This window comes from Micromonospora sp. NPDC047557, assembly GCF_043205095.1.
Lineage (GTDB): Bacteria > Actinomycetota > Actinomycetes > Mycobacteriales > Micromonosporaceae > Micromonospora.
In genome coordinates this window covers 1-54,955 of sequence record NZ_JBIDDK010000019.1, presented here as the reverse complement: position 1 = coordinate 54,955, position 54,955 = coordinate 1, and the positions used below count along the sequence as shown (strand labels likewise).

Here is a 54,955-nt window from a genome sequence, read left to right as displayed (position 1 = left end):
CGGTCGACGACCGGGGGCGCGGCGGCGCTGGACGTGGGGGTTGCCGTCATGGCTGTCTCCTTCGTGGAGTGGGGGTCGGTCACAGGTACAGACGACCGAGTCGGCGATCGTCATCGGTGACCGATGACGGATGGGGTCCGCGGTCGTCAGTACGGTTGTGAGGACCACTCAGCCCCGGGGAGATCACATGTCCGACTCGCCTGACGAGCAGGCGGTCTGGCTGCAGCGCGCCTTCGACGAGCACCGGCGCGAGCTACACGTGCACTGCTACCGCCTCGCAGGGAACGTCACCGACGCGGACGACCTGGTGCAGGAGGCCTTCCTGCGTGCCTGGCGGGCTCGCGACCGCTTCGAGGGTCGGGCGTCGGCGCGCACCTGGTTCTACCGGATCGCCACGAACGTCTTCCTCGACAGCCGCAAGGCGGCCGGTCACCGGACGGTTCCGTATGGTGACCCGCTGGAGTGGTCCACCGAGCTCGGTCCCTATCCAGACGCCCTGTGGGCCGACGATCCGCAGACCGGTCTCGCCGCCCGGGAGACCGTCGAGCTGGCCCTGATCGCAGCGCTCATGTACCTGCCGCCGCGGCAGCGGGCGGCCTTCGTGCTGCGCGACGTCTACGGCTGGACGCCGCAGGAGATCGCCGGCGCGCTCGACACCGCCGTAGCGGCCGTCAACAGCCTCCTCCAGCGGGCCCGCCACACCCTCCGGCGGCGCGCTCCGTCGGACCCACAGGACTGGCGCCGTCCGCAGCTCACCAGTGAGGACGAAGAGATCCTGCGCCGCTACGCCAACGCGAAGGACCCGGAGACGGTCCGGGCACTGCTCGCCGAGGACGTACGGATCACGATGCCGCCCGAGCCGCCGGTCGTCGGGATCGACGCGGCCGCGGAGTTCCTCGGCCGACCGCTCGACTGGCGTACCTTCCCCACCTCGGCCAACGGGCGCCCGGCACTGATCAACTATCTCCGCCGGCCCGGCAGCCCGCACTATGAGGCGCTGGTCGTCGACGTACTCCGGATCGAGAACGGGAAGATCGTAGAGAGCAACGCCTTCATCGGTGCCCGTCATGTCGCCGCCTTCAGCATGCCCGCCACGCTCGAGCCCTAGACGAGTAAGTCTCAAGCTAAGTGGCCGAGTCTGCGCTGGTAGTGGGATCGCCGGGCTTGGGCTTGGGATGTTCGTCGCCAGGTGGACCAGTGCAGGGTGTGCGCTGGGGGTAGTGGCAGGGCGAGGACGAAGGCGTTGAGGAGTCGGCGGATCTCGGCGACGGTCAAGGCGATGATCTCTGGGTCGGCGTCAGCCTGCTGGGCGGCGAGGATGGTCAGGACGGCCAGGGCGAGCATGGCCAGGATGATGAATCGGTGCCAGCCGGTCCAGCCGCGGACCTGGTAGTGGTCAAGGCCGACCTGGCCTTTGCCGGTTTGGAACAACTCCTCGACGCTCCAGCGGGATCCGGCGACGGTCACGAGGGTGTGCAGCGGCACCAGGCGAGGTGACCAGCACAGGTAGAAGGCCAGCTCGCCGGTGGTCCGGTTGCGGCGGATGAGCAGCCACCGGTGCTCACCAGGATGGGTGGCGGTGGTGATCCAGGCCCACAGAGAGTCGCGGGGACCTTTCGCTCCCGGTCCGCAGCTGTGCTGCTGCCACTCGGCGGTGGGTATCCGGTCGGCGAGGTCGTCGACGCGGGTCAAAGTGCGGCCGTCGTTGACATGCACGCGTCAGTCGCAGCCGACGGCCAGGACGTAGCCGGCCCAGACCGCAGGGATCCGAATGCCGAGGATGCATCCCCACATGCTGCGCCACACCTTCGTGACGACCATGCTCGACGCCGGCGTCAGCCTGCGCGACGTGCAGATCGCCGCTCGCCACGCCGACCGGCGCATCACCATGCGCTACGACCGGGCCCGCAAGAACCTCGACCGGCACCCCAACTACATCCTCGCCGCATACATGGCCTCCGGGACATAGCAAGCGCTCGCGGCTCTGCCGATGTTCGGATGCCGTTATGTAAGTCCGTGCTTGCATCAGTCGTTCTCTTGCAGCCAGTAGATGGAGACAGCAAGGAGCGGATCCGGTCCGTCGTTTCGAATCTGGTGCGGAACCTTGCTCTCGAACGCCGTGACGTCTCCGGCGTGCAGCACGGTCGTTTGGTCTGCCCACGTCAAGGTACCGGTTCCGGACACGATGACCCACACCTCACGCGACCGGTGCACATCAAGGTCGTTGGATGTCTTCGGGGCGACCGACCAGCGAGCAACCTCGAACGGGGCGGGCGTCGTCGGCGGGAACGGCAGCAACGCGCGGTGGACCCGACCGCCCTCGGTGAAGTCGTACCAGTGTTCAAATTTTACGGGGAGCCCCCCGGTCGTGGCTGAATTCGTGCTCGACATGTCGTCCAGCTTGCTTCGTCAAACATGTGACGTCTGGCGCGAATCGGACGCGGCGTTGCCGCACGCAAAGTGCGCTGTCGAAGCCGCAGATCACCACACCTGACGGATGCACTCTCATGACGCCGTCCGTGCGCGCTACCCTCAGCCGGCGCAGGGCGCGCTTGCTGACGGTGTACGGATCGTGCAACGGAACCGCCCGGACCCCTCGACGGACGAGACGCCGATGAAGCCGCCGCCGCAGCGCCGGCAGGACCGCGTGGGCCCCGTACACCTGCCCGAGGAAGTTGCCGCGCAGGACACGGTCGAACTCCTCGTCGGTGATGTCCTCCACCCGTCCCCACACGCTGACCGTCGCGGCGTTCACCCAGGTGTCGATCCGCCCGTAGATGTCCTCGCCCGTCGCGGCGAGCCGCACCGCACCGGACATGCGCGGGGCTGCTACTTCGGCTGGCCGGTGGCGGGCACCGGGACGGCCTGGCCGGGCACGCCGCGGGGGAGCAGGGGAGCCGGGCCCAGCAGGTGCTCCGGCGGCACGTGGATGCGCAGGCTGTTGGACAGGTCGACCAGCTCCTTCTGCGTCACATTCATTCCGAGCACCTCGAAGTTGTAGCCCAGTCCCGTGAGCTGCTCCTGCATGTTCCCCACCGGCACATCCCTGGGAAGTACACCGAAGACCTTTGTGTCCTTCGGGGAGACCCGCACCGGCAGGAACTCCTCACCGACCTGGACCACTGTCGCGGTACCGTCCTCATTGGCCGCCAGCCGCTCGATGTCGCGGCGGACCTGCCCGCCCTCCTCGCTCAGCACGACCTCACGCTCGATCCTGTCCAGGGCCGCGTCGACCTCGTCGGCTCTGGTGGGGAACTTTTCGCCGCGCAGCCGGGCCCGGTTGTTGCGGGCGCGCAGCACGTCACGGGCGTACGCGCGCAGCTCGGCGCGCTCAGCCTGGGACAGGGAACTGATGCCGCCGGACGCGATCTTCAACTCCCGGGCGGCGTGCCTGCCTGCCTTGGCCTCGAAGATGGCGACGATGATCAGCTCACCGTTCTGCCGGTGGGCCAGGATGCCGTCGGTGAGCTGGCGTCCCGACGCGTCGCGGATCATGTGGCCCGGGATGAACTCCAGCGTCTGGGGCGCGGGGATGTGGATGCCCAGGGCACGCGCCCCGGCGGGATCACGCAGCCACGCCGCGATCCGCGCCTCCAGGAACTCCTCCAGCAGCTGCCCCTTCATCAGGTTAATGTTCGGGCCCTTCTCAACGACCCGCATCAGCGCCAGATGGTCCAGCTCGCTGAGCACTGCCGTTCCGCTGACGAGCTTCTTCAGCGAGTCGGCGACGTACGTGGCGATGGACATGCCCCGCGGGCTGCCCCGCTTGACGCCCATCCTCTCCAGCGCGGTGACGGCCCTCGCCGCCAGCGCCAAATCGACCTTCTTTCCCGCCGCGATCAGGGTCCGGGCCTCGGAGATGGCGAGGCGCTCAGTGACGTCCTCGCTGACCTTCTCACCCGCAGCCAGGGCGAGGCTCCACCGTGCGGCGCCGCGCCCGTACAGCCGCTCCATCCGCGCCGCGGTGTAGAGCGCCCGACCGCCCTTGACGAACCGGGAGGCGAACGGCAGCAGCACGCCCGCGGCGATGATGCACCGGTCGACCTCGGTCAGCTCGTAGCCGAAGATGTCGTACCCGAAGGTCGCCTCGAAGATCGCAACCGCGGTGCCGACGACCGGGATGAGGGCGATGCCGAACTCGACGACCTCCAGCACCGCCGGACGGTGTTCGACGGGCAGCGGGAAGGAGTTGGTGTCGGTGGGCTGCTGCTGGGCTATCCGCAGCGTGACCAGCAGGTCCTGGCGCTGTGCCAGCATCCGGCTCATACCCTCGGCCGCGGGCAGGGTGAGAAAGTCGTCGTCGCCCTGGTGCGCCATCACCCACGCGGCCAGGGTCGCCGCAATGGCGTCGAGGGCGTCGGGAACAGAAGGAGTGGGAGGCACCGGAGATCCTGGCACCGCCGACGCCCGGTCGTGTTCCTGTACCAGCAGTACGCGCTTGCGGGTGCGATCGACGACCAGGTGCGTGGGCATGGTGGCGCGTTCGCGCAGCATCCGCATCAGCGCCAGGTATTCGTTGTTCTTGGCGGTGAAGGCCTCCGGGGTCAGCTCACGGCGGCGCAGCGGGGCTGCCGCCTGCCGCCGCGCGGTGACCTTCCACAGCTCCGGGCCGGAGAGACCGCCCTCCTTGCGATGCTCGTATGCGGCAAGGGAGTCAGGCCGCCGAGCGAGATCCTCGGCCATGATGGCGACCCCGCCGCGCAGCACGGCCAGCTCGAAGGCGCTCGCCCTGCCGCCGGTCATGCCGGCCTCGAACTCGACACGAGCCGAGGTCAGCATTCGCCGGTAGGGGCCCAGGTCGATGGCCATCGAGTCAGGCTGGGTAGACGGGGAGTTCGGGGCCTTCCTGCAACCACACCAGCGTGGTCGGCACGGTGAATTCCCACGGGCTGCCCTCGGGCAACGCGCCGGCCAGGTCGTCGGTCTGCGCCCGCACCTCGTCGGCGATCGACTTGTACAGCGGGTCGTCGATGGTGGGCGGCTCGCCGCCGAGCCAGACCCGGTCGGCCAGCCGAGGGCTCCTGCGAGCCAGGAAGTACGCGACCGCCAGGTTGTATGCGGGCGACACCGGGACCACCACCCTGGCCGCGCCTGCCTGCTTGAACTGGGCGAACAACGGGTCGATGTCGGAGCGGTTGCTGGCCTCCGTCCATTTAGTCTTGCGGCCCCAGAAGTACGGATAGAACAGGTAGGTCATCTGCGGCCAGTCGAAGGCCTGTTCGAAGAACTGGATGACCGGGCCCTCTGCCATCGCCTCGTACACGTCGACCTCGGGCAGCTTCGCCGGGGCGTCCGCCGGGTCCGTCATCGCGTTGTAGTCGCCGAGGTGACTGCCGGTCATCATGGTGACGCACAGCTTCTTTAGCTCGGTGCGCTCGATCTCCCGATTGGTGGCCGGGTTGCGGCCCTGGATCACCACGGCCCCCTCCGGCGCGCCGGCCTGGGCCACCTTCTGGTCGTACGCCGTCTTCATGGCCAGGTAGGCTGTGCTGATCTTCTCGAAGGTTTTGTTCTGCCAGTCCTGCAGGTGCGCGTCGTTGCGGTAGCAGTTGATGCCGACGTTGACCGAGTACGCGTTGATGTCGTACCCGATGCAGCTGACCGCCATGGGCCCTGTCGGGTTGTCGAAGGTCTCCGAGGACTGCGCCCACCCCAGGGTGTGCACTCCGCCCTGCTTGACGGCGGTGCTGGCGATGAGTTCGGCGGCGTCGTCACCGATTTGGATCGAGAACCGTGGCCCGCCGACCACGTAGATCAGCGACACGTTGGCGATGTAGTAGATCATGGTGTAGCCGTCCGGCACGACCAGGTCCTTGAGCATCTTCGATACGGTCTTGCCGTTGTCGACGCCACTCTGCTCGAACGACGTCGCCGCGTACGTCCATTCCAGCGGCGGCGTGGTGATTCCCTGGGCGTTGTAGCGGCTGGCGAACGTCTGGTAGTTCGACTCGTCGAGGTCGGCGGCGGTCAGCGGCTGGTTCTTAGCGTTGACGAGCGGGATCGGCGGCTCAGCGCCCACCACGGTCTTCGGCCGCAGCTGCGAGGCGAGCCAATAGGCCGCCGGCTGCGGCACGATGAACTCCAGCATCAGCCGCCGGCCGTAGTTGTAGACCTGTGCACGGTAGCGCTTGTCCACCCAGCGGTAGACGCCGGTGATGTGCGCGGCGCCCTGGGCGTTGTCGACGCCGTGGGTATTGGTCTCCTCGACCTCGTGGAAGGTCTTGGTGGTGCGCTCGGTCTTCACCTTCTTCTGAATCTTTGTGACGGAGCGGTCGACCACATCGCGGGCGAAGTTCGAGCTGCTTCTGGTCGACTCCTGCTTGGATGTCGCGTAGGCGAAGTCGCCGTGCGCGGTGGTGACGACCGGCCCGAAGGCGGCGGTCACCGTCACTCCGGCCTGCACGCTCATGTCCTCCTTGACGGTCCGGTCCGCCTCCTTCTTCAGCTCGAACCGGTCGGTGGACTGCTGGTCACGCTCGGTCTCGTTCACCTCCTCCGACGACTCGAAGTAAGTGGTCTCGACCCGGTCCAGCATGCGGTGCACCCGCTCGCGGTGCTCGCCCTTGAGCACGTTCTCTATGTGTGCAACTTCTCCCGGGGCGTACCCGAGCAGGGTCTGCTTGACCACCTTCAGGTCGCCGACGCCCAGCGGCCGGATCCGGCCGCTGACATCCACGTCGGGGCTGGTGCCCGGGTCGGGGTCGGCATCGAAGATTGGAGGGATGCCCAGGCCCGGCGCGATGGTGCCCACGTCGTGCAGATCGAGCGTGCCCGACAGCGCCCGGAACTCGCGCCGCAGCGCCGGGTCGTCACGCAGAGCGTCCACCCTCCGCAGCAGCGTGGTCAGGTGCGTTTGAGCGGTCGCGGTCGCCGTCGGCACCGCGGTGGCCTCCCCGATCCGTAGACGGGCCGCGACGCTCCGCGCTTCCTCGGGCAGGTTGCCATCGAATATCCGGGCCATGCTCGCCACGCGTCCCAGCGTGATCCGATTGCGGAACACGTCGCCGTGCTGGGTTGGCTCCTCCGACAGCACCCGCTCGCGGATCGGCGCGGCGTTCGCCCGTACGGCGTCCAGCAGTGTGCGGGTCGCCGCGACCTCCCGTAGAAGCGCGCGGACCCGCTCGTCGGACACCTCGGCGTGCCCTGCCACCGAGGCGGAGCCGCGCCAGCGTGTGGTCTCGGGCGCCTCGACGACCGCGAGCTCCGCGGGCACAACCGGGGTGGCGCCCAGCGCGGTCACCGCGTCGGCGGCGGTGGTTGCCGCGTCGGCGCGCCACAGTGCGGCGAAGTGCAGTGCCCGCAGCGCGGCCGTCGGCGTCTCCAGGTCGGGTCCGGCCGCCGGGCCCTGACGATACGCCCGGTACAGCGCGTCCCAAGCCGTCCCGGCCAGCTCGGCGGCATCGCCTTCGGCCAAGGCGAGCACGTCACGCAGCTCCGGGTCCGCGTCGCCCAGCGGGTCGCCGCCGGGCTGCGCGCCGAAATGGTCGGCCAGCGCGCGGGCCGCTTCGGCCAGCGCGGCCAGCCGCGGGTCCGGGTGCCGCGTGGACTCGCCGTCATCGTTGCCGGCGAGCGACCCGCCGCCGGGGGCTCTGCGCTGGTCGGTGATCAGGCCGAGGGCCGCCTCACGTTGCCCGACCAGTTGCGGCGGACGTACAGCGACGAACTTGAAGGCATCGACGGTCTGACTGTCTGGCATGAGTCTGTTCTAGGACGTCGCGACGCGTGCGCACAGTGTCTGTCGGATAGCGGCCTCGCCGAGCCGACAACGGGCGAGGTCACCAGCGACGTCGACGGCACTGCCTGTCGTGCTCGACGGCCTTTCGCGATGATACTGACCGACCTGCTCGGAACGGCTCAGGTGCCAGCAATGACGCGGCGCCGCTGGTTGGCGAGGCTCAGGTCGGACCACTGCGGGACGGGTACTCCATCGGCGGTGGACCGATCGGACACCTCGAGGACCTTGTCGCTGTGCCGGCCGTGCAGGGCGAAGGCGCCGAAGCCGGCCCAGGCGAGCCGCCACTGCTGGTTCGCTGCGCCGAGCCAGTCCCACTGCTCCGACCCGCCGACCGCGAACGAGCACACCGACCAGCGCTGGAACTGCTGGTCCCAGAAGGACAGGCTGCCCTGTCAGTGGTCGTTGTAGAACACGCTCAAGTCGGATGCTTCTTCGCTACCGTCGTAGACCACCGTGTAGGACAACTTCTCCGGCAGGTTGTACTTGCCGCCTTCGCTGGCGCGGTGAGTCGTGCAGGTACCCGCGCCGTTGCTCGCCTTGGCGGAATAGAACAGAGTGCCCGCCCCGCTCTCGACGAACACCGTGGCGGCGTAACCGTTGGCCAACGAGTCACACACGGAGACGATGTCGCCGTACTCCTCGACGTAGACCGTCACACCTTTCGCCGAGAACACGTGGTCCCAGCCGTCACCGGGGGGTTCGGGACTAGCGGCGGCGCTACCGGGAAAGACCACGACGGCGGCGACGGTGAGCGCCGCGACACCTGTAAGAGCACGACCAACGCCAAGCTTCATAACAGCCTCTTTCAGTACTGGCAAGTGCCAACGATCGCGACTAATCTGCTGTGCCGCGACGATGGATCGTTTCTGTGTCTCGTCTCCGCGGGCCTATCCGGCAGGAGAGTCCGCGGCCGCCGGCTTCTGCCGTCGATCTCTGATCTAAACAGCCGGGCGCCCGATTCCCGCCCGAACGGCGCCCGACAGGAACGGCTGCCAGGAAGGCAGGAGGCTTGGATGGCCTTGCAACACCGTCGAGCTGCTCGCGACCGGTGCAGGTGTTCTCAGCCTCTCGCCGGGACTTGATCCACCCATTCAGCGGCCTGCGCCCGGCGCAGCGGGCCTTGCTGACATTCGGTGCACGGGGCAGTGCAGATCGCTGATCTTGCGTAGCCTCTCCTGGTCAGAAAGATCAGCGGGGGAGGCCTAGATGGAGATGGTCAGTAGGCGCGGCGCACTGCGTGCCGGTTTGGTCTCGACCGTGGCGGTCGGCGGCCTGGCGGCCACCGAGGCGGCGGCCCAGGCAGCACCGGCCGGCGTGACGACGGACACCGGCGTCGGCTGGATCTCGGTCCTCGACCACGGCGCAGTTGGCGACGGGACGACCGACGACACCGCGGCGATCCAGGCGACACTGAACGCCGCCGCCACCAGCAAGCAGAGTGTCTACTTCCCCGCCGGGCGGGTCTTCCGGGTGCGGGACCAACTGACGGCGCAAGGGCTCACCGACGTCGTCATCGCCGGCGACGGCGCGACCCTGGCCCTCACCGGGGCAGCGCTCTCGGTCGTCGGGGCTCCGAAGGCCGTGCTGCTGTTCCGCGACTGCCGGCGGGTCAAGCTGGTCGGGCTCACCCTGCTCGACACCGACCGCTCCCAGCAGTACAACGGTGTCCGCATATCCTCCTCCAACGAAATGGTCGTGGACGGCGTCCGGGTCCACAGCGTTCGGGTCAACGGCATCGTGGTGTTCGACGACACGCCTCGGACGACCGATGACGTTCTGATCACCAACTGCACGACCGAGGACACCCGGTTCGGCATCTCGTCCAACGGCAAGGACGTCCGGATCACCGACAACCACGTGGCGATGGACTGGCCGTCGACCGACGAGGCCCGCCGTTATGGCGGCGTGCACCCGGGCTACGGCAGCGACTCCGACTACTTCGACGGCATCTGCGTCTGGGCCGGCGCCGACCGCACGGTGATCGCCAACAACACCATCACGGAATGCGGCCAGAGCGGTGTCTACGTCCAGGCGGTCTCCAACATCGTCGTCGCGGACAACACGGTGACCGGATGCCAGTTGCGGGGCATCGAGATCGATGGACTCGGCGACCCGGGCAAGAGTGTGCACGGGCGGGCCATGGGCGTCTCGATCACCGGCAACGTGGTGGTCAACTGCCTGGGTCAGATCAACCTGATCGCGACGACCGATGCGACGGTGGTGGGCAATCGCGTCGCCAACGGCAGCGCCACGAGGCCGTCGTCCGGTATCGCGGTCAACCTCAAGTGCAGCAAGATCGTCGTGTCCAGCAACCACGTCCGGCAGGCGAACCCCACGATGCCAGCGCTCTTCGTCAAGGACAACGACCCGAACGACACCACGCTGATCTCGACGGACGTCACCCTGGCGTGGAACACCGTCGAGGGCGCCATCCCGTACACCGCACCGGCGGAGACGGTCGTCATGCACCGCTCCGGTCCCGCGATGATCACCGCGCAGGGCTCGCTGAAGACGAGCGGCAAGGTGATCGCTGGCGGCGGGCTCGGCGTGGGCAACAGTGTCACGGCGACGACGGTCGGCTCGGTGGTCCGCAAGATGGAGGTCTTCTCCTCCACGGGGCAGAGCCTTGGCTGGATCGCGATCCACAACAGCTGACATGCGGGTACTTCTCGCACTTATCCTCGCGGTCGCACTGCCGGCCGCGACGCCGCCGACGACGGACGACCCGTCGCCCCCCGCGTTCAGAGCCCAGGTCGGCATCTGGGCACCGGCCGTGGAAGCCTCCGGTGAATCGTTCAGCAACCAGACGATCCGGCACGTCGTCTATGCGTCGAGCGGTGGCACGCTACCCCGGGTCCGGGTCTCCAACCTGCGGGGCACCACAGCCCTGGCCGTCGGTCACGTCGACCTCGCCGAGCAGAGCGTCGGCGGGGTCGCCAAGACCGGCAGCCACCAGCGGCTCACGTTCGGCGGCTCCGGCACGGTCACGATCCCGGCCGGCCAGGAACTGATCAGCGACCCCGCCGACATGACGGTGGTCTCCGGGCAGAATCTTTTGATCAGCATCTACCTGCCCGGCACCACCGGTCCGTCGACGGTGCACCCGGCCGCGCTGATGAACACCTACGTCTCCGTCGCCGGCAACCATGCTGCGGACGACAGCAGCGCCGACTTCTCCACGCCACGACGGTGGTCCTGGTTCTTCCTCAGCGGACTCGACGTCGTCAGCTCGACCGCCAGCGGCACCGTCGTGGCCTTCGGTGACTCGATCACCGACGGATACTCGTCGAGCCAGCTCAGCAACCGGCGATACCCGGACTACCTGGCACGTCGCCTGGCAGCCCAGCCGGGCGGACCGAAGCTCGGCGTGGTCAACGCGGGCCTGGCGGGCAACATGGTGCTTCGCGACCGCAGCCCGACCTCCGGAGGCCGCAGCGCCCTCAACCGGTTCGACCATGACGCGCTCGACCAGCCCAACGTGCGGTCCGTCATCCTGCTCGAAGGGGTCAACGACCTCACGGCCGACACCACGGCGGCGCAACTGCAGGAGGGGTACCAGCAACTGGTCGACAAGGCCCACGCGCGCGGGGTGTCGGTCTACGGCGGCACGATCCTGCCGTTTGGCGGCTCCACCTTCCACAACGCCGCCCGGGAAGCGGTACGGCAGGAGGTGAACGCGTGGATCCGCAACGGCGGGGCGTTCGACGGGGTCATCGACTTCGACGCGGCGCTCCGCGATCCAGCGGACGGGTCCAGGCTGCTCCCAGCGTATGCCCACACCGACAACCTGCATCTCACCGACGCTGGGATGAGTGCCCTGGCCGAGTCCGTCGACCTCAGCATGATCGTGCCTGACCGCGTTCCCCATGGCCTTACCAGGCCAGCGGCGGTGTGACGGTCGTTGTATGAGTGGCGGCCGGAGGTCTGGCAGCCGTAAGCGGCGAGCCCCAACGTGAGCGCTCAAGATTGGTCGGTGGATCAAGGCTCTGAGCTGGTACCTGCGGCAGGCAATGTCAGGAAGGGAGGGTCGAGGGTCCCGGTTTGGCTCAGTTCGATGAGCATTCGTCCGAGGCCTGCTGCGACTGCGGTGCTGAGGCAAACGGCGACGAGGAGTGGGACGGTGATGTTCCATGTCGCGACGGCGAGAAACACGCGCCGGCCTGCGCCGTGTCCCGCTGCTGATCGCCGGCGGTCGGACTTGTCAGCCACCTCTGGCGCTGGTCGGCGCCATCGTCGACGCGCTGGCCTCCGATTGAGGCGCCTGCGGGATGATTACGTCTGACGCCATGGTCAGCGCATGTCATCGGTCGGGCGACGGAGCCTGCCGGCAGAGCCGGCGGAACTCGGCGGTCACCACGGCGAGCAGGAAGAGGTCCACCCCGAGCGCGGAGAGCGCCCCGAACTGGTTGACGGTGAAACTGAAGATCTGCCCGAACAGCAGGTCCACCAGGAGCGCGAGCTTGAACAGCCGGAAGGCCCGCACCCGGTCGCGAGACAGCAGCGACGCCCCACGGATGCTGAGCACCACGGTGATCAGCGCCGAGGCCGAGATCCCGAGCACCGCGCGCCATTCCCGCTGGTCGTCGAGTTGGCCGGTGACCGCGTCCAGAAAGACGTTCCCCACGACCACGAACGGCTCGCCAACCAGATAGAGCACCACCAGCGCCACCACCCACCGGCGGGTGGTCACCCAGACCACGGCCCGGCGGGCCCACCTGAGCCACGGCTGCCAGAACCGCGAGCCGGCTGGCTCGCGTCGAGGCACCGCGTCGAGCAGCCGGGCCACCCCCTCCTCGACGTCCGGACCGCACCCACGGACCAGCCGGGCGACCGCCGCGCGACGATCATCGGTGAGGCCGGTGCGGAGCCCACCAACCACCCCGTACAGGGCGTTCGCCGTACGCTCGGGGCCGGAGAGCCGGGCCCGCCCCCGGAGGGCCTGGGTGATCACCACCAGCAGGGCGAAGGTGCCGTAGATGATGCCGGCGGCCGGGGCGTAGAAGTAGTCGGTCCCGGCGGTGACGAATTTGCCCACCTCGTCGATGAACAGCCCGAACCCGATCCCGCCCAGAACCGCGCCGAGGCTCCGCGCCGCGCTACCGAGGAAGACCAGCGCGACGCCCAGGCCGGCGGTCATCAGGACACCACCCCAGAGCACGTGCGCGATGTGCAGCCCACCGCCGCCGAGTTGCGGATAGCCGGCCGCCTGGAGATAGGCGCGGGTGACCAGCACCGTGACCACGCCGGAGAGGACGAACGCCTGCAGGTACGAGGGCGCCTCCAGCACCCGGAGCGGCCTCGACCAGCGCGACGGACGGGCGGGCATAGGCCCGACGCTAGCGGTGCTGTCCGTCACCCCGGGCCGGTTCTGCCGGAGTCGGGAAGGTCGCCGGCCTCGGCACCACCGCCTCTGCCTGCCCCCCGGCGAACTTGCCGGAAGGTGACCGAGTACCGCAGCTCCGGCACCGGCGGGATACTGTGCTGCCAGCTGGAGCGGGCGGCCCCGGACAGCACGTACGCCGACCGTGGCGCCAGCGCCACCTCGTACACCCGGCGTTTCTCGGCCGTGCCGCGTTGAAAGCGCATCAAACAGGCGGAGCCCAGCGACAGGCCGACCACGGTCGGCCCGAAAACCGGCGCGTCCCGGTGCCAACCGATGACCGAGCCGGGTGGATAGCGGGTGACCAGGGCCTCGGCCAGGCTCGTCTCCGCCACCCCGGCAAGGTCGGCGCACCGCCGCCGCACCTCCTGCAGTGCGACCGGCATCGGTTCGGCCTCGGTGAGCTCGAGCGATCCGAAGTCGTAGTCGACGCCGAAGGACCGCACGGTGCGGCGGGCGGTCTGGCCGTGCATCCGGATCTCGCGGAAGTCGAGCGCCGCCACGGTGGCCAGCAACGATTGTTCCTCGTCGCTGCTGACGACGTCCGGCTGGTAGGTCAGACCAGCGGGTCGCTCGTGGATACCCCGCATCCGTCCCATCGGCTGCGCCCCCGGTGATGTGCATGATGGCGACTGCTCTGTTGGCCGTTGTCATCGTCGCAATCCGCACGACCGGACAGGCGGGATTCGACCTATCGGGAGCCAGGGCCGGCGCTCGTCGTGGCGGCGGCGTCAACGGCCTCGGTGTCGATGAGGCCGGCCGCCGCTCATCTCGTCACCAGCCTTTCCCGAACTCCGCTCACGACGAAGCGGCGGAGTACCGGCCAGAGCACTACCACCAGAATCGTGGCGTAGATGGTCCAGGAGACCCAGCCGCCGATCAGGCCATGCAGCTCGCCACCGGAGAGCTGCAATGCCCGCCGGCCCTGCAACTCGGCACGTGGACCGAGGATCACCCCGACGATCAGCGGCAGGATCGGCAGCCCGAAACGGCGCATCCCGAACCCGAGCAGGCCGAGGGTGAGCAGCAGGAACAGGTCGAACGGCTGGGCGTTGACCGCGTACGCGCCCATCGAGGCGAAAAAGAGAATGCCGGCGTAGAGGTACGGTCGCGGGATCCGCAGCAGCCGCGCCCACGCGGGCGCGAGCGGCAGGTTCAACACCAGCAGCAGCAGGTTGCCCACGAAGAGGCTGGCGATCAGCGTCCAGACGAGGGCGGACTCCCGCTCGAACAGCAGCGGGCCGGGTTGGATGCCGTACTGCTGGAAGGCGGCCAGCATCACCGCGGCGGTCGCGTTCGTCGGCAGGCCGATCGCCAGCATCGGCACCAGCGTGCCGGCGGCCGAGGCGTTGTTCGCCGCCTCCGGGCCGGCCACGCCCTCGATCGCGCCCCTGCCGAACTCCTCCGGGTGCTTCGTCAGCTTCTTCTCAGTGGCGTACGACAGGAAGGTCGGGATCTCCGCGCCACCTGCCGGAAGCGCCCCGAACGGGAATCCGTACGCCGTTCCGCGTAGCCACGGCTTCCAGGACCGTCTCCAGTCCTGCCGCCCCATCCACGGCCGCCCGACCGGGATCACCTCGGTGGCGCGTCGGCGCAGGTGCGCGGCGATCCAGAGCGCCTCGCCGACGGCGAAGATGCCGACCGCCACCACGACCACGTCGATGCCGTCGGCAAGCTGCGGGATGCCCAGGGTGAGTCGCTGCTGGCCGCTCACCGCATCGATGCCGATAGTGCCGATGACGAGGCCGAGCAGCAGCGAGGCGAAGCCGCGTACCCGGGAGGCACCGAGCACCGCGGTGACCGCCACGAACGACAGCAGCATCAGCGCGAGATAGTCCGGCGCGCCGAGGCTGATCGCGAACGTCACCATCGGCGGGGTCACCAGCACCAGCAGCAGGGTGGCGATGGTGCCGGCGACGAACGAGCCGATCGCGGCGGTGGCCAGCGCCTGCGCGGCGCGACCAGCCTTCGCCATCTTGTTGCCCTCGATCGCGGTGACCACCGAGGAGGACTCGCCCGGAGTGTTCAGCAGGATCGAGGTGGTGGAGCCGCCGTACATGCCGCCGTAGAAGATGCCGGCGAACATGATGAACGCCTGCGTGGGTTCCATCCCGTAGGTGACTGGTAGCAACAGCGCCACCGTCATCGCCGGGCCGATCCCGGGCAACACGCCCACGGCGGTGCCGATGGTCACCCCGAGCAGCGCAATCAGGAGGTTCATGGGGGTCAGCACGTTGGCGAACCCGTCGAGCAGGTTTCCGAGGTTGTCCATCACAGGATTCCTTGCAGCACGCCGGCGGGGAGGCTCACACCCAGCCCGATGGCGAATGTGTAGAAGGTGATCAGCGACAGGGCGACGGCGATCAGCAGGTTGCGCACGTGGTGCCGGCTGCCCAACGCGAACGCTGAGCCCCAGAAGAGCAGCGTCCCGCTGATCACCCAGCCGAGCGGGTCGATGAGCACCGCGTTGACCAGGAACGCGCCGATGAGCAGCAGCACGGTCCGCCAGTCGATCGGGGTCGTGAGGTCGACGTCCTCGCCGGCCTCCGGCGCGCCGCTGCCGCCACGCGCGACGTCCACCGCGTAGATCGCGGCGACGATCAGCAGCAGCACGCCGAGCAGGATCGGCAGCGGCTTCGGGCCGATGGGGTCGGCGGCGCTGATCGCGTGCCCGGTCCGGAACCCGTCGACGATGACCAGCCCGCCGACCAGGACGAGGAACGCGCACACCGCGTACTGGGCGCGGTCCGGCCGGGGAGCCGGTTCCGCGACGATGTCCGAGTCGGGCTCAGCCGGCGAATTGATGGTCGGGGGCGTCGCCGCCGGGCCCGTCGGCTGCGCCGGCACCGGTGGTACGGCCAGCGGGGTGTTGGCGGCCGAGCGGGGCGGCCGGTGGCCGCCCCGCTCCGATCCGGTCGTCATGCCGCTCACGCCAGCCCAAGCTGCTTGAGCAGGTCCGCCACCGACTTGTCCTGTTCCGTGAGGAAGGCGGCGAAAGCCTCGCCGGTGATGAAGGCGTCGGTCCAGCCGCGCTTGGCCAGCTCGGCCTTCCATTCGGCGGACTCGTGCATCTTTGTCAGAGCGTCGATCCAGACCTGCTTGTCGGCGTCGCTGATGCCCGGCGGCGCGACGATGCCCCGCCAGTTCGTGAAGACCAGGTCGATCCCTGCCGACTTCAGCGTCGGCACGTCCTTGAGCGCGTCGATCGGTGCCTCGCTGGTGACCGCGAGGACCCGGAGCTGGCCGGCCTGGACCTGGTCGAGGAACTCGCCGAAGCCGCTCGCGCCGAAGGCCACCTTGCCGCCGAGCACGGCCGGCAGCAGCTCGCCGCCGCCATCGTACGAGATGAAATTGACCTGGCGGGGGTCGATGCCGACGGCCTTGGCCAGCTGCATCGGCAGCAGATGGTCCGGGCCGCCGGGCGATGAACCGCCGCCGACCGCGATGGCCTTGGGGTTGGCCTTCCAGGCCGTGACCAGGTCACCAATGCTCTGGTACGGCGAAGCTTTCGGCACCACGATGGCGCCGCCCTCTTCGATCATCTTTGCCAGCGGGGTGGTCTGGGTGAGCGTCGCCGATGACTTCGACGTGTACGAGGCACCCACCACGCCCAGCCCCATCTGCATGGCGAGCTTGCCGTTGCCCTTCTCGTTCACCATGCGCTGAAGACCGACGGTGCCGCCCGCGCCGGGCAGGTTGAAGACCTGCACCCCGGTAGCGATCTTGGCGTCCTCCATGGCCTTGGCCGCGGTGCGGGCAGTGGTGTCGTACCCTCCGCCGGGGGTGTTCGGCACCATGATCCGTAGTCCGGTGGCCGGCTTACCGTCGCCGCCGGACCCGCTGCCGCCCTTTTCCGCAGTGGCGCCGCACGCGCTCAACGCCAAAGCCGTGGTGGCGGCCACGCCCATCACCAGCAGGTTTCTCCGAGTTGCCATCATGTTTCTCTTCCGTTTCGAAGGAGTCCGGCGGCAAGATGATGGCCCCCGGGCAGACGCCACGTCTGCCTTGCGTCACCAGCGGAAGTTGAGGTCTTTGTGGTCGCGGTCACGCCCCGCCGAACGTTGGCCGGGCAACTGCTCGTGCTCCAGCTCGCGATCATCGTGGTCGTGCTGGTGGCGGTGGCCGCTGTCTCGCTGGCCCAATCCGCAGCGACCTTCAACCGAGTGGAGGGGCGGCGGGTGGCGGCCCTCGGCGAGCAGCTCGCCGGCAGCCCGCTGCTACGCGAGCAGCTCAACTCGCCGGCGCCGGCGGAACTCGTCGCGCCGCTGGTGCAGAACGTGCTGACCCAGGCCCGGGTGACCTCGGTGACCGTGGCCGACGCCCGCGGCCGGGTGGTCAGCTCCACCGACCCGACCCTGGTCGGCAGCCCGCTGGTGCTGGGCGACGGTGCGGTGGCACAGGGCCGGAGCTGGTCCGGCGAGTTGGCAGTCGGCGACTCCCGGGAGCTGGTCGCCCAGGTCCCGGTGCTCGGCGACCGGGAGTGGAACCTGGGCCGGCAGCTCGGCGTCGTGATGATCGGAGAAGCCTCGCCGACCTGGTCGGAGCGGCTGGTCGGCGCCTCGTCCTACCTCTTCACCTATCTCGGCATCGCCAGCGTGCTCGGCCTGGTGGGATCATGGCTGCTGGCTCGCCGTATCAAACGCCAGACCCTCGGCCTGGAGCCACGGGAGATCGCCGGCCTGGCCGAACACCGGGAGGCGCTGCTGCACGGCATCGCCGAGGGGGTGATCGCGCTAGACCCACAGCTGCGGATCACCCTGGTCAACGCGGTGGGGCGGAGACTGCTCGACCTGCCCGAGCACTGCCTCGGCCGCAGCCTCGCCGAGCTGGGGATCTCCGGCCGGCTGCGGGACGTGCTGGCGGGCGCCGACAACGACCCCGATGCTCGGGACGAGGTGGTGGTACGCGCCGGGCGGGTATTGGTGATGAACCGGATGACGGTCCGCAAGGACGCCCGCCGGCTGGGTTCGGTGACCACTCTGCGCGACCGCACCGAGCTGGCCCGGCTGGAGCAGGAGATCGGCTCGTTCAGGAGCACCACCGAGCTGCTGCGCGCCCAGACCCACGAGTTCGCCAACCAGCTGCACACCATCTCCGGGCTGATCCAACTTGGCGAGCACGACGAGGTCGTCGGGTACATCGACGCGCTGAGCCGGCACCGGGCCTCCCTAGACCTCACCGTCACCAGCCGGATCCAGGACACGGCGCTGGCGGCCCTCCTGATGGCGAAGTCGGCGCTGGCCGCCGAGCGCCGGGTGGAGCTGCGGATATCCGAACGGACCGGTCTGGACCGCCTGGAACCGGCGGTCGCTGCGGACGTCGCGACGGTGCTCGGGAATCTGGTTGACAACGCCCTTGAAGCGGTGGCCGGCGGCCGCGAGGGCCGGACCCTGCCGCCCGGCGGTTCGGTCGGTGCCGGGCAGGACGGCGACGACCTCACGGACCGACCGGCCTGGGTGGAGGTCGAGTTGCGCCGCGACGCCGCCTCGGTAGAGATCGTGGTCCGCGACTCGGGGCCTGGGGTGGCCCCGCAACTGGCGCACGAGGTCTTCACCCACGGATTCACGACCAAGGCGGCACGAGGTGGCGAACGGGGCATCGGACTGGCGCTCACCCGGCTGGTCTGTCACCGTCGCGGCGGTGAGGTCGCGGTGGCGAACACCGAGGAGGGTGCGATGTTCACGGCCCGGATGTCCGTGACCGGTGCGCTGGAGGCGACCCGGTGATCGACGTACTGGTGGTCGACGACGACTTCATGGTGGCCCGAATCCACCGTGGCTTCGTCGAGCGGATCGACGGCTTCCAGGTGGTCGGCACGGCCAGCACCGGTGAGGAGGCGGTCACCGCCGTTCACGAACTCCGCCCGGACCTGGTGCTGCTCGACCTCTACCTGCCGGACATGTTCGGCCTCGACGTGGTGACCCGGCTGCGGGCCGCCCGGCACGACTGCGACGTGCTGGTGATCAGCGCGGCTCGCGAGGCCGACGCGGTGCGGCGGGCGGTCCGTTACGGCGCGGTCAACTACCTGCTCAAGCCATTCGGCTTCGACGAGCTGCGGACCCGCCTGGAGCAGTACGCCGCGCGGCGTAACTCGCCGCGCGTCTCCCTGGTGACCGATCAGTCCGACGTGGACCGACTGCTGTCCCGCAGCGGCTCGCACATCGCCAGCTCGGCGCTGCCCCGTGGCCTCAGCGCGGAGACTGCCGAACTGGTGAAGCGGGCCCTGCAGGAGCACGCCGACACCTTCTCCGCGGCCGAGTGCGCCAGCGCCGTCGGGATCTCCCGGGTCAGTGCCCGGCGATACCTGGAACACTTCGCTGACATTGGGCGGGCGCACGTCGGTCTCCGCTACGGCTCCGCCGGACGGCCGGAGCGGCGCTACCGATGGCTCTCCTGAGTGCCGCGGCGGGTCGGGACGACGGCTACAGCCGTCGGAGCAGTCAGCGCTGACTCGGACGATCCGCCGTTGGCCCACGCGGCGACGTTGTCAGCCGGTAGCGCTCTCGTCGACCACGGCACCGCGCCGACCCTCCCTTCCAGTGGACCCACCCACCTGCTTTATCCGCCTCGCGGCCTCGCCGTAGCCTCGCAGGGCGAGCGGGAAGTCCCCGGCAAACAGTGCGGTCAGCCAGTCGAACCGGGACAGCACGGCCAGCGACGCGCAGTCCTCCCTGTTCTTGATCAACTCTCGCTGCATCCTGGTCAGTCCGCACCACCATCCATGATCGACGGCGGCTGCCGTCGGTCCCGCATCGCATCCCACCGCAGCTCAGGCACGGTCAACAACCCCGGCTGGAGTACTCACCGCAGCACGTCCCGGTGTGTCTTGACAGCGTCGACCAGGTCGTGACACTGGTCGACGGTCGGCTCTGCGGGCTCGGCAAACAGTTCGTGGGCGACCCGGGCGGTCATCAGCCGCCGATCGGGCGATCCCCAGCGTACGACGGCGCCGCGCATCACCGGATAGGTGACGGGATCGGGAGTCGGGCCCACGCTTTGGACCTCGGTGTGCGCCCGCAGGATCCGCTCACCCAGTCCGCAATCACTGTGGACGATGAGGAGGAGGCCGTCGGCGGCGAACCGGAGCCCGCAGTGCGAGGCAGGCGAGTTTCGGCCGTACGGCCGCCGCGAGCCGCACCTGTCCGCCGGACAACGAGGGGTGCCTGGTCGATACACTGGCGCCCGCCGATCGGGCCAGACCGGAGGATCCATGGGGAAGCTACCACGAGGGGAAACGTCCGTCCCACCAGTGCCGGCACCTGGAGGGCGACAGGGGCACCGGGCAGTGGTGTTGCCGGCCGTCATCGGTGGTGTTTTCACAATCGTGGCCGCCCTCATCGCCGGTGTGTTCGCCCTCGTCGCCTCTCCGGACAATGCCTCGGCACCCAAGGTGGACACCGCTAGCCCGTCGGCAGGCTTGCCGGCCGGTCCCGGAGCGGGAACCGTCAGCGGAAGCTCCGCTCCCTCCGATCCGGGTGGGGCACCTTCCTCCTCGGCGGACAAGGTTCGCTGGGCGCATCCGGTTCGGTTGACCTTTGTCGACCTCGACTCGGTCCCGGCCCAGGTGCTGAGCAGCAACGACAAGGCGAGCGTCTGGGTCAACTACGGCACCTCGGAAAACGTGCTCTACGGCCCCAACGGCGGCTTCTTCACCACGAAGCCCAGCATCGCCGCCTGGCAGGAAGCGGCGCAGCCCACCCGCCAGCAGTGCGCCGACCTCATCTCCACGCAGGGAACCGAAACTCTCCCCATCGCCGACGACAGCCGCTTCTGCGCCAGGACGGCGGCGGAACGAGTCGCCTACCTCGCCGTCAAGAAGTTCGACCGGGCGAGCGGCACGTATCTGGCCGACGTGACGGTCTGGGAGACCCCCGAGAGGTAGCCGTGGCGCCGGGATGCGAGCCAGAGGGTAATGCGTCTCGTCGGCCACGAGCGTGCGCTGAAGGGCCTACCAGGTCTGCTCGCCCACTCCCGCAGGAACGTCGGGCCGCCGGGTACCCGGTAGGTGCGCTCAGGGAAGCAGAATCGGATCGCCGAGGCCGATGCCGGGCAGACCGCCGCCGTTATTGCCGCCAGCGACGTCGACGCCCGCCTGTAGCGGGCTTTTCAGTTTTCCCGGGGCGTACAACTGGATCCGCATTCGCGAGATGCCGGCCACGCTGATGTTGATCGATGCCGGGTTTCCGGGCGTGATGGTATACGTCTTGGGCGGGTGCCGGTCCAGCGTGATGTCGATTCGATACTTGCCGGTGCTGGTGTCCAGGACGGCCGCCGTGGTGCTGAATCGGCTGAATTTCTTACCCAGAGTCACCTCGCGTACTTGCGGAGAAGATCCGTCGCAGTAGAGCGAGCATTGATAGACCAGTGCGTGGCCGTACGTCGTGCCGTTGATTTCCACCGTGCCGGGCTCATCGAGGTCGATGCTGCTGTTGGTGTCTTCGTCGACGGCGGGCAAGTCGAGCAGGGAGGTAGCCATCACCGGAGGTGGTTCCGTGGTCGCCGGCGTAGACGGCGTTGCCTGCGTCGATGTCGCGCTGGCCGGTGGGGTGGTCGATCCCCGCGGGGTCGCCGGACCCGCGTCCTGCAGGGGAGTACCGGCATCTGGTTCGGACCTGAGTTGCGCTACCGCCTGGATACCGCCGAAGACAACGAGAGCCACGATCAACGCGGCCACGTAGCGTCTCATGCGATGGGCTTTGTCCACCACGGCGTCGGCGATGACGCCGGCTATCGCGCCGCCAGCGAACGCCGCAATGGCCGCCACGAATGTCAACATAACCCCAGTGTGCATTGCCACCAGCCGGGTGCAGCGGTTGACCCGGACGATGGCCGGGGTCTGTGGTCGACCCTGTTCGACGCCTACAGTCGTGTCATGCCACGGAGGGTGACACTCGCAGGGTCGGCCGCGTCCGCGTCCACGCTGCCGCAGTGGGCACTACCGTGTTCGCCGGATCACCGCGGTGGGCCCGGACGCCGCAAACGGTCGGAGTAGGACCCAGGGCCCGACCGGTTTGCGCTCGACCTCTGCGGCGTTGCACGTGCGATGTCTGCGCTACTCGTCGATCATGGCGTCGTCCGTAGCTTCCCATAGCTGTGGATTGGGCTGGCTTGGGAGTCACAGGCCGGCGAGGAACAGTGCGCCGGCGGCGAGTAGTCCGATTTCTACCAGTAGGACGAACAGTCGATCGCTGATGCGGCCGACGACCTTCTTGCCGACCCAGGCACCGGCGAGGGTGGCGGGGGTGAGGGCGGCGCCGAGGAGTAGCACGGTGCGGGTGAGCAGGTCGCTGGCGCCATAGGCGGCCATTTTGGAGAGGTGCATGGTGAGTGCGCTGGCGGCTTCGGTGCCGATGTAGGTGGCGCGGGTGAGGCCGTAGGCGAGAAAGAACGGGGCGGTCAGCGGGCCGACTGAGCCGAGGAGGGCGGATCCCAGGCCGGAGGCGGCGCCGACGGCGGCGAATGTCCGGTCGCGGGGTTTGCGGGGGTGTGGGGTGAGGCGCCGCCAGATGACCACGCCGATGAGGAACACGCCGAGCAGGCGCTTGAGGGGGCCGAGGGGGGCGTGAGCCAGCAGCAGCCCGCCGGCGATGGCCAGGGGGACGGTGCCGGCGGCGAACCAGCCGATCAGGGGCCAGCGCAGGTGGTGGCGGTTGAGCCAGACCCGGGAGGCGTTGCTGGACAGTTGGGTGAGGGTCAGCATCGGCACGGCCACGCGCAGCCCGAACAGGGCGGTGAACACCGGTAGCAGCAGCACCCCGCCGCCGAAACCGGCCACCGCGGACAGCACGGCCAGGATGAACGCGGCGGCGGACGCGGCGGCCAGGACCAACAGCTCGTGCACTAGCTCAGCCTGCCATCCTCATCGTCGTCGGCTATGGCTCCTGCATTTGATAATTTGCACCACTGACCCACCCGCGCTTCGTTGGCGAAGGCCCCAGGATTTCCCCTGAGGACCCTCTCGTACGTGGGTCAGATGAGCCTGGTCGGCTTCGCTGTTAGCGCCTCTTGGAGCGGGTCGCCGCGCATGACGTGGATGGTGCCAGGGTCGACGATCGGTGACGGTGCACCGTGTGCAGCGCCGAGGGGGCGCCCTCGGCGGCGAGCTGGGCTACCAGCTCGTCCGCGGCCGCGCTGGTCCGCTCGACCTGGTCCGGGTGGCAGAAGATGTGCGTCAGGAAGTAGTCGATGTGGGGGTGCGGGTGGAACGCGGTCAGCGCCGGACCCGGATGCCGAGGAGGCGCCCACCCATGCCCCTTTTAGCCTCTCCTCGCGCGATGCCCGGCGTGACCGCTGGTGATGTGAGAGTCGAGAGGCGTGTCAGCTTCTTTGTACCGTGGTCCCGGCTCGAATCGCCCGCGGTATCTCGGCGACATCGTCGACACGATCCAGCAGCGTGGCAAGTTCGTCGCCGGACGCGGGCGAGCTCAACTCGACCTGGTAGGTGATGCCACTCGATATCCACGTCTGCGTGTCGAAACCTCCCTCGGCCGATACACGTACCCCGTCGATCTGGATGCCGAGTTCGCCTGCCTCCCGATATATGTCGTTCAGGACGCAGCCAGCCGCGGCGAGGTGCAACAGGTGTGCCCCGGTGAAGTCCGCCTCGACCGTGACGCCCTCAGGTGTCCAGCGGTGAGGAAACCCGATCGCACCACCGTCATCTGATCTGAACGAGCCGGCGCCGACCACGACCGCGAATCGCTCCACCGGTTGCCCCTGTCCGCTTTGCCTCACCCGACCGGCTCATTGTTGCCCGTCACCAGCATCACCACCAGATACCGAGACATCCGCTTGTGCCGCTGACAAGGCACGGCGGTCGTGAGCATGCACCCCGATCGACCGATGCGGCTGCGGTGTGTCGAGGGCGACTGCGTTCGCTGGCGCCGCTTACTCAGCCACCGGCTTGACGGCTGACTTGCTCGCCGCGGTGCGCGACGAGGATCGGTGGTCCTGGCTGGCGCCGGGCGGCGCGACCGACCGTGGTCACAACGGCGAGCGCGGTGGCGTCTTACGACTACTGGGGCTGCCGGCACAGGTCCGCGCCGAGGCTGCGCGCTGGTCGGTAGACACCCGACCTCACCGACGCGGAGTGCGTGAAAAGGGTGGCGCGTGCAGGGCGGTGATTGGGTAGCGTCCCGGGCGTGATCGAGCTTGTCGAGCGGCATACGGTTCTCGCCGTTGTGGTCGGATCGAGGGCGTACGGGCTGCATGACCTGGCCTCCGACTACGACCGGCGTGGTGTGTACGTGGCGCCCACACGGGCGTTCTGGCGTCTCGACAAGCCGCCCACTCACCTCGACGGTCCGGCGGTGGAGCAGTTTTCCTGGGAGTTCGAACGCTTCTGCGTCCTGGCCCTGCAGGGCAACCCGACGGTCCTGGAGGTGCTCTGGTCCCCGCTGGTCGAAACGATCACCGTCGACGGGGAATGGTTGCTGGCAGCACGGCAGGCGTTCCTGTCGAGGCGGGTGGCTGAGACCTACGGCAACTACGCGCGGGATCAGCTCAATCGGGTGGCGGCCCGCCGCGAGCGGACCGGCGAGACGAATCACAAGCAGGCCATGCATATGATCCGGCTGCTGATCGCCGGGGCGCATGTGCTGCGTACCGGGGAGGTGCTGGTCGACGTTCGTCACCTGCGCGACCGGCTGCTCGCGGTGCGGCGCGGCGAGTTGTCCTGGGATGAGGCCGCCGCCTGGGCGGCGGACCTATTGGAGGAGCTTGCCGACGCGACCGCCAGCACCGCGTTGCCTGATCAGCCCGACCGAGTTGACGTGGATCGGCTGCTCGCGGCTGTACGGGAAAGGAACCTGTAGTGACCACCGAGGTGCCGCCGTGGGCCGCCGAGGCAGCCTGCGCCCTGCCCCGTCCGCTGCTGTTCGCCACCGTCAGCGGAGCGCATCTGTACGGATTCGCGTCCATCGACTCCGATCTGGATCTGCGGGCCGTGCACCTGCTCCCGGCCGAGGAGGTTGTCGGGTTGCGCACCGGTGGGCAGACGTTGCAGCACATGGGCATGCGCGAGGGCGTCGAGTTGGACGTGGTCAGCCATGATCTGCTGAAGTTCGTCAAACTGTTGAACAGCCGCAACGGGTACGTTCTGGAGCAGTTGCTGTCGCCGCTGGTGGTCGTGACCACTGCGGTGCACGCCGAACTCATCTCCTTAGCCCCGCGGCTGGTCACCCGTCACCATGCGCACCACTACCTCGGATTCGCGGCCACTCAGGAGAAGGTGTACGCCAAAACTGGGCAGCTCAAGCCTGCGCTGTACACGCTGCGGGTCCTGCTCACCGGGATCCACCTGATGCGAACCGGCCGCGTAGAGACGAACCTTGGCGTGCTCGGAACGAGGTTGTCCTACGTACCGGATCTCATTGCTGCCAAACGGGAGGCCGAGCATGCCCCGCTCCCCGCGGGTGTTGCAGGGTGGCTCGCTACCGACGTGTCGCGGCTGCGCGCCGAGTTGGAGACGGCCCGGGATATCTCGGCGTTGCCCGAGCGCGTAGATCCGGCAGCCGTGGACGCCCTGCACGACCTGGTGGTGCGCACCCGACTGCACGGGCTCCCCAACCAGCATCGTGAGTCAGCGGGCTGACGTCCGCCGCAGATCCAGCCCGTCATGCCAACTGTTGGTCGCCGCCCCGACGGCGACGGATGGTTTCTACCGCCTCGCAACCGCGGAGCGCTGAGCGACAAGGGCGCGGCCCGCCGCCCGCTCGGCGCGTTGTTCATCTGGGCGGTTGACCGGGCTAGCGGAGGGGCTTCACGTCCAACGGAGCCGTGATCGCGAAGCTATCGTCGATCGCTTCAACCAGGGCGGTCCCGCGCTGCTGCAGACCTGCTCGCGTGGCCCATCCGGTGAGGGCATTGAGGAAGCCGACCAAATCCCGCTGCACCCCGTTCAGTAGCCTGGGTAGCGCACGGTGTGGCAGATCGACGTGGACGTCGGCCCACCGGCCGCGATACCGGTTCGGACCGCCGTCCTGCCACACCCGCAGATCCTCGCTGATGAACTCGACCTCCGGACCCGGGTCATGTCCCAGCCACGGCGAGTCGCCGATCAACACCTGCGCCCAGTCGCGCCAGTCCTCCAGACCGGCACAGCAGCCCGGCGTCACCACCGTCCCGTTGGTGCGGTCGCGAACCTGCAGGCCGCCGGCGGCAATGAGAAAGTCCTCAGCCAGTAGCGCGTCCAGGACGTCATCGCGGCCGCCGGGAGGCTGGACCTCGATCCGACTGGCGAGCGCGGCCACGACCAGCCCGACCTGGTCATCGGCACAGCTCGCGTTGAGCACCAACCACGAACCGGGCGCCATCGCTGCCACCGGCCACGGCCGCGACGACCCCTCCGTGACCGCAGGAATCTCCATGACCGCTTCCATCGTGATCACCACGGTAGTTAACCCGATGCTGCGGGCACGAGTCACTCGGTAATGGAATGCACCATGCTCATCGCCATCCGTGGCGCTGGACGGCCTCGGCGCGGTCGCCGAGATCCGCCGCGAGCGACCCGAGCAGGTGATCCTTGACCCGGCACGCCCGCCCCGGCGTGCTGCGCAAGGCCCTGAGACTCGGCGTCCAGGGTTTCGTCAGCAAGTCCGCCGAGCCGGCCCACATCACCTCGGTCATCGCCACTCTGCACGCGGGCAAGCGCTGGATCGACCCGGACGGCTCGGCGCTCGCGTCACCGAAGACCGCCCCCACGATGGACGAATTGGCCGACGGCCTGCGTGAACTCCCGCCGGGCAGACCGCCCGGCGTACGGGTTGCGGTGCAGAGCCAGGTACGCCAGATGTGCAGAGGCCTGGGCGAGTGGCGCTGGGGGACCTTGCGGCGCCGGTCGCCCCGGCGATGCACGTTCTTGTTCACGATGAGTAACCGGTGGACGTGGGTCGTCGCCCGAACAGCGGCAGATAAGTTATACGTTCAAGGCTGCTCGGGCAGGAACGGCGCGAAGTGCTCGGCCACAAGGTCGGCCACGGCTTCGGCGTCCCGTGATCCGTCGACCTCGATGACGCGGACCCCCAATCGGTGCGCGTTGCGGACCGCGTCTGCGGCGATCAACCGATCACGCTCGACGCGGTTGCGTTGAGCGAGTTGCGAGTCGCTGACCTGATGACCGATGGCGCTGGCACGGGGTAGCCGAGCGATCTGGCGTTGCCGGAAGTCCTCGGCCGCGACCATGACCACCATCCGGCCGATAGAGCCGGCGACCGGCGCGACCAGTTCTGGGCGTAGCCCCCAGCCCTCAGCAAGGATGGGCCGAGGGGAGACGAGGGCACGCAGGTCGTCTTGCACCCACTGGAAACGGTCCGGGAAGTCGGCGATGACCTGATCGGCCATCTCCTCTGGCGTTGCTTGGATCCAGACTGCCTCCCAGTCCGGTCCGGTTGGGGACTCGCCGCAACGGACCCGCTGTGCTATCCGCCGATCATCATGGCCACGAGCGTCGTGGTAGTCGTAGTGGTAATGGGTGAGGCCGTACCGTTCAGCGAGAATGCCAGCGACAGTGGATTTGCCGGCCCACTGGCCGCCGCCGATCCACAGGGCGCGTTGGAGCGTGGTGACGGGGTCCCATCTCATGTGTCACAGCGTGGAACCACCGCGCTACAAGATCAAGTCTTGTTCTTCGTCCGAGGACCTGATTATCTGAAGATAGGCCGGGCGGCACTTGATGCCAGGTGACGAGGGAGTCGACACCGCGACCTGCCATACCAGCGACATCTGTGAGCGCTGAACCCTGGATGACCTCTCATCGGCAGATCCGCGCACACTCAGCGGCATGAGCGCGCACCTGATCAAGCGATCCTGGCGACCGCGATACGCCTGATTGCGGTAGATGGCTGTCCCGACTATGCGGCCGTGCGTTACGGGTCAAGTGGTTCGATGACCTGCTTTCGGGCGTGTTGATAGATGACGGAGCTGCGGAACCCGACGATCTCGCGGCGTCCGCTGAACTTGTCCATGAGGAAGGAGTGCAGGCTGTCGACGCTGGGTACGGCGACGTGGACGAGGAAGTCGTCGCCGCCGGCCACGACGTACACCGACAGCACCTCGGGCAGCTCCATCGCATATTTCTTGAAGCCGTCGATGACGGTGCGGCTCAGGGGCCGGACCTGCACGTGCAGCAATGCTTGGACGCCGCGGTTGAGGGCGGCCAGGTTGATCTCGGCGTGGTATCCGGTGATCACGCCGCGTTCCCGCAGTGCGCGCACGCGTTCCAGGCAGGTGGACGGCGCGATGCCGACCGCGCGGGCCAGCTCGCGGTTGGTCTGCCGCGCATGTGTCTGCAGGTGTTGGATGATCGCCGTATCAAGTTCGTCCACGACCGGAATCTTGCCATTCTCTCCGAACGATGTTCGCTTTGAGCCGGTCAGCGCCAACCACCTGTCTACTGTCGATCCCGTTCCGGCGAGCGCACGACAGGAGCCATCATGGTCGCGACCCACCTCGACACCGAGTCCATGCACGAACACGTCGTCGTCAGGCGGGGCGTACGGTCCGGCCTGCCGATCGTCGTCGCGGTGCACTCCACCGCGCTCGGTCGGGCCATCGGCGGCTGCCGGCTCGCGCACTACCCGCACTGGCGCGACGGGCTCACCGACGCGCTGCGGCTGTCGGCTGCGATGTCGGACAAATGCGCGCTGGCCGGGCTGCCCAACGGCGGTGGCAAGACCGTCGTCGCCCTGCCCCAGGGCAGGACAGTCGACGCGCCCGCCCGCCGGGCGGTGCTGCACGACGTGGGCGACGCGATCGCCGGGCTGGACGGCGCCTATGCCACCGGACCGGACGTGGGAACCGGACCGGACGACATGGTCACGATCGCCGAGCGTACCCCGCATGCGTTCTGCCGACCGGTGCACGCCGGTGGCAGCGGCGACTCCTCCGGACACACCGCCGTCGGCGTCCTCGCAGCGCTGCGAGCCCTGTGTGCCGAGCGATTCGGGTCAGCCGACCTGTCCGCGCGCAGCTTCGCCGTGCTCGGCCTCGGCCGCGTCGGCGGCCACGTGCTGCGCATGCTCGCCGACGCCGGCGCGACCCTGGTCGCCGCCGACATCGACGAGGGTAGACGAATGCTCGCCGACACCGCCGGTGCCGCCTGGGCCAGCCCGCAGGACTGCCTGACCGCCGACGTGGACGTGCTGGTCCCCGCCGCCCTCGGCGGTCTGCTCACCCCGTACACGGTGCCGACACTGCACTGCGCCGCGATCGCCGGGCCGGCCAACAACCAACTCGACGCCCCGGCCACCGCCGACCTGCTGCACCAGCACGGCATCCTCTGGGCACCGGACATCATCGTCAGCGCCGGCGGCATCATTCACGCCACCGCCGTTGAACTACACCAGGAAACCTCCACCCAGGCCACCGCCCGGGTCCAGGGCATCGCCGACACCCTCACCGACATCCTGCGCACCGCCCGTGCCACCGGCTCGACCCCGGCCGCCGCCGCCCGCTCCCGCGCCCGCCACCAGATCGAACACGGCCGCCGCTGACCCTGCCGCCACCCGACCGCACGACAACGGCGAACCGCCACCGTTCACGACGCAGCCGCACCACCGATACCCGGCCGACCCTGGAGTGCAGCCACATGACCCCGCCCACCACACTCGTGATCGTCATCCGTGCCGACCTACCGGCCGCACGGGCGGTCAACGCCGCAGCCGTACTCGCGTTCAGCCTGGGCGGGCGACTGCCCCATCCACCGGCGGCGGACGCCGAAGACGCATCGGGCGAGCCGCACGCCGGGCTGAACCCCCACCCGGTGCCCATCCTGAGCGCCACCGCCGACCAACTCCGCGACCTGCACCGCAGCACCCGCGCCGACGCCGATCTGATCACCGTGGCCTTCAACGAGATCGCCCGGCAGGCCCGGGCCTACGACGACTATGTGACCGCGCTCGCCGCAACGCCAGCGAACGAGATCGACCACGTCGCTGTCGCGGCGTTCGGCCCGCGTAACCGGATCACCGCCCTGACCAAACGCTTCCCCCTCTACGCCCCCACCGACGCATCGGTCACCGCACGGCCGGACGACACGCGCAGGAGGGCCGGACTGTTCCCCACCACCGACGATCGCCGGTTCACGACACCCGCCACCGGCAACGAACGGCAGATGCTGTACGACATGCTGCGAGCCCAACGCACCACGCTGACGTTGAAATGCGCAGACGTCGAGGACGCCCTGGCCCGCCGATCGGTGCCGCCATCGACGCTGTCGCTATTGGGCCTGATCCGACACCTCGCCGACGTGGAACGCCGCTGGTTCCGCCAGGTACTGGCAGGTCAACACGCGCCACCACGGTTCTCGTCCCAGACCAACCCCGATGGCGACTTCGACGACGCCGTGCCCGACCCAGCCTCCGTCACCGCAGCCCGCCAGGCGTGGCACGACGAGGTCACGTTCGCCGACGCGTACATCGCCGCCGCCCACAACCTCGACATCGAGGGCCACGACACGTGGCGCGGCACCGTCTCGCTGCGTTGGGTCCTCATCCACATGATCGAGGAGTACGCCCGGCACAACGGCCACGCAGACCTGCTCCGCGAGCGGATCGACGGAACCATCGGCATGTAAGCCCCTTCCTGTCGTGATCAGGTGCATTGTTCTTGGCCGATCCGGGCGCCAGCGGGGCACCGTCCCCGCTCACATTTCATGACGCGCGGATCGGCGGCATGTGCGGATGCCGCAGACAGCCGCCACCGGTTTGATCATCTTCGGAGCCCAGACCCGGCTACGAAGGTTTGGTGTAGGTGATCAGCTCCAGCAGGGAACCGTCCGGATCCCGGAAGTAGACACTCACGCCACGCCCACCTCCACCGCTGCGGATAACCGGCCCTGCCTCAATTGCGATGCGATGGTGTTGAAGATGAGCGATCGCATCCTCGGTGGTGCCGGGCCAAACGAAGCACAGGTCGCTGCCGCCTGGCGTGACGGGCAGCCGTGCCACCAGCTTTCCGACATCCAGGCCCGGTCTGTGGACGTTGAGCTGTTGGTCGCCGAACCGGTAGGCCACGTGACCGTCGGGATGGTCGACCACGTCGGCACCCAGGACGTCTCGATAGAAGGAGGTCGAGCGTTCCCAGTTGCTGACCGCGATCACGCAGTGGTCGAGCCTGATCTGCGCGTTAGCCATGCCCGGACCTTACGGTGTGCGCGGGTGACAGCGGGACAAGAACGACCTTTCAGCCCTTTGTTGTCAGGCCGCTCGCACATAAGTCGTTGGTACCGGTAGACAGCGGCATCATCAACTCGGTGTGCGAGGACATACACGTGCTCGAGCGCGGGTGTCTCGGCATGCTGGCTCCGAGATAGATGCCGGACTGGTGCAGCTCCACGGTCGCGGGTGGCTCTTCGCTGGCATCCGGGCTCTCCACCGGCATGATCCTGCCGTCGACCGGCCCACCCAAGACTCCGCTCTACCGCTGCCATCACCCCATGACGTAGCGCTCCGCCCGGACGCGCTACTGCAGCAACTCGGCGTGTGGATGCTCCGGCGATACCGGACAGACGTAGAGCTGCAGGTTGAACCCGGCGACGGACACCAGGCTCGGCCGCGCCGGGTCCGGATAGACGTCACGCGTGGCGTCGTCTCTGTCCTCGTAGGGGATCCAGCTGTGGTTGCTGTCGTCCCACTCGTTCGAGGCGATCGTCAGCAGCGGCTCGAGCGGTGTCCCGCAGCTCTGGCAGGGCAAGGGCTGAGGGTCGGTGAAGCTCCAGGGTGCCCAGCCGCCGACTTTCCAGCCCGGCGCGACGGACAGTTCGTACTGGTAGAACGCCGACTCTGCCTGGTCGTACGCGCTTCCCGGGGCAGCGCCGGCTTTCTGCCGAGCGCTCCACTGCTCCACCTGCTCCCGCAGGCCCTGCTCCAGCTCCAGTGGTGCGGGATACTCCGTCACCAGCTCAGGATGGATGAGGCACGGTTGCGGCACGTAACCCTCATGTTGGACCGCGACGGGTTGCGGGGGAGAGGCGACCACGTCGGTGAGCAGGGCCGAGGAGCGCCAGAACAGCGCCGTCTTGGGTATCTGCTGCTCGGGGTGGTCGAACGGGCACCACAGCACCTGCAACATGTCCGCCTGCTCGGGCACGCGTAGGTGGGGGACGTCGCGACAATAGAGCTGGGCGACGGGCAGCATCGCCACTGGTTCGTCAGGCCAGGGGCGGCCACGATCAATACGGTCCACGACCTCCTGCTCCTGCGGCGTGAACAGCATGTCACCGGCAGGACGGTTGTTCGCAGCCGTCATGAGCTGCCGCAGCAGTCTCACATCCTGCACCGTTGTCGCCGGTCGACCGTCCGGCTGGTGCGGACCATCGCAGAACGGCCACGCCTCGGCGACCGGCCACAGCAGCGGCCCGCCGACCGAGCTGCCGCGGACAGACGGTGAGCCGGGACGTGGGTGCAGGCGTGTCGTCGTGCGTGCCAGCGGCGCCAGTTGCGGGAACACCACCGGGACGTCCGCCGGCCGTGGCGGGGTGCTGCGGGGGGCGCCGGCTGCTGATGGCCCGGGACCGTCAGTTTCCAAGGTTGACCACCGCTCCGTTGACCGTCCGATTGTTGGGCACGACACTGCCGCTGAACAGGGCCTGCGTCGTGCCGTCGGCCCTCTGGACGGTAGCGCTCATGGTGACCGACGTCGGGATGGTACTGGTGGCGTCGCGGTACTGCGCTGTCACCTCGTAGTACACCGCCTCGCCAGCGTTCAACCGTCCCACCGCTGTCTGGGCGGTCTGCTCATACGTGCGCATGCTGGGCGTGCCGGTGTTCATGCCCACCTGCCAGCAGGGGACCAGGTTAGCCGCGATGCCCTTGCCTCCGAGGACATTGGCGATGAGGTGGCACCGGGCAAGGCTGCCGCCTCCGTTTCTCGCTGCGAACGATTGGGCGTCCTGCCAGCCGGTGATGTCTCCCTGAGCGGCGGTTCCCTTCGCGGCGGGCCTGGTGATGCAGGCGGTCGCCTGGCTGGCCCGAGCACCGGGACCGCCTGGGGGAGCGGTGGTCTTGTTGCGGTGGGCCACCGGTTGTGTGGCGTTCACGATCCACCCGCCGCCGCTGCCCTGTGCGCCCGGCGGACGCGAACTCACGCATGTGCTTCTGCTGGGCGACGGGGAGACGGTAGCCGGTGCGGGCGATGCGCTGGCGCTCGGCGCGGCCGTGGGCGTCGGCTGCAGGCGGGTGCGGGCATCGTCGAGCCACTCTTGCAGCTCATCGAGGATTCGCTGGACCTGCACGCGTGTCACCGCACGCGCCAGCACCTGAGCCTGCGCCGCGTAGACGTGCGCGCCGCGCTGAGTGCGGGCCCGCAGGTACCAGCTGGCCCAAGCGGGGGACACGTTGGTGCAGCTCAGTTGGCCAGTGGCGTTGACCGGCAGGGTGCCTGTGGTGGTGCAGCCGCCGACTGGTCTGCCATCACCGGTCATCGTGACGGTCATGGTGGCGCTGGCGGACTTCGGCGTCTGCAGGTCCTTAGCCACGAAGCGGCTGCTGATGGTGACGGTTATCCGGCAGGCGCCGGGACCGCATCCGGTGAAGCGGGCGCTGCCATTGGCCGTGAATTGGTAGGACAGGTCGAACGAACTCTCCAGCTCCTTGGCATTTCTGGTCAGGTCGCGGAACAGGGCATCCACCTCGGGTTGCCCCATGTCGGCCACGCGGATCCGTCCGGGCAGCGTCGGCGCCGCGGGTGCCATCCGCCGCCAGCTGACCTGTCGCGAACCGCCACTGCCGGCCCGAGCCGTGGAGGCGTGTGCGGCGCCTTGCAGCGTCGGCATGCCGGGCAGTGACGGCAGGCTCGGCAGCGACGGCAGATCCGGGGCTGAGGGAGCACCGGTCCTGGTCGGGAAGGCCGGCAGGCTCGGCAAGGACGGAAGTGATGCACCGCCTTCCTTTGACACGATCTGCATCAGCCGATGCGGACTCTGTGTGCTCACGAAGATGTCGGCCTGAGAGGTGGTGGCCTTCCAGGTCGTCACCCCGTCCACCGATGTTGTCTCACCTGAACGCGGGAAAGTGGTGCCGTGGGCTCGGAGGCGTTCGTCGACCGCGTCAGCCAGGGAACGGGGCGTGAGGGGCTGCTGAGCAGCAGGGCCGGCTGCGGCTCCTCCGGTGAGCCACTTACCGGTCAACAAACTCGACTGCGCGCCGGTGGTGCCAGGGACCGCGAAGCCGTCGGGGAAGCGGACATAGGCCTTGCCGCCGACGGTCAAACTCTGCACGTTGATGCCGCCGAGTGCCATCGTGCTCAGAGACTGGCCGGCGCTGGTCGCGCGCGTGGTGACCGCCATGCCCCCCAGATCCGACGTGTACTGCAGCGCGGGTGCCTGCCGCATCGCGTCAACGGCCGCGGTGAAAGCGTCTTTGGTGCTGACCTCGATCTTCTTGTCTCCGCCGGTACAACCGGTGACTGCTAACAGGGCCACCGAGATGCCGGATAGAAGGGCCTGCCGCCGCCCGCTCATGATGTCCTCCCCGTTGGACCGACTGAGCCGCGAAACGCCAACGGTAGAGAAACACACCCATGAACACTGTCCGGTACCTGACGACCTCTCACGAAAGAAGCGGTGCGGCGCCGATGTGCGTCTCTGCTGCCGCGTTGACGCTGTTTCCGTGGATGATCGCGCCGTCCACCTTGTCGACGATGGCGGCGGGGACGGACAGCCACATCCGTCGGTCGAGTACGACCGGCTGGCCGGTATCCGCCCCGACAGAACGGCCCGGCAGCTCCTGGCCTGTGCTCCGTTGGCCGAAGGCCACTGGCTCGAGGTGTTCGTAGGCCTCGAACACGACGTGGGATCGTTCCATCCCATCTGAAACGCGAGAATTACGACCATCGCTTCCGATGGGCGCCGGTCCGGGGCGATGCCCAGCGCGAGCGGGGTCGCGGCCGGGACTTCGGCGACTCACTCGGCGATCGCGGTGTAGGAGCGGTAGCCGGCCACCACGGCACAGACTGCCGCGGTCACCACGACCGTCTTTGGTGGCGGACACCGCGGCGAGCGCGGGGATCCGGTAGACCCGCCAGCGCTGCGGGCAGTCCAGCAGCGTTTCGGGCACGGTGACATCCGGTGCGCTGGACACAGACGAGATCAGCGATGACGGCAGGGCGGGCATGGTCACTTCGGACGAGCAACAAAGCGTAGAGCAAATCGAGGATCATCTGAGCTGTCATGCCCGTCCTGCTACCACCAGTCCTGGCCGGGTTCGGCGAGCGTGCGCTGCTGGGTTGGTCGGCGGTGGAGCATCGGCGGCCCGGCGCTTGCTGACGGTGACCAGCACGTCCCCGGGTTGGCCTGCACCCCGTCGTGGACGATCCCCCGATGCGGGCGACGACCTGCCCGGCTTCCATCCGCCACGCTGTCTCGACGGTGCGCCGCACCTGGTCTCTTCCATGGCCCTCATGACCGCAGGCAGGTCCGACCTTGCCAGGAGGCGGGCTCCTGCGGGTCGCCCTCAGTTGTGAGGGCTGAGGAAGTCGGTGATGAGGGTAGCGAGCTCGTGTGGGCGTTCGGCGACCATCGCGTGGCTGGCGCCGGCGAGGTGCCGCACCCGCAGAGACGGGTTGTCCACAGTGGCAAGCCGTTCGGTGGTGAGCTTGCGGCACGCCTCGTACAGGCTGTGGAACGGCTGTTGTTCGGGCAGGTCCTCGGTGGCGAGGACGAGCAGCAGCGGGCAGCGGGCGTCGCGGTAGGCGGGCATCAGGTCGAGGGAGTCCATGGCGTCCCGGAGCTGCCGGGTGAGGTCCGGGGCGGGCCGCAGACGGCTGCGGCCGTCGTCGCCGGGCACGAGGTTGCGTTCGAAGGCCGCCACCCAGTCGTCGGGTGCGGCGCCGTAGCGCTGGGACATGGCCCGCTGCCCCGCAAGCATGGCGGTCACCTGTTCGGCGGTTAGCGGTTCGGCCAGCATCGCGGCCATCTCGTCGAAGACGGCCCGCAGCTTGGCCAGCTCGGTCTCGGCTTGCTCCGGATCCAGCCCGGCGAGCTGGTCCGCACGGTTTAGTGGCGGATTGCCGTCGAAGCTGACGGCGCCGGGGCACTCGGGGTGACGCTGCGCCCAGAGGGTGGCGAGCATGCCGCCGAGGGAGACGCCGACCACCGCGGGGGAGGTGAGGCCGAGGTGGTCGGTGACGGCAGCCAGGTCGGCCAGTACGTCGTCCCAGCGCCACGGGCCGTCTCCGGACCGGCCGTGACCGCGCAGGTCGAGGGTGACCACCCGGTGGGTCGGGCGCAGGTGCTCGGCGAGGGTGGTCATCTGCGCGAGGTTGCCGCCGGCGCCGTGAAGGAGCAGCAGCGGTTGTCCGGGTCCGCCGAAGTCGCGGATCGCGATGGGCACGGTTCCAGAGTCGATAATGGTCTCAGACACGTCGGGTTCCTTCCTTGAGCAGTCGGTCGCGTACGGAGGCGCAGCGCACGCCGCCTTCGGGGTGGCGGGCGAGCTTGTCGCGGGAGACCAGGTCGTGGACGCCCTGGCGGGTGATGCCGAGCATGGCGCCGGCCACCGTGTACGACACGGACTCGGCGCTCGGGTGGCCGACCCGTCGCGCGACGGCCTGGCCGAGAGGGCTGCACCACCAGTCGATGGGCGGGTCGAACGGTCCGTCCCCCGGATAGAGGGTGGAAATCGCCCGCATGACCACGCTGACGGCGGCCTGGTCGTCGCCGCTGACGATCGTGGTGGCCCAGGATCGGGCCCGCTCCCGGATGACGGCGCGCAGCGGGTCGATGGCGTCGTGGCCGTCGACCAGGATTTCGAGGGGGTCGAGCAGACGGATGTCGATCAACCGGATGAGATGCTCGGTCAGTTCCTCGTGGGTTGGCGACATGCTGCCTCCTCCGCTACTTGACATCCATCGTCAAGCGCTTGACGTCGAGTGTCAAGCACGATGGTGCGAGCGCGGTGGGCGGTACGGTCGGCCCGGTGCCCGGGCAACAACGGCGTTACCGCTACGTGGAACCGCCGGAAATCGCGGCGGCGGCGCTCCGCGGCGGCGCGGGCCGGTTGACCCGATCGGCGGGTGAGTTCCACGCCCGGATCGGCCCGGTGGACGCGCAGGAACTGGCGGAACCGTACAGCGCGGGCATGCCTCACTTCGGACAGCGGGCGGTAGCGCTCGGGCCAGCCCTATAGCGGAGCTGGACGGTCACCGGATTCTGCCGAGATGAGTGTGTACCTCATCGGCGATCATGCTGACGGGTGCCGTTTGGGTGGTCAATCGTCGCCGGCTTGGGGTTCTTCCAGCCTCCGGTCGATCTGTTCAATGGCGATGAGGTCCTCTGGGGCGAGTCGGTCGATGAAGTGGCGTCGTACCGATTCGACGTGGGCCGGTGCGGCGTTTTCGAGTGCGTCCAGACCTTGCGCGGTGAGTATGAGGAGGCAGCCTCTGCCGTCGGTCGGATCGGGTGCGCGCCTCAGGAGACCGCGTGCCTCCATCCGGGTGGCGTGCCGGGACAGCCGACTGCGTGACCAGCCCATCTTGTCGGCCTGTACCCCCAGGCTGCTGGCGTGGCCGGGCCGCTCCGACAGCGTACTGAGTACCTCGTAGTCGGGTTCGGAGAGGCCGAGCGCGGCCAGATCCCGCGCCGTGCCGGTCTGAACGGCGACCACTACGCGCAGGAACGCTCGCCACGCCCGCTCCTCGTCAGGGTCCAACCAGCGTACGGTCCCGGCCGGCGATTTAGTTGACATGTAATCAATCTAGCACCTAGAGTTCGTTTCCATGTTAACGAAACCGGTTCGCGTCCTTGTACTGACGTGCAGCACCCGCCCAGGCGCCCTCGGGCCCCTGGTGGGACAGTGGCTGATCGAAACGATCACCCCTCGTGCCGCGGAACTCGGCGTCGAGCTCGTACCGGTGGCCCTCAGCGATCTGAACCTGCCGTTCCTGGACGAGGAGGAGCATCCGTCGTCGGGTGTCTACCGGTATGAGCACACACGTCGGTGGAGCGCGATCGTCGACGCGGCGGACGGGTTCATTGCGGTCACGCCCGAGTACAACTACGGGATGCCAGCGACGCTGAAGAACGCGCTGGACTACCTCAGCCGCGAATGGGCGTGGAAGCCGATCGGTTTCGTCAGCTACGGCCACACATCGGCGGGCACCCGGTCGGTTCAGCATGCCAAGCAGGTGGTGACTACGCTGCGCCTGGTTCCGCTGGGTGCCACGGTCGCGATGCGCATCGGTGACGCAATGGAGAGTGGGCGGCTGCGGTCCGACGCGGCCCGCGACACGGCGGGTGTCGGGCTGCTGGACGAACTGGTTCGGGTCGCTCACGCCCTACGGCCACTGCGCGAACGCGCACGTGCCGGGACGCTCTCCGGACCGTTGCCGGGGTCCTACGTGAGACGGCTGACCCCCGACGACGCTCCCGAGGTCACTGTGCTGCAGCGGTGCTGCTGGGTGGACGAGGCCGTCGTCAATGACACCATGGCCATCCCGGCCCTGCACGAGTCGCCGGAGGAGGTACGCGACTGGCTGGCGGTCTGGCACACCACGGGCATCTGGCGGGACGGCCGACTGCTGGGCATGGTGCGGGCCCGCCGCGTCGACACCGACTGGCACGTGGGTCGGCTCGCCGTCGTGCCCGACCTGCGAGGTCAGGGGCTGGGCCGGTGGCTGCTACGTACCGCCGAAGCCGGCGCCCAATCGGATTGCCGCCGCATCGTGCTGTTTACCGGCGCAAAAAGCCTGCGGAACATCGACCTTTATCACGGCGAGGGATACCAGTCGGTGCCCCTCGCCGGCCCTGACGGAACCACCTGCCTTACCAAGGACATATCCGTCAGGCAGCGCTGACGCTGCCGCTGATTGAACCACGTAGTCCGGTGCGCGCTCATGCCACATTGCGCGCGTTCGACCAGGCTGTCGCGTCATACGCCTGGTTCCTTCCAGAATCCTGCTGGTCTGGTGCCGCTTTCGCAAGTGGAGACTGGCGGCCAGCGACGAACTCATCGGTCGGCGGCGACGCCACTGGCGACGGCTGGCGAGCGGTGGACCATCAGGCGGGCTGCGCTGCCAGAACTGTCCCCACCGGACGCGCGCTCATGCCGCCGGGGTGGCCCTGCAACGACTCGATGACAGTACCTGTGGGGGCAGGTGACACCCCCTGACGGACACGCTCGCATACCGAGGAGAGTGCGTCGCTATCTTGTTCGTGAATCATGGGGAGGGGATCGGCATGGCTCTACTGATCGACGCAGACACCCTCTTATGCCGCTGTCTAGGCCCTCCCGCCGCTGGTCGGCACGTCATCGTCCGTGCCGGCGGTCTGCGTGGCTACGGCATCGGGATCTGCCGATGACAGGATGCCGGAGCCGGCGTGGCACCGAACCCGGGGAACATCAAACCCTCCGGCAAGCAAACCGGGGGGACCTCACTTACGTCACGGCGGTAGTGGCAGGCCACGAGTAGTTGTACACGATATAGCCCCTGTAGACGGCGAGCTTGTCGTACAGCGCGCGGGCGTCGGCGTCGATCTCGGTGTTCCAGTACAGACGCGGGGCACCATGCTCATCGCCATCCTTCGCGACCCGCTCGATCATCGCAGTGGCGATACCTCGGCGTCGTGCCTGCGGGTCTACGAACAGGTCTGCCAGGTAGCATCTCCCGGCACCCCAGACGCTGGCGTGGAAGAGGTAATGCGCGATGCCAACCATCTTGCCGTCGAGCCGTGCACAGATGCCACGGATCTGCTCTCCGTTGACCAGACGCTGCCATGTCCGTTCGTAGCCGCCGTCGTCAACCTCAGTCGCGGGCCGACCCGGCCGGCCGGCCCAGTGGGCGTGGAAGCTCCGGGTCAGCCCTTCCCACTCGTCGTGGTCGAGTTCGGTCAATGAGTCAATGGTCAGCACGGTTGCCATCCTCGCATCGCCACCAGCGCCCGACGTACCCCAAGGGTTCTGCCGCCACTGCAACCGGCCGGAGCCCCGGACGACCTCGCCAGTTGCCTCCGCAGTCCCCCCGACGGCCGTATTCGATCGATACCCGACTCACCAGCCGGTCGGCCCGAGGTCAGCCATCCACCGCAGGGCGGTGACCTTCGCTCATGGCGTTTACAGGGTATGGAAGGTCGCCGGGTGCGCTACGGGTTGGCAGTCGTTTGGACGAATGACAAGACCCGCGGCAGGACGTCACAGAACTCGCCGCCGCCCCATGAGTCCACGAGGCCACCGGCCCGTTCCATCGCGTCCCAAAACGGCTCAGTTGATCGAATGATGTCTTCCGCAGTGGCGGCATCGACGTCGATGGCGGCGCATACAGCCGCCGTCAGTTCCGCGCGGGACTCGGCGGGCATGTCCTCAAGCGGATCACGATGCATCCGCAAAAGCTACCTCGGCAGACGTGCACGCTCATGCCGCTCCAGGTGGGCTGGTGTTCATCGCCGGTGGTGACGCACGGTGATGTATGACTACCTCGCCTGCTTTCGCTTCCCCTGTCGTACTGACCGATCAACTCGTTGTGCGCGCCGCGGCGTCCGCTTTCCTGGCCCTTACCGCGGCCAGAGTTGCGTCCACACTGATTCCGACCTCCGGGTCTTTCTCCGCTGGTGCGCCAACCACGACCTGGACCCGCTGGCGGTTGGCGCGGGTGGACATCGAGCGGTACGTGCGCTGGCTACAAGACGTCCGCCCGTACCGGCCCTCGACGGCTTCCCGCCGGCTGTCGGTCGTGGTTGGGTTCTATCGGATCTGCGTCATCGACGCCATCCTGGAGCACTCGCCGGCCGACTACGTCCGCCGGCCCACGGTGCCGGCCGAGTCACCGACCCTCGGGCTCGGGCACCTGCAGTTCGAAGCCATGATCACCAGCGCCCGGAAATCCTCGAGGGCCTGCTCGGGCTACGGATCTTCGAAGCCTGCGGATCGAACATCGCCGACCTCGGTGAGGAACACGGTCACCCCCGGGGTGGCTGCCGAACCGTTCGCTCTCTGGATCAACGCGGCCAGCAAAGCGGACCGCGCCGGCCCCTGCCCGGGTCTGCTGGCGAACCGCAGGATGGCGTCACGAATCTCTCGGTACGGGTCACGAGGTCCAAGGTCAGGGTCAGAGAACGGGGGAGCAGCAAGGAGTTCGGCCAGCACCGACGCCAATCGCCTGCGTTGCGGTCGCAGGTCCGACCAGGCCGGGTCGGGCAGCCGCAGCACGGTGCGGAGCAGGTCGCCCGGATAGTAGTCACCTTCTGCCAAGGGGTCGCGGAGCAGGACTTGTACCGCGAGAGGCAGCAGCGCTGGCACGCCGATCTCCTGCCCGAGCATGATGCGCATATCTTCAACCGTGAACTCGGCCAACGGCGTGCGCCGCAGCTCCGTGCAGCGCCTCACGAGGAACGTGGCGTCTGGGCCGGGGTCCGGCCACACGTCCCGTTCAAGCTGCTCGATGCTCGTCATGCGGTCAGGGTAGTGCTGGCCTGGCATGAGTCGGCTGGCCATATGGTGGCGTCACGAGGAGCCAAACGAGATCACTCGAGCTCCAGCCCACTGATTCGTAGCCGGTGGCCATGACGAGGGCTCCGGCGACCAGGTCGGCGACACGCCAGCGCGGACAGCCCGCAGGGCAGGTCGCCGATCAGCCGAGCAGGCCGCCGGTCGGCAGGGGCAGTGAGGGTAGCGACGGCAACACCGACGGGAGCGGCACCGACGGCAACGAAGGTCGAGGCAGCAACGGGTTGGCGGTGGAGGTCGACGGGTGCGTCGGCGCCGGCGGCTGTGGCCGTGGTGGTGTCCTGCCCGGCCCCGGGACGCCGGTAGGCTCGGGGGCGGCGCCGGTCGACACCGCGGGCGTTGGCGTCGGGATGACCGGGACGGTGGCGCAGCGGGGCCAGCCGGGACAGAGGTGCGTGGCCAGATCCCGCAGGACGGCATCGATGTCGGCACGCAAGCGGGTGACGTCGGCCGGATCGGCGATCCGGCCCAGGTCCCGTTGGGCCTGGCCGATCAGCTCCCGAGCGTCGTCGTACCGGCCGTCCGCGACGGCCTCGCGGGCACGGGCGGTGGTGTGTTCGACGCCGAGCACCTCCGCCCGCTCGGGATACAGCACCCTGGTCAGCGACCACAGAGGACTGGTCGGCCCGGCGTCGTGGCTGGCGACTCCGAGCCCTGTCGCCAGCATGAGCACGGCGAGCACGGCGGCGGCCAACCCCAGGGCACGCCGCCCGGACGGCCGCCACCGCGTCGGGCCGGGAACGAGGGTGGCGGGGGCGCCGGCCCGGAGCGTGCGGGCCCGACCGGCGGAAGCCGGCGCGACGACCTGGACCGGGCCGTCGACCACGGTGGCCGGCTGGTCGGTGGTGAGGTCGGCACGCCAGGCGGCCAGCATGGCCGTGAGGCCGTCGGCGTCGTCCTCCTGCTCGCCGCGGCCGAGCGCGTCCAGGAGCAGGTCGTCGCGGTGGATCGCGGCGAGGTCCACGGCCTCGCCGCTGTCCGGCCGGGGCTCGCTCATGCCGCCACCTCGTCAAGTCCGTCGCCGGCAAGCGTACGGAGCCGGGCCAGGGCACGGGACTGGGCCACCCGTACGGCCGGCGCCGACATGCCGAGGATCGAGCCCACCTCCTCAGCGGTGAGACCGACCGCCACGCGGAGGGTGATGATCTCCCGCTGAAGGTCGGGGAGGCGGTGCAGCAGCGCCGAGAGCCGTCGCGCCAGATCGGTGGCGACGGCCTGCTGCTCCGGCCCGGGTGTGGTGTCCTCCTGCTCCAGGTCGGCGTCGGTGACGGCGGCGCTGCGGACCGCCGCGCGCTGGGCGTCGGCCACCTTGTTCGCCGCGATGGCGAAGACGAACGCGGAGAACGGCCGGCCCTGGTCGCGGTAGCCGGGAAGGGCCTTCAACACCGCCAGACAGACCTCCTGGGCGACGTCGTCGGCGGTGGTGTACGCCCCGCCGACGCGACCCAGCCGGGCTCGGCAGTAGCGGACCAGCCCCGGCCGCACACCGGTGAGCAGGGCAGCGACCGCCGCCCGGTCGCCGTTGGCGGCCAGGTGAACGAGCTCTGGCTCGATCGCTGTGGTCATGGGGACGCGAGGCACCTTCGTTACCGGCGGGTTAACCGCACGCTATCGAGACGCCCGCCACTTTGCCTAGTTCACGGTGCGTGCTGACGAGGTAGCCGAAAGAAGTTGTTACGCCCGCCGGGATCACCGCGATGTCACAGGTAGGAGCCGAGAGGGGGGTGAATGGGCGTCGAGGTGGCGGTAAAGGGGCTGACCAAGTCCTTCGGTGGCCAGCCGGTCTGGTCGGACGTCAGCCTGACCCTGCCGGCCGGCGAGATATCCGTGCTGCTGGGTCCGTCCGGCACCGGCAAGTCGGTGTTCCTCAAGACACTGGTGGGGCTGCTCCGCCCGGATGCCGGGTCGATCTGGATCGAGGGCAGGGACCTGCCCCGGCTCTCCGAGCGGGAGCTGTACGAGGTGCGCAAGCTGTTCGGGGTGCTGTTCCAGGACGGCGCGCTGTTCGGCTCGATGACCATCTACGACAACGTCGCCTTCCCGCTGCGGGAGCACACCCGCAAGTCCGAGTCGCAGATCCGTGAGGTCGTCAGCGAGAAGCTCGACATGGTCGGCCTGATCGGCGCCGAACGGAAACTGCCGGGGGAGATCTCCGGTGGGATGCGCAAACGAGCCGGCCTGGCCCGCGCGCTCGTGCTCGACCCCCGCATCGTCCTCTTCGACGAGCCGGACTCCGGGCTGGACCCGGTGCGCACCGCGTACCTGAACCAGCTGATCATCGACCTCAACCAGCGGACCGGGGCGACCTTCCTGATCGTCACGCACGACATCAACACCGCACGCACGGTGCCGGACAACATCGGCCTGATCTACCACGGGCATCTGGCCATGTTCGGGTCGCGGGAGTTGCTGCTGTCCAGCACGGAGCCGGTGGTGCGGCAGTTCCTCAACGCCCAGCGCGTCGGACCGATCGGCATGGCCGAGGAGAAGGACGCCGAGGAGTTGCAGGCCGAGGCGGACGCCGGCGTGGAACTGCCACCATTGCCGCCCATCCCGCTGCAACTGCCGCCGTCGAACGGACTGCCCCGCGCCGCCGAGCGGCCCCCGGGGCAGTGGTGCCGGGAGCACGGTGTCACGCCGCCCCCCGGCTCGTTCGCCGGGCTGGCGGACGGGGTGCCGGCCGAGAACGGGCGGCGGTGACCCCGATGAGCGGACCCGTCACCGCCGTACGCCACACCGGCGAGTTCTTCGCGTTCTGCCTGGACACCCTGCGCGGCCTCGGCCGGCGACCGGTGCAGGTCCGCGAGTTCGTCCAGCAGGCCTGGTTCATCAGCTCGGTGTCGATCCTGCCCGCCGCGCTCGTCTCCATCCCCTTCGGCGCGGTCATCGCGTTGCAGCTCGGCTCGCTGGTCCGCCAGCTCGGCGCGCAGTCGTTCACCGGCGCGGCGTCGGTGCTCGCGGTGGTCCGCGAGGCGGGGCCGATCGTCACCGCGCTGATCATCGCCGGCGCGGGTGGCTCGGCGATCTGCGCCGATCTCGGCTCCCGCAAGATCCGCGAGGAACTCGACGCGATGCAGGTGCTGGGCATCGACCCCATCCACCGCCTCGTGGTGCCCCGCGTGCTCGCCTCGATGCTGGTCGCCGTGCTGCTCAACGGCCTGGTCAGCGTGGTCGGGGTGACCGGTGGCTACCTGTTCAACGTGGTCCTGCAGGGCGGCACACCCGGTGCGTACCTGGCCAGCTTCCAGGCCCTGGGGCAACTGCCGGACCTGCTGGTGGGCGAGGTCAAAGCGCTGCTCTTCGGCGCCGCCGCCGCGCTGGTCGCCTCGTACAAGGGGATGACCGCCAAGGGCGGCCCGAAAGGCGTCGGCGACGCGGTCAACCAGAGCGTGGTGATCACCTTCATGCTGCTGTTCGCGCTGAACTTCATCGTCACGGCCGTGTACTTCCAGGTCGTACCGCAGAAGGGAAGCTGACGTGCCAGCGCTGCGCCACCTCGACAACCTGGGCGGACAGCTCGCCTTCTACCTGCGGGCGTTCGCCTGGGCGCCGCGCACCGTGCGCCGCTACAAGCGCGAGGTGATCCGGCTGCTGGCCGAAGTGAGCTTCGGCTCCGGCGCGCTCGCCGTGCTCGGCGGCACCGTCGGTGTCATCTGCTTCCTGACCTTCTTCACCGGCACCGAGGTCGGCCTCCAGGGCTACCAGGCGCTCAACCAGCTCGGCAGCAGCGCGTTCACCGGTTTCGTCTCGGCGTACTTCAACACCCGGGAGATCTCCCCGCTGGTCGCGGCGCTGGCCCTGTCGGCCACCGTGGGCTGCGGGTTCACCGCCCAGCTAGGGGCGATGCGGATCTCCGAAGAGGTGGACGCCCTCGAGGTCATGGGGATCCCCTCGCTGCCGTTCCTGGTCACCACCCGCATGATCGCCGGGTTCGTCGCGGTCATCCCGCTGTACGTGGTGGGGCTGCTCGCCAGCTACCTGGCCACCCGCACCATCGCTGTCTTCTACTTCGGACAGTCCGCCGGCACGTACGACTACTACTTCCACCTGTTCCTGCCGCCGGAGGACGTGCTCTGGTCCTTCGTCAAAGTGCTGGTGTTCAGCGTGATCGTGGTGCTGGTGCACTGCTACTACGGCTACACCGCCAGCGGAGGGCCCGCCGGCGTCGGCGTCGCGGTCGGCCGGGCTGTGCGGCTCGCCATCGTCGCGGTCAACATCGTCGACTTCTTCCTGTCGCTGGCCATCTGGGGCGCCACCACCACCGTCCGGATCGCGGGGTGACCATGAGACATCGCATCCTCGGCATCGTGTTCATCGCCGTGCTGACCGCGGCGTTGACCGCCTCGGTGCTCCAGTACCGCAAGGCGTTCACGCCGGTCACCTGGGTCACCCTGGAGGCCAGCCGGTCCGGCCTGCAGCTCAGCCCGGGCGCCGACGTCAAGGTCCGCGGGGTCGTCGTCGGCGACGTGCGCTCGGTCGACAGCACCGGAGCGGGCGCGACCATCCGGCTGGCCCTGGACCCGGCCACGACGCCGCGGATCCCCGCCGACGTCAGCGCGCGGCTGCTGCCCAAGACGCTCTTCGGCGAGCGGTACGTCGAGCTCGTGCCGGCAGGCGGCAGCGGCGAACCGATCCGTGACGGCGCGGTCATCCCCCAGGACCGCAGCCACACCGCCGTCGAGCTGGAACGCGTCCTCGACGAGGCGCTGCCACTGCTCCAGGCAGTGCGCCCCGAGCAGCTCGCCGCGACGCTGGGCGCGATCACCACCGCCCTCGACGGACGCGGCGAGCAGCTCGGCGCGAACATCGAGCGGCTCGGTGCGTACCTGCGGCAGCTGAACCCGGCGATGCCAGCCATCGCCGAGGACGTCCGCAAGCTCGCCGTCGTGCTGGACAGCTACGACGCCGTCCTGCCCGACCTGCTCGCCCTGCTGCGGGATGTCACCGTCACCGCCCGCACCGTCACCGACCAACGCGCACAACTGGCCGCGTTCCTCGCCGACACCACCGACACCGCCGACGCCACCCGCGGCTTCCTCGACCGGCACGGCGACCAGATCATCGAGCTCGGCCAGGTGAGCCGGCCGGTTTTGGAACTGCTCGCCACGTACGCCCCCGAGTACCCGTGCCTGATGAGCGGCCTGGTCGCCCTGCAACCCCAGGTCGAGCGGGTCTTCGCCGGCGGGCGGATGCACGTCACCCTGGAGGTCACCCGCGACGGCGGCAAGTACGAGAAGGGCCGCGACGAGCCCGTCTACGGCGCGCACGACGGGCCGCAGTGCCGGGGCCTGCCCCAACCGGGGCGGCCGGCGCCGACCGTGCCGGTCGCCGACGGTTACGACCACGGCGGCGCTCGCCCGCGTACCCCCTTGCCGGTCGGCGTGGCGGCGGCCGTGCCCGCCGCCGGTTCCCCGGCGATGGGCCAGGCCGCCACCGGCGAGGAGCGGGCGCTGGTCAAGCCGCTGGTCGGCGCCGTCACCGGCGTCCTTCCCGCAGAGGTCCCCGACATCGCGGTCCTGCTCTGGGGGCCGTTACTCAGAGGAGGGGTGGTGAACGCGCGATGAGCAACAGAGCGATGGCGCCCCTGCTGAAGCTGACGGCCTTCGCCGCGGTGACCCTGCTGCTGACGGCGCTGCTCGCGCAGACTCTCGGTGCCTTCCCACCGGGTGGGGTCACCTACCGAGCCCGGTTCACCGACGTCACCGGCCTGCTCGCGGGCGACGACGTCCGCGTGGCCGGGGTGCAGGTCGGCCGGGTCCGCGACATCAGGGTCGTCGACGACACACTCGCCGAGGTGGCCTTCACGGTCACCGCCGACATCCCGGTGGCCACCAGCGTCCGCGCCAAGATCCGCTACCGCAACCTGGTGGGCCAGCGGTACGTGGCGCTGAGCGAGGGGCCGGGGGAGGGGCGTCCACTGCGGCCCGACGGCCTCATCCCGCTCGGCCAGACGACACCGGCCCTGGACCTCACGGTGTTGTTCAACGGGTTCCGGCCCCTGTTCACGGCGCTCAGTCCCGAGGACGTCAACAAACTCGCCTACGAGATCATCCAGGTGCTCCAGGGCGAGGGCGGCACGGTCAGCAGCCTGCTGCAACGCACCGCGTCGCTGACCAACACCCTCGCCGACCGGGACGCCGTCATCGGGCGGGTCATCACCAACCTCAACGGCGTCCTCGGCACGCTGGCCGACCGCGACCAGAACCTGGACCAGAGCATCAGCCAGCTCCAGCAGTTCGTCTCCGGGCTGTCGGCCGACCGCGCGGCCATCGGCGAGTCACTGGTCAGCATCGGTGAACTCACCACCGCCACGTCGTCGCTGCTGCGCGAGGTACGACCACCGCTCGCCGCGGACGTCCGCGCCCTGGACGAGCTCTCCGGCACCCTCAACCGCAACGCGGCCGTCATCGACGGCACCCTCGGGCGGCTGCCGCAGCGGTACGAGTCCCTGACCCGCGTCGCGTCCTACGGCTCGTGGTTCAACTTCTACCTGTGCGACTTCGACGGCAACCTTGCGGTGTCGGGCCGGGCACCCATCGACCTGCCCACCTTCAGCGCCCCGGCCGCCCGATGCGCCGGAGGCAGCCAGTGACACCGTTTCGGGAACGCAATCCGGTGGTCGTCGGCACGCTCGGCCTGGCGCTGATCGTCGCCGTGCTGCTCGGCGCCTTCCAGCTCGACCGGCTGGCCGACCTCACCGGACGCGGCTACGAGGCGGCCTTCCACGACGCCAGCGGCCTCGTCACCGGCAACGAGGTGCGGGTCGCCGGGGTGCGGGTCGGCAAGGTGACCACCGTGGAACTCGCCCGCGGCGGCGCGCCGTACGTGCGCGTCGGGTTCCGCGTGGACGACGACAGCGTCCGGCTCGGCACCGACACCGGCGCCACGATCAGGATCAAGACGGTGCTCGGCCAGAAGTACCTGGCCCTCTCACCGGCCGGGCCGGGCCGGCTGCCCGAGGGCGGGCAGATCCCCCTCGCCCGCACCGCCGCGCCGTTCGACGTGGTGCAGGCGGTCACCGGGCTCGCCGACACCCTCGACAAGGTCGACACCAATCAGCTCGCCGCCGCCTTCACCACCCTGTCCGAGACCTTCGCCGACACCCCCGCGAGCGTCAATGCCTCCCTGGTCGGCCTCTCCCGGCTCTCTGAGACCGTGGCCGGACGCGACGCGGAACTGCGGACGCTGCTCGACCGCGCCCGTCAGGTGACCGCCGTGCTCGCCACCCGGGACGAGGAGTTCCGCGCACTGGTCACCGACGGTGAGGCGCTGCTCGGCGAGGTGAGCCGGCGTCGGGACGCCATCCACAAGCTGCTCGTCGGCACCGACGACCTCGCCACCGAGCTGTCCGGCCTGGTCAGCGACAACCGCGCCCAGCTCGCTCCCGCGCTGCACAAGCTGCGGGAGGTCGTCGCCATCCTGCAACGCAACCGGGACGACCTGGAGAAGACCATCCAGCGGATGGGGCCGTTCGTCACCGCGTTCGCCAACGTGGTGGGCAACGGCCGCTGGTTCGACTCGTACGTTTCCGGTCTGCTCCAGCCGTACCAGCCCACGGGAGGCCGCTGATGCCCGCTCCCATCCAGCGGTGGCGCCGGCCGGTCGCCGTCACCACCGTCCTGTTGGTAGCCGTCGCCGCCGGCGTGATGCTTCTCCGCGACGGCACACCCCCACGGCGGGTCGTCGCCCACTTCACTCGCGCCGTCGGCGTGTACCCCGGATCGGACGTCCGGGTGCTGGGCGTCCGCGTCGGTGAGGTGGTCGCGGTGACCCCGCAGGGCCGCACCGTCGAGGTGACCATGTCCTACGACCCGGGGATCGCCGTTCCCGCCGACGCCCAGGCGCTCATCGTGCCGCCCAGCGTGGTCAGCGACCGCTACGTCCAGCTCACTCCCGCCTACGCCGGTGGCGCCGCGCTCGCCGACGGCGCCGAGATACCGCTGGAGCGGACCGCGGCCCCGATGGAGATCGACGACATCTACCAGGCGCTCGACGATTTCAACCGCACCCTCGGCCCCGAGGGCGCCAACCGCGACGGCGCCCTGTCCGACCTGGTCGCGACTGGCCGCGCCAACCTGGAGGGCAACGGCCAGCACCTGCACGACACCCTCGACGGCCTGTCCCGGGCACTGGCGACCCTCTCCGACGGGCGGCAGGACCTCTTCGGGTCGGTCGTCAACCTCCAGCGCTTCACCACCGCGCTGGCCCGCAGCGACCGGGAGGTGCGCGCCTTCAACCAGCAGTTGGCCGACGTCGCCCAGCAACTGGCCGGGGAGCGTGACGAACTAGCCGCCGCGCTGCGCAACCTCTCCACCGCGCTGGCCGAGGTGACCACGTTCGTGCGGCAGAACCGCGACGCGTTGACCTCCAACGTCGCCGCGCTGGCGGACATCACCGGCATTCTGGTCCGCCAGCAACAGGCCGTCATCGACATCCTCGACGTCGCCCCGCTCGCCCTGGGCAACCTCAACCTGGCGTACAACCCGCGGTCGGGGACTCTGGACACCCGGGACAACGCGATGGGTCCCTACGATCCCGCCGGTTTCGCCTGTTCGCTGATCACCGACCAGCTGCCCGTGGCGAAGGTGCCCGCCAAGTGCCGGGCACTCGCGCAGACCCTGCACTCGCGCGGGCTGCCCATGACCGACCAGCTCCGCAAGCTCCTCAAGCTGCCGCCCGGCGCCCCGGCGACCGGCGGGTCCTCACCGGCCGGGCCTTCCTCCAAGCCCTCCGGTGCGCCGATCCCCGACCAGGCGCCGGGCGGCCCCGGCATCACCAGCGACCCCACCCTCGGCGGCATCCTGCGGGGTGTGTCATGAGTGCCCGCATCCTGCGGACCCTGGCGTGCGCGATCGTGGTGGTGATGCTGCCGGCCGGGTGCGGCCTGCCCGACCTCGCCGACCTGCCGCTGCCCGGCGGCGCCCCGAAGGGCGACGGGTACGCCGTCACCGCCGAGTTCAGCGACGTGCTCGACCTGGTGCCACAGGCCGCCGTCAAGGTCGACGACGTGACGGTCGGCAGCGTGGAGAAGATCGCCCTGGCCGGCTGGACCGCCCGGGTCACCCTGCGCCTCGGCGCGGACGTACGCCTGCCGTCCAACGCGACGGCCGCGGTACGGCAGAGCAGCCTGCTGGGCGAGAAGTACGTGACGGTCGCGCCACCACCCACCGGCGCCTCCACCGGTCGACTCGCCGACGGTGACCTCATCCCGCTGTCGCGGACCGCTCGCGGCGCCGAGGTGGAGGAGGTCCTCGCCGCGCTCGGGCTGCTGCTCAACGGCGGTGGTCTGGCGCAGCTGAGGACCATCAACCAGGAGCTCGGCGCCGCACTCGAGGGGCGGGAACCCGCCGTCCGGGACACGCTGGACCAGCTGGACACGTTCATCGGCGGGCTGGACAAGCAGAAGGCCGACCTGGTCCGCGCCCTCGACGCCCTGGACCGGCTCAGCGGCCGGCTCGATCGCCAGAAGCAGGTGCTCGGCGAGGCCGTGGACTCCCTCGCCCCGGGCCTGACCGTGCTGGCCAAGCAGCGCGCCCAACTGACCCAGGCGCTGACCGCACTGGACCGGTTGGGTGACGTCGGCACCCGGGTGGTCAACAGCAGCCGCGACGACACGCTGGCCGACGTACGGGCGCTGCAACCGATCCTGGAGCAGCTGACACGTGCCGGCGACGACCTGCCCAAGTCGCTGGACTTCATGCTGTCGTACCCGTTCCCGCCCAATGTCACCGGCGCGATCGTCGGCGACTTCGTCAACCTCTCCATCACCGCCGACCTCGACTCGGCGTCGATCCTGGCGAACCTGGTCGCCGCTGCCCCCGCCGCGCCGGTCCGCCCGCGTACGCCGGCAAAGGGTGCCACCCCCGGTCGGGCACCGGCGGCCGGTGGCGGCGCACCGACCGTGCCGCGGCCCGGCGGCGGGTCCCGTCCGCTGCCCGACCTGCCGATCCTGAAGTGCCTACCCGACCCGCTCCACTTCCCCCCGACCTGGACGCCGCCGAAGGACTGTCTGCTGCCGGAGGGCTGCGTCCTGCTCAAGCCCGGCTCGAAGGTGCCCATCGGCGGGCTGATCCTGCCGAAGGGCCTCGTGCCCCCGGGCACGGCCTTTCCCGTCGGGACCGAACTGCCCGCCGGCACGGTCCTGACGGCACAGTGCGTCCTGCCGCTGACCGGCGCGGTGACCGGACAGATCGGCACCCTGCCGGACCTGCTGTCCGGGGGGTTGACGCCATGATCGGACGTACCGCGAAGATTCAGGTGCTGGCGTTCCTGCTGGTGAGCGTGCTCGGCGTCAGCTACGTCGGCGTGCGCTACGTGGGGCTGGGCGACCGGCTGCTCGGCGGAAGCTACGTCGTCCACCTGGACCTCGCCCGCGCTGGCGGCATCTTCCCCAACGCCCCGGTCACCTACCGCGGCGTGCCGGTCGGCCGGGTCACCGCGGTCGCCCTGCGCGGTGACGGGGTCCGGGCCGACCTGCGGTTGCAGCGCGACGTCCGGGTACCCGACGACCTGCGGGCCGTGGTGGCGCACCGCTCCGCCGTCGGCGAGCAGTACGTGGACCTGCGTCCGGAGCGCGACAGCGGGCCGTACCTCACCGACGGCGCGGTGATCCCGGTCGAGCGGACCGGCGTCCCGCTCGCGCCGGAGGTCCTGCTGAGCAACCTGGACGCCCTGGTGCGCTCCGTCGGTCCGGAGGACCTCCGCGTCCTGATCACCGAACTCGGCGCCGCGTTCGAGGGCAACGAGCTGGCCCTGGCGCGGATCCTGGACGACGGGGACGCGCTGCTGACCGATGCGACAGCCCGCCTGCCGGAGACACTCGCGCTGATCAACGACGGACGAACCGTGCTCACCACCCAGGCCGAGTCGGCGCAGGCGCTGCGCCGGTGGGCGGCGGGCCTGGCCCAGCTGGCGGCCACTGTCCGCGAGGCCGACCCCGACCTGCGGCGGCTGCTCGCGGCCGGGCCGCCCGCCGGCCGGGAACTGGTCGCGTTGCTGCGAGGGCTGGAACCGACGGTCGGCACCCTGCTCGGCAACCTGGTGACCGTCAACGGCATCGCCGCCCGGCGGCTGCCCGGCATCGAGCAACTGCTGGTGGTGTACCCGATCGCCGTCGCCGGCGGCTTCACCGTCACTCCGGGCGACGGCACCGCCCACCTCGGCCTGGTCCTCAACGTCGACGATCCGCCCTCCTGCGTGTACGGGGGCGGCCGAACGACCTGCGACGCGGGGGAGCGGGCGGCCGGCGCCAGCGTGCGCGGTGCCGCCAACGCCCCCCGACCAGGCGGCCGGGAACCGGCTCCCGACCCGGGGGCGTCCGGCGGCGCCCCGACCGGTGGGGCCGAGCCCGGCGGGTACGACCCGGTGACCGGCCTGGTACTCGGCGCGGACGGCCGGCCGTTGCAGTTCGGCGGGACCGGTGGCCAGTCCCGGACAGCCGGAGACCAGTCGTGGAAGCAGTTGCTGCTGGCCGGGGTGACGCCGTGAACGACGCGAAGAAGGAGGCGCAGATGCGGGCCCGAAGGGACCACACGCTGAAAGTCATCAAGGGGGCGAAGCCCGGGGTGCCCGGCCGCGCGTCGCAGCGCCGGATCGTGCCCCGCCAGCTCCCCCGACCGGTCGAACCGATCGAGGACCTGCTGAAGCGGCTCGACCAGGAGCCGGTCGAGGATCCGGCCGATGCCGCGGACCCGGCGAGCGGGGACGATCCCGCGAGCGCGGACAGCTCGCCGGAGGACGCCTCGGATGCCCGCCGCACAGGCGAGCGGGCTACGTCGACCACCCGGCGACGGTCGCTGGTCGTCCTGCTCGTGGCCGTGCTCGCCGCCACGGTCGCCGCCGGCGGGGTGACCGGGCACCGCTGGTACGTCGACCGGGCGACGGACCAGGCCCGGCAGCAGGCCCTCGCCGCCGCCAAACAGGCCAGCGTCAACTTCGTCTCGGTCAGCGCGGCCAGCGTCGACCGGGACATCCAGCGGATCACCGCCGGAGCCACCGGTGACTTCAAGGACGAGTTCACCCGGGGCCAGTCGCAGGTCCGCGCCGCGGTCGTGGAGAACAAGGTCGACTCGCGCGGAACGGTGCTACGGGCCGGGCTGGTCTCCGGAGATCGCCGTCGAGCGGTTGTCCTGGTCGCCGTCGACGCCACCGTCAAGAACGTCAAAGCACCCGAGGGGCGGCCGTCGCACTACCGGATTCAGCTGGACATCGTCCACGACAAGGCATCCGGGCGGTGGCTCGTGGCACGGCTGCAGTTCGTCGGATGAGAGAGGGAGGACACGTGCGTACCCTGGTCCGATTCCCGCGGCGGCCGCGCGTTCCCCGGCTGCGTTCCGCCCGGATCCGGCTCGTCCCGGCCCTGGTCGTCGCGATCGTCCTCGCGGCCGCCGTCGCCGGCGCCGGCTGGTGGGGCGATCACCGCGCCGGGCAGCGGGACAGCGCCGTACGCCAGGCACTGGCCACCGCGCCCGCCGCCGCCAAGGCGATCTTCTCCTACGACTACCGGACGTTCGACGAGAGCGTCGCCAACGGCCGCACCTTCGCCACCGGGCAGTTCGGCAAGGAGTACGAGCAGACCACGGCGGCGTTGAAGCAGACCGCGGCCACCCAGCAGGCGGTCGTGGCGGCCGAGGTGTCCGCGACGGGGGTGGTGACCGCGACCACCGAACGGGTCGAGTTGCTCGTCTACCTCAACCAGTACCGGCGCAACGTGAACACCGCAGGCGAGAAGGTCGACCAGAACCGGGTGGTGCTCACCCTGGTCCCGGTGAACGGGGAGTGGAAGGTGTCCCAAGCAACTGCCATCTGACGTGGCTGTTCCTAAACGGCGACATCCTGGCGACGGCGTAGTCCTGGCCCGCCGGCGTCGGCCGACGGGCCAGGACCGACCGTGCTGGTTGGTCCTTCAGCCCTTCAGGTGGCTGGACCACTCCACCGGCCTGTCGACCAGCCGCAGACCCCGGTACGCGGTCAGCACCCCGTCCGGGCCGAGCTGTCCGGCGAGTGCGCCGTCGGCGTCCACTTCGACCAGCACGCCTCCGCTCCGGCCGACCCGCACCATCGTGGCGGGTCCGGTGAGCGGAGTCCGGTACGCCGGCTGGCCGCCGATGGTCGTGTTCGGTGCCGGAGCGAGCTTCTCCTTCTCCGTCCGGTCCTTCTCTTCCTTGTACGGAGAGACGCTGACGTGCACCGTGTTCGTGAACGGCTGCGCCGGGTCGATCGCCGTCCCCAGCGTGATGGAGGCGTGCCACGAGCGAGGCGTCCCCACCGAGTCGGAGATGCTGACGCTGACCGGCGTGAGGCCGGTCGGCATCGATGCCGCCTGTACGGGCAGGGGAACCTTCTCGCTGCTGCTCAACTTCATCGAACTCGCGATCCTGTGTGCGGTGGCCTTGGCGTCCAGACCTG

Annotated in this window: 58 protein-coding genes and 1 pseudogene (1 of these 59 cut by a window edge); 24 read left to right on the top strand and 35 right to left on the bottom strand. The window is 69.4% G+C overall.

Translation table 11 applies throughout. The features are described from left to right. Positions 1–50, bottom strand: partial view of a DUF899 family protein gene (locus tag ACGGAQ_RS30040; protein ID WP_393055009.1) — the start only. 667 nt of this gene lie to the left of the window's left edge; 50 of the gene's 717 nt are visible here — the first part of the coding sequence; it begins with the start codon at positions 48–50; the stop codon falls past the left edge of the window. A 137-nt stretch (positions 51–187) separates the two neighbouring features. Between ACGGAQ_RS30040 and ACGGAQ_RS30035 the strand changes: the two genes are divergently transcribed. Further along, complete coding sequence (locus ACGGAQ_RS30035; protein WP_393055007.1) at positions 188–1,108, top strand: RNA polymerase subunit sigma-70; 921 nt, start codon at positions 188–190, stop codon at positions 1,106–1,108. A gap of 11 nt (positions 1,109–1,119) precedes the next feature. On the opposite strand, the gene ACGGAQ_RS30030 is transcribed toward ACGGAQ_RS30035, so the two are convergent. Then, positions 1,120–1,692: a transposase gene (locus ACGGAQ_RS30030; RefSeq protein ID WP_393055005.1), complete on the bottom strand. Its 573-nt coding sequence runs from the start codon at positions 1,690–1,692 to the stop codon at positions 1,120–1,122. A 73-nt stretch (positions 1,693–1,765) separates the two neighbouring features. Here ACGGAQ_RS30030 and ACGGAQ_RS30025 point away from each other — a divergent pair, with 73 nt between their 5' ends. Continuing rightward, the gene (locus tag ACGGAQ_RS30025) at positions 1,766–1,969 is read left to right on the top strand and encodes a tyrosine-type recombinase/integrase (protein ID WP_393055121.1); all 204 of its coding nucleotides are present in this window, start codon (positions 1,766–1,768) and stop codon (positions 1,967–1,969) included. Between the two features lie 56 nt (positions 1,970–2,025). Here ACGGAQ_RS30025 and ACGGAQ_RS30020 read toward each other — a convergent pair whose 3' ends face one another. The 6 genes from ACGGAQ_RS30020 to ACGGAQ_RS29995 all read right to left on the bottom strand — a co-directional run bounded on the left by ACGGAQ_RS30020 (position 2,026) and on the right by ACGGAQ_RS29995 (position 8,529). Continuing rightward, positions 2,026–2,391: a cupin domain-containing protein gene (locus ACGGAQ_RS30020; RefSeq protein WP_393055003.1), complete on the bottom strand. Its 366-nt coding sequence runs from the start codon at positions 2,389–2,391 to the stop codon at positions 2,026–2,028. After that, positions 2,342–2,818, bottom strand: coding sequence for an SDR family NAD(P)-dependent oxidoreductase (locus ACGGAQ_RS30015; protein ID WP_393055001.1), 477 nt, complete (start codon positions 2,816–2,818; stop codon positions 2,342–2,344). The genes ACGGAQ_RS30020 and ACGGAQ_RS30015 overlap by 50 nt, the downstream gene beginning before the upstream one ends. Before the next feature lie 11 nt (positions 2,819–2,829). Beyond that, positions 2,830–4,809: a pre-toxin TG domain-containing protein gene (locus ACGGAQ_RS30010; RefSeq protein ID WP_393054999.1), complete on the bottom strand. Its 1,980-nt coding sequence runs from the start codon at positions 4,807–4,809 to the stop codon at positions 2,830–2,832. A gap of 4 nt (positions 4,810–4,813) precedes the next feature. Further along, positions 4,814–7,696: a hypothetical protein gene (locus ACGGAQ_RS30005; protein ID WP_393054997.1), complete on the bottom strand. Its 2,883-nt coding sequence runs from the start codon at positions 7,694–7,696 to the stop codon at positions 4,814–4,816. 158 nt (positions 7,697–7,854) lie between these two features. After that, positions 7,855–8,082 (bottom strand): RICIN domain-containing protein, encoded by a 228-nt coding sequence (locus ACGGAQ_RS30000; protein ID WP_393054995.1) that lies wholly within the window; start codon positions 8,080–8,082, stop codon positions 7,855–7,857. Positions 8,083–8,127: 45 nt separating this feature from the next. Next, positions 8,128–8,529 carry a hypothetical protein gene (locus tag ACGGAQ_RS29995; RefSeq protein ID WP_393054993.1) on the bottom strand — a complete coding sequence of 134 codons (402 nt, stop codon included), beginning with the start codon at positions 8,527–8,529 and terminating at the stop codon, positions 8,128–8,130. A gap of 412 nt (positions 8,530–8,941) precedes the next feature. On the opposite strand from ACGGAQ_RS29995, the gene ACGGAQ_RS29990 reads away from it, so the two are divergent. Together ACGGAQ_RS29990 and ACGGAQ_RS29985 are read left to right on the top strand one after the other, a co-directional pair. Beyond that, positions 8,942–10,390: a right-handed parallel beta-helix repeat-containing protein gene (locus tag ACGGAQ_RS29990; RefSeq protein ID WP_393054991.1), complete on the top strand. Its 1,449-nt coding sequence runs from the start codon at positions 8,942–8,944 to the stop codon at positions 10,388–10,390. 1 nt (position 10,391) lies between these two features. After that, a complete protein-coding gene (locus tag ACGGAQ_RS29985) occupies positions 10,392–11,630 on the top strand; it encodes an SGNH/GDSL hydrolase family protein (RefSeq protein WP_393054989.1) in 1,239 nt (412 codons plus the stop codon). Positions 11,631–12,035: 405 nt separating this feature from the next. Here the strand turns inward: ACGGAQ_RS29985 and ACGGAQ_RS29980 are convergent, their stop codons facing one another. The 5 genes from ACGGAQ_RS29980 to ACGGAQ_RS29960 all read right to left on the bottom strand — a co-directional run bounded on the left by ACGGAQ_RS29980 (position 12,036) and on the right by ACGGAQ_RS29960 (position 17,023). Continuing rightward, positions 12,036–13,061 carry a hypothetical protein gene (locus tag ACGGAQ_RS29980; RefSeq protein ID WP_393054987.1) on the bottom strand — a complete coding sequence of 342 codons (1,026 nt, stop codon included), beginning with the start codon at positions 13,059–13,061 and terminating at the stop codon, positions 12,036–12,038. A 26-nt stretch (positions 13,062–13,087) separates the two neighbouring features. After that, the gene (locus ACGGAQ_RS29975) at positions 13,088–13,705 is read right to left on the bottom strand and encodes an alpha-ketoglutarate-dependent dioxygenase AlkB (RefSeq protein WP_393054985.1); all 618 of its coding nucleotides are present in this window, start codon (positions 13,703–13,705) and stop codon (positions 13,088–13,090) included. Positions 13,706–13,881: 176 nt separating this feature from the next. Next, the gene (locus ACGGAQ_RS29970) at positions 13,882–15,387 is read right to left on the bottom strand and encodes a tripartite tricarboxylate transporter permease (RefSeq protein ID WP_393054983.1); all 1,506 of its coding nucleotides are present in this window, start codon (positions 15,385–15,387) and stop codon (positions 13,882–13,884) included. After that, positions 15,387–16,037 carry a tripartite tricarboxylate transporter TctB family protein gene (locus tag ACGGAQ_RS29965; RefSeq protein WP_393054981.1) on the bottom strand — a complete coding sequence of 217 codons (651 nt, stop codon included), beginning with the start codon at positions 16,035–16,037 and terminating at the stop codon, positions 15,387–15,389. The genes ACGGAQ_RS29970 and ACGGAQ_RS29965 overlap by 1 nt, the downstream gene beginning before the upstream one ends. A 5-nt stretch (positions 16,038–16,042) precedes the next feature. Next, complete coding sequence (locus ACGGAQ_RS29960; protein ID WP_393054979.1) at positions 16,043–17,023, bottom strand: Bug family tripartite tricarboxylate transporter substrate binding protein; 981 nt, start codon at positions 17,021–17,023, stop codon at positions 16,043–16,045. A 126-nt stretch (positions 17,024–17,149) separates the two neighbouring features. On the opposite strand from ACGGAQ_RS29960, the gene ACGGAQ_RS29955 reads away from it, so the two are divergent. Then, positions 17,150–18,841 (top strand): ATP-binding protein, encoded by a 1,692-nt coding sequence (locus tag ACGGAQ_RS29955; protein WP_393054977.1) that lies wholly within the window; start codon positions 17,150–17,152, stop codon positions 18,839–18,841. Next, a complete protein-coding gene (locus ACGGAQ_RS29950; RefSeq protein WP_393054975.1) occupies positions 18,838–19,512 on the top strand; it encodes a response regulator in 675 nt (224 codons plus the stop codon). Before ACGGAQ_RS29955 ends, ACGGAQ_RS29950 begins: the two co-directional genes overlap by 4 nt. A gap of 90 nt (positions 19,513–19,602) precedes the next feature. Here ACGGAQ_RS29950 and ACGGAQ_RS29945 read toward each other — a convergent pair whose 3' ends face one another. Continuing rightward, positions 19,603–19,812: a hypothetical protein gene (locus ACGGAQ_RS29945; protein WP_393054973.1), complete on the bottom strand. Its 210-nt coding sequence runs from the start codon at positions 19,810–19,812 to the stop codon at positions 19,603–19,605. Between the two features lie 104 nt (positions 19,813–19,916). Continuing rightward, positions 19,917–20,108, bottom strand: a complete 192-nt coding sequence (locus tag ACGGAQ_RS29940) for a hypothetical protein (protein ID WP_393054971.1) — start codon at positions 20,106–20,108, stop codon at positions 19,917–19,919. Between the two features lie 331 nt (positions 20,109–20,439). Here ACGGAQ_RS29940 and ACGGAQ_RS29935 point away from each other — a divergent pair, with 331 nt between their 5' ends. Beyond that, positions 20,440–20,997 (top strand): hypothetical protein, encoded by a 558-nt coding sequence (locus tag ACGGAQ_RS29935; protein ID WP_393054969.1) that lies wholly within the window; start codon positions 20,440–20,442, stop codon positions 20,995–20,997. Positions 20,998–21,126: 129 nt separating this feature from the next. Here ACGGAQ_RS29935 and ACGGAQ_RS29930 read toward each other — a convergent pair whose 3' ends face one another. From ACGGAQ_RS29930 to ACGGAQ_RS29920, 3 genes are all read right to left on the bottom strand, one after another. Next, positions 21,127–21,891, bottom strand: coding sequence for a hypothetical protein (locus ACGGAQ_RS29930; RefSeq protein WP_393054967.1), 765 nt, complete (start codon positions 21,889–21,891; stop codon positions 21,127–21,129). A 339-nt stretch (positions 21,892–22,230) separates the two neighbouring features. Continuing rightward, entirely contained in the window at positions 22,231–22,956 is a 726-nt protein-coding gene (locus tag ACGGAQ_RS29925; protein ID WP_393054965.1) for a sulfite exporter TauE/SafE family protein, read from the bottom strand. A 476-nt stretch (positions 22,957–23,432) separates the two neighbouring features. After that, positions 23,433–23,822 carry an OsmC family protein gene (locus ACGGAQ_RS29920; RefSeq protein WP_393054963.1) on the bottom strand — a complete coding sequence of 130 codons (390 nt, stop codon included), beginning with the start codon at positions 23,820–23,822 and terminating at the stop codon, positions 23,433–23,435. 434 nt (positions 23,823–24,256) lie between these two features. Between ACGGAQ_RS29920 and ACGGAQ_RS29915 the strand changes: the two genes are divergently transcribed. Together ACGGAQ_RS29915 and ACGGAQ_RS29910 are read left to right on the top strand one after the other, a co-directional pair. Continuing rightward, the gene (locus ACGGAQ_RS29915; RefSeq protein WP_393054961.1) at positions 24,257–24,928 is read left to right on the top strand and encodes a DNA polymerase beta superfamily protein; all 672 of its coding nucleotides are present in this window, start codon (positions 24,257–24,259) and stop codon (positions 24,926–24,928) included. After that, entirely contained in the window at positions 24,928–25,707 is a 780-nt protein-coding gene (locus tag ACGGAQ_RS29910) for a DNA polymerase beta superfamily protein (protein ID WP_393054959.1), read from the top strand. Before ACGGAQ_RS29915 ends, ACGGAQ_RS29910 begins: the two co-directional genes overlap by 1 nt. 154 nt (positions 25,708–25,861) lie before the next feature. Here ACGGAQ_RS29910 and ACGGAQ_RS29905 read toward each other — a convergent pair whose 3' ends face one another. The 4 genes from ACGGAQ_RS29905 to ACGGAQ_RS29890 all read right to left on the bottom strand — a co-directional run bounded on the left by ACGGAQ_RS29905 (position 25,862) and on the right by ACGGAQ_RS29890 (position 28,495). Further along, entirely contained in the window at positions 25,862–26,494 is a 633-nt protein-coding gene (locus tag ACGGAQ_RS29905; RefSeq protein WP_393055119.1) for a hypothetical protein, read from the bottom strand. A gap of 67 nt (positions 26,495–26,561) precedes the next feature. Continuing rightward, entirely contained in the window at positions 26,562–26,981 is a 420-nt protein-coding gene (locus tag ACGGAQ_RS29900; protein WP_393054957.1) for a hypothetical protein, read from the bottom strand. 57 nt (positions 26,982–27,038) lie between these two features. Beyond that, positions 27,039–27,695 (bottom strand): hypothetical protein, encoded by a 657-nt coding sequence (locus tag ACGGAQ_RS29895; RefSeq protein WP_393054955.1) that lies wholly within the window; start codon positions 27,693–27,695, stop codon positions 27,039–27,041. A 284-nt stretch (positions 27,696–27,979) separates the two neighbouring features. Next, positions 27,980–28,495, bottom strand: coding sequence for an Lrp/AsnC family transcriptional regulator (locus tag ACGGAQ_RS29890; RefSeq protein WP_393054953.1), 516 nt, complete (start codon positions 28,493–28,495; stop codon positions 27,980–27,982). A 51-nt stretch (positions 28,496–28,546) separates the two neighbouring features. On the opposite strand from ACGGAQ_RS29890, the gene ACGGAQ_RS29885 reads away from it, so the two are divergent. The 3 genes and pseudogenes from ACGGAQ_RS29885 to ACGGAQ_RS29875 all read left to right on the top strand — a co-directional run bounded on the left by ACGGAQ_RS29885 (position 28,547) and on the right by ACGGAQ_RS29875 (position 30,687). Beyond that, positions 28,547–29,605 (top strand): Glu/Leu/Phe/Val dehydrogenase dimerization domain-containing protein, encoded by a 1,059-nt coding sequence (locus ACGGAQ_RS29885; protein WP_393054951.1) that lies wholly within the window; start codon positions 28,547–28,549, stop codon positions 29,603–29,605. Between the two features lie 95 nt (positions 29,606–29,700). Further along, positions 29,701–30,096: pseudogene (locus ACGGAQ_RS29880) on the top strand (DUF2000 domain-containing protein); the annotation flags it as partial. A 69-nt stretch (positions 30,097–30,165) separates the two neighbouring features. Beyond that, positions 30,166–30,687: a DinB family protein gene (locus ACGGAQ_RS29875; protein WP_393055117.1), complete on the top strand. Its 522-nt coding sequence runs from the start codon at positions 30,166–30,168 to the stop codon at positions 30,685–30,687. A 157-nt stretch (positions 30,688–30,844) separates the two neighbouring features. On the opposite strand, the gene ACGGAQ_RS29870 is transcribed toward ACGGAQ_RS29875, so the two are convergent. From ACGGAQ_RS29870 to ACGGAQ_RS29840, 7 genes are all read right to left on the bottom strand, one after another. Then, a complete protein-coding gene (locus ACGGAQ_RS29870) occupies positions 30,845–31,246 on the bottom strand; it encodes a VOC family protein (RefSeq protein ID WP_393054949.1) in 402 nt (133 codons plus the stop codon). A 328-nt stretch (positions 31,247–31,574) separates the two neighbouring features. Then, complete coding sequence (locus ACGGAQ_RS29865) at positions 31,575–32,564, bottom strand: hypothetical protein (RefSeq protein ID WP_393054947.1); 990 nt, start codon at positions 32,562–32,564, stop codon at positions 31,575–31,577. 64 nt (positions 32,565–32,628) lie between these two features. Then, the gene (locus tag ACGGAQ_RS29860; protein WP_393054945.1) at positions 32,629–34,572 is read right to left on the bottom strand and encodes a DNA/RNA non-specific endonuclease; all 1,944 of its coding nucleotides are present in this window, start codon (positions 34,570–34,572) and stop codon (positions 32,629–32,631) included. A gap of 88 nt (positions 34,573–34,660) precedes the next feature. Then, complete coding sequence (locus ACGGAQ_RS29855; protein ID WP_393054943.1) at positions 34,661–34,897, bottom strand: hypothetical protein; 237 nt, start codon at positions 34,895–34,897, stop codon at positions 34,661–34,663. 666 nt (positions 34,898–35,563) lie between these two features. Then, positions 35,564–36,472: an alpha/beta fold hydrolase gene (locus ACGGAQ_RS29850; RefSeq protein ID WP_393054941.1), complete on the bottom strand. Its 909-nt coding sequence runs from the start codon at positions 36,470–36,472 to the stop codon at positions 35,564–35,566. Next, positions 36,465–36,932, bottom strand: a complete 468-nt coding sequence (locus ACGGAQ_RS29845; protein WP_393054939.1) for a hypothetical protein — start codon at positions 36,930–36,932, stop codon at positions 36,465–36,467. The genes ACGGAQ_RS29850 and ACGGAQ_RS29845 overlap by 8 nt, the downstream gene beginning before the upstream one ends. Before the next feature lie 386 nt (positions 36,933–37,318). Next, the gene (locus tag ACGGAQ_RS29840; RefSeq protein WP_393054937.1) at positions 37,319–37,795 is read right to left on the bottom strand and encodes a MarR family winged helix-turn-helix transcriptional regulator; all 477 of its coding nucleotides are present in this window, start codon (positions 37,793–37,795) and stop codon (positions 37,319–37,321) included. A 31-nt stretch (positions 37,796–37,826) separates the two neighbouring features. On the opposite strand from ACGGAQ_RS29840, the gene ACGGAQ_RS29835 reads away from it, so the two are divergent. Further along, on the top strand, positions 37,827–38,903 hold the full coding sequence (locus tag ACGGAQ_RS29835; protein ID WP_393054935.1) for a GNAT family N-acetyltransferase: 1,077 nt from the start codon (positions 37,827–37,829) through the stop codon (positions 38,901–38,903). A 581-nt stretch (positions 38,904–39,484) separates the two neighbouring features. Here the strand turns inward: ACGGAQ_RS29835 and ACGGAQ_RS29830 are convergent. From ACGGAQ_RS29830 to shbA, 5 genes are all read right to left on the bottom strand, one after another. Further along, positions 39,485–39,967 (bottom strand): GNAT family N-acetyltransferase, encoded by a 483-nt coding sequence (locus tag ACGGAQ_RS29830; protein WP_393054933.1) that lies wholly within the window; start codon positions 39,965–39,967, stop codon positions 39,485–39,487. Between the two features lie 221 nt (positions 39,968–40,188). Next, positions 40,189–40,425: a hypothetical protein gene (locus ACGGAQ_RS29825; RefSeq protein ID WP_393054931.1), complete on the bottom strand. Its 237-nt coding sequence runs from the start codon at positions 40,423–40,425 to the stop codon at positions 40,189–40,191. 520 nt (positions 40,426–40,945) lie between these two features. Further along, a complete protein-coding gene (locus tag ACGGAQ_RS29820) occupies positions 40,946–41,494 on the bottom strand; it encodes a contact-dependent growth inhibition system immunity protein (protein WP_393054929.1) in 549 nt (182 codons plus the stop codon). 178 nt (positions 41,495–41,672) lie between these two features. Next, on the bottom strand, positions 41,673–42,545 hold the full coding sequence (locus tag ACGGAQ_RS29815) for an anti-sigma-D factor RsdA (protein WP_393054927.1): 873 nt from the start codon (positions 42,543–42,545) through the stop codon (positions 41,673–41,675). Further along, entirely contained in the window at positions 42,542–43,114 is a 573-nt protein-coding gene (gene shbA, locus ACGGAQ_RS29810) for an RNA polymerase sigma factor ShbA (RefSeq protein ID WP_393054925.1), read from the bottom strand. Before shbA ends, ACGGAQ_RS29815 begins: the two co-directional genes overlap by 4 nt. Positions 43,115–43,276: 162 nt before the next feature. Between shbA and ACGGAQ_RS29805 the strand changes: the two genes are divergently transcribed. Genes ACGGAQ_RS29805 through ACGGAQ_RS29755 form a run of 11 tightly spaced genes read left to right on the top strand, consistent with a single transcriptional unit; the run spans position 43,277 to position 54,356 of the window. Continuing rightward, positions 43,277–44,248, top strand: coding sequence for an ABC transporter ATP-binding protein (locus tag ACGGAQ_RS29805; RefSeq protein WP_393054923.1), 972 nt, complete (start codon positions 43,277–43,279; stop codon positions 44,246–44,248). A 5-nt stretch (positions 44,249–44,253) separates the two neighbouring features. Beyond that, entirely contained in the window at positions 44,254–45,024 is a 771-nt protein-coding gene (locus ACGGAQ_RS29800; RefSeq protein WP_363754157.1) for an ABC transporter permease, read from the top strand. Positions 45,025–45,034: 10 nt separating this feature from the next. Further along, on the top strand, positions 45,035–45,829 hold the full coding sequence (locus ACGGAQ_RS29795; protein WP_393055115.1) for an MlaE family ABC transporter permease: 795 nt from the start codon (positions 45,035–45,037) through the stop codon (positions 45,827–45,829). A gap of 2 nt (positions 45,830–45,831) precedes the next feature. Beyond that, complete coding sequence (locus tag ACGGAQ_RS29790; RefSeq protein WP_393054921.1) at positions 45,832–47,112, top strand: MCE family protein; 1,281 nt, start codon at positions 45,832–45,834, stop codon at positions 47,110–47,112. Next, complete coding sequence (locus ACGGAQ_RS29785) at positions 47,109–48,140, top strand: MCE family protein (protein WP_393054919.1); 1,032 nt, start codon at positions 47,109–47,111, stop codon at positions 48,138–48,140. Before ACGGAQ_RS29790 ends, ACGGAQ_RS29785 begins: the two co-directional genes overlap by 4 nt. Continuing rightward, on the top strand, positions 48,137–49,117 hold the full coding sequence (locus tag ACGGAQ_RS29780; protein WP_393054917.1) for an MCE family protein: 981 nt from the start codon (positions 48,137–48,139) through the stop codon (positions 49,115–49,117). Before ACGGAQ_RS29785 ends, ACGGAQ_RS29780 begins: the two co-directional genes overlap by 4 nt. After that, positions 49,117–50,367, top strand: coding sequence for an MCE family protein (locus tag ACGGAQ_RS29775; RefSeq protein WP_393054915.1), 1,251 nt, complete (start codon positions 49,117–49,119; stop codon positions 50,365–50,367). The genes ACGGAQ_RS29780 and ACGGAQ_RS29775 overlap by 1 nt, the downstream gene beginning before the upstream one ends. After that, entirely contained in the window at positions 50,364–51,782 is a 1,419-nt protein-coding gene (locus tag ACGGAQ_RS29770) for an MCE family protein (protein WP_393054913.1), read from the top strand. The genes ACGGAQ_RS29775 and ACGGAQ_RS29770 overlap by 4 nt, the downstream gene beginning before the upstream one ends. Further along, a complete protein-coding gene (locus ACGGAQ_RS29765) occupies positions 51,779–53,035 on the top strand; it encodes an MCE family protein (protein WP_393054911.1) in 1,257 nt (418 codons plus the stop codon). The genes ACGGAQ_RS29770 and ACGGAQ_RS29765 overlap by 4 nt, the downstream gene beginning before the upstream one ends. Next, complete coding sequence (locus ACGGAQ_RS29760) at positions 53,032–53,814, top strand: hypothetical protein (RefSeq protein WP_393054909.1); 783 nt, start codon at positions 53,032–53,034, stop codon at positions 53,812–53,814. Before ACGGAQ_RS29765 ends, ACGGAQ_RS29760 begins: the two co-directional genes overlap by 4 nt. Before the next feature lie 14 nt (positions 53,815–53,828). Continuing rightward, on the top strand, positions 53,829–54,356 hold the full coding sequence (locus ACGGAQ_RS29755) for a hypothetical protein (protein WP_393054907.1): 528 nt from the start codon (positions 53,829–53,831) through the stop codon (positions 54,354–54,356). A 96-nt stretch (positions 54,357–54,452) separates the two neighbouring features. Here the strand turns inward: ACGGAQ_RS29755 and ACGGAQ_RS29750 are convergent, their stop codons facing one another. Beyond that, the gene (locus ACGGAQ_RS29750; RefSeq protein ID WP_393054905.1) at positions 54,453–54,815 is read right to left on the bottom strand and encodes a hypothetical protein; all 363 of its coding nucleotides are present in this window, start codon (positions 54,813–54,815) and stop codon (positions 54,453–54,455) included. Positions 54,816–54,955 lie beyond the last annotated feature (140 nt).

What these genes read in the sequence shown, in the direction of transcription:
- ACGGAQ_RS29930 (WP_393054967.1), bottom strand. Translation starts at nt 21,891, where the DNA reads ATGTTGACATTCGTGGCGGCCATTGCGGCGTTCGCTGGCGGCGCGATA.
- ACGGAQ_RS29790 (WP_393054921.1), top strand. Translation starts at nt 45,832, where the DNA reads ATGAGACATCGCATCCTCGGCATCGTGTTCATCGCCGTGCTGACCGCG.
- ACGGAQ_RS29785 (WP_393054919.1), top strand. Translation starts at nt 47,109, where the DNA reads ATGAGCAACAGAGCGATGGCGCCCCTGCTGAAGCTGACGGCCTTCGCC.
- ACGGAQ_RS29945 (WP_393054973.1), bottom strand. Translation starts at nt 19,812, where the DNA reads ATGCAGCGAGAGTTGATCAAGAACAGGGAGGACTGCGCGTCGCTGGCC.
- ACGGAQ_RS29815 (WP_393054927.1), bottom strand. Translation starts at nt 42,545, where the DNA reads ATGAGCGAGCCCCGGCCGGACAGCGGCGAGGCCGTGGACCTCGCCGCG.
- ACGGAQ_RS29995 (WP_393054993.1), bottom strand. Translation starts at nt 8,529, where the DNA reads ATGAAGCTTGGCGTTGGTCGTGCTCTTACAGGTGTCGCGGCGCTCACC.
- ACGGAQ_RS30035 (WP_393055007.1), top strand. Translation starts at nt 188, where the DNA reads ATGTCCGACTCGCCTGACGAGCAGGCGGTCTGGCTGCAGCGCGCCTTC.
- ACGGAQ_RS30005 (WP_393054997.1), bottom strand. Translation starts at nt 7,696, where the DNA reads ATGCCAGACAGTCAGACCGTCGATGCCTTCAAGTTCGTCGCTGTACGT.
- ACGGAQ_RS29800 (WP_363754157.1), top strand. Translation starts at nt 44,254, where the DNA reads ATGAGCGGACCCGTCACCGCCGTACGCCACACCGGCGAGTTCTTCGCG.
- ACGGAQ_RS29830 (WP_393054933.1), bottom strand. Translation starts at nt 39,967, where the DNA reads ATGGCAACCGTGCTGACCATTGACTCATTGACCGAACTCGACCACGAC.
- ACGGAQ_RS29765 (WP_393054911.1), top strand. Translation starts at nt 51,779, where the DNA reads ATGATCGGACGTACCGCGAAGATTCAGGTGCTGGCGTTCCTGCTGGTG.
- ACGGAQ_RS29860 (WP_393054945.1), bottom strand. Translation starts at nt 34,572, where the DNA reads ATGAGCGGGCGGCGGCAGGCCCTTCTATCCGGCATCTCGGTGGCCCTG.
- ACGGAQ_RS29845 (WP_393054939.1), bottom strand. Translation starts at nt 36,932, where the DNA reads ATGTCGCCAACCCACGAGGAACTGACCGAGCATCTCATCCGGTTGATC.
- ACGGAQ_RS29965 (WP_393054981.1), bottom strand. Translation starts at nt 16,037, where the DNA reads ATGACGACCGGATCGGAGCGGGGCGGCCACCGGCCGCCCCGCTCGGCC.
- ACGGAQ_RS30010 (WP_393054999.1), bottom strand. Translation starts at nt 4,809, where the DNA reads ATGGCCATCGACCTGGGCCCCTACCGGCGAATGCTGACCTCGGCTCGT.
- ACGGAQ_RS29820 (WP_393054929.1), bottom strand. Translation starts at nt 41,494, where the DNA reads ATGACGAGCATCGAGCAGCTTGAACGGGACGTGTGGCCGGACCCCGGC.
- ACGGAQ_RS29885 (WP_393054951.1), top strand. Translation starts at nt 28,547, where the DNA reads ATGGTCGCGACCCACCTCGACACCGAGTCCATGCACGAACACGTCGTC.
- ACGGAQ_RS29975 (WP_393054985.1), bottom strand. Translation starts at nt 13,705, where the DNA reads ATGCGGGGTATCCACGAGCGACCCGCTGGTCTGACCTACCAGCCGGAC.
- ACGGAQ_RS29980 (WP_393054987.1), bottom strand. Translation starts at nt 13,061, where the DNA reads ATGCCCGCCCGTCCGTCGCGCTGGTCGAGGCCGCTCCGGGTGCTGGAG.
- ACGGAQ_RS30015 (WP_393055001.1), bottom strand. Translation starts at nt 2,818, where the DNA reads ATGTCCGGTGCGGTGCGGCTCGCCGCGACGGGCGAGGACATCTACGGG.
- ACGGAQ_RS29970 (WP_393054983.1), bottom strand. Translation starts at nt 15,387, where the DNA reads ATGGACAACCTCGGAAACCTGCTCGACGGGTTCGCCAACGTGCTGACC.
- ACGGAQ_RS29905 (WP_393055119.1), bottom strand. Translation starts at nt 26,494, where the DNA reads ATGGAAGCGGTCATGGAGATTCCTGCGGTCACGGAGGGGTCGTCGCGG.
- ACGGAQ_RS29770 (WP_393054913.1), top strand. Translation starts at nt 50,364, where the DNA reads ATGAGTGCCCGCATCCTGCGGACCCTGGCGTGCGCGATCGTGGTGGTG.
- ACGGAQ_RS29805 (WP_393054923.1), top strand. Translation starts at nt 43,277, where the DNA reads ATGGGCGTCGAGGTGGCGGTAAAGGGGCTGACCAAGTCCTTCGGTGGC.
- ACGGAQ_RS29960 (WP_393054979.1), bottom strand. Translation starts at nt 17,023, where the DNA reads ATGGGCGTGGCCGCCACCACGGCTTTGGCGTTGAGCGCGTGCGGCGCC.
- shbA (WP_393054925.1), bottom strand. Translation starts at nt 43,114, where the DNA reads ATGACCACAGCGATCGAGCCAGAGCTCGTTCACCTGGCCGCCAACGGC.
- ACGGAQ_RS30020 (WP_393055003.1), bottom strand. Translation starts at nt 2,391, where the DNA reads ATGTCGAGCACGAATTCAGCCACGACCGGGGGGCTCCCCGTAAAATTT.
- ACGGAQ_RS29985 (WP_393054989.1), top strand. Translation starts at nt 10,392, where the DNA reads ATGCGGGTACTTCTCGCACTTATCCTCGCGGTCGCACTGCCGGCCGCG.
- ACGGAQ_RS29895 (WP_393054955.1), bottom strand. Translation starts at nt 27,695, where the DNA reads ATGAGATGGGACCCCGTCACCACGCTCCAACGCGCCCTGTGGATCGGC.
- ACGGAQ_RS29840 (WP_393054937.1), bottom strand. Translation starts at nt 37,795, where the DNA reads ATGTCAACTAAATCGCCGGCCGGGACCGTACGCTGGTTGGACCCTGAC.
- ACGGAQ_RS29775 (WP_393054915.1), top strand. Translation starts at nt 49,117, where the DNA reads ATGCCCGCTCCCATCCAGCGGTGGCGCCGGCCGGTCGCCGTCACCACC.
- ACGGAQ_RS29835 (WP_393054935.1), top strand. Translation starts at nt 37,827, where the DNA reads ATGTTAACGAAACCGGTTCGCGTCCTTGTACTGACGTGCAGCACCCGC.
- ACGGAQ_RS29825 (WP_393054931.1), bottom strand. Translation starts at nt 40,425, where the DNA reads ATGCATCGTGATCCGCTTGAGGACATGCCCGCCGAGTCCCGCGCGGAA.
- ACGGAQ_RS29990 (WP_393054991.1), top strand. Translation starts at nt 8,942, where the DNA reads ATGGAGATGGTCAGTAGGCGCGGCGCACTGCGTGCCGGTTTGGTCTCG.
- ACGGAQ_RS29870 (WP_393054949.1), bottom strand. Translation starts at nt 31,246, where the DNA reads ATGGCTAACGCGCAGATCAGGCTCGACCACTGCGTGATCGCGGTCAGC.